This is a genomic window from Aquimarina sp., from assembly GCF_977115655.1.
Genome location: NZ_CDSBKO010000026.1, coordinates 1 through 57671, shown reverse-complemented (window position 1 = coordinate 57671; position 57671 = coordinate 1). Strand labels below are relative to the sequence as shown.

The window sequence follows — 57671 nt, the reverse complement described above, 5'->3', positions numbered from 1 at the left end:
ATTCTGCAATCTTGGCATCATATTTTGCAGAATTCTTATTTGTCTCTGCTAAAATTAAATTAATTTGTGCTTGCCTGAACTCTATAGATGTAATTTGACCAAGTTTAAAACGCTCTTGAGAGCGTTCAAAATTATTTTGACTGGTAATCACATTTTGCTGCTGAATTTTATAAATATTTAATCTATTTCTATAATTACCCAATGCATTGGCTATATCCCTTTCTATTTCTTTAGCAACTTGATTTTTCAGAATTTCCTGATTATCTAATGCTATTTTTGCATTTTTAACTCTGGTAATAGTAGTCCCTCCATCAAAAAGATTCCAAGTAAGGTTTATTCCTGCTGCCATAGTATATGTGTCAGAAACGTTGCCCGGAAAAAATGTAGAAGGTGGATTTCTATTTTCATTCCACCCATAAGATCCTGTTAAACCAACTGAAGGCAGATATCCTGATTTACTTACTTTAATATCGTAATCACTAATTCGCATAGTACTCTCGTTTTTCAAAAGTTTTACATTATTCTCGGTTGACTTTGCTACATACTCGTCTAACCGGATCTTCGGAATAAACTTAAGCATCGTATCTACTTCAAATTTTTTTTCTATATCCTCATTTAAAATCACATTCAAATCTCGTTTTGCATTCGCTAATTGTTGTCTGGTGTTCAATAAATTAATACTATCATTAGCTACATCAACCTGGGCATTTAATACATTTAGCTTTGTGTTTTGCCCATATTCAAACTGGAAATTGGATCTGGAAACCCGCTCTCTGGATATACGAAGGGTTTCTTTTAAAATTTCTAAATTTTCAGATAATTTGGCTACTTCATAATATACCGAAAATAATTGCAAAATTGTATTCTCTATAGTTTCTCTTGCTTGCAATTCAGTAAGATTATATTGCTCTTTGAGTCGTTTAAAATTATAAAAACGCCCTAATCCATCAAAAAGAGTGTAATTAAGATTTAACCCTGCATTAAAACGTTGTGTTTCTGCATCTTTGATCTCAATATCGTTTCGTGGTTGTCCTGTATTTGGGTCTATTGCTCCTTGAAATGAAGTATTGGTAGTGGCCGATTGGTAATTTGCGCCTGCATTGGCTGTTAAAGCAGGTAAATATCCCGAATTAAAAATTCCTTTATTATTTTTTGCAACTTCAATAGTGTTAGCGGCAATTAATATCCCGAAATTATTTTCTAGTGTAAGCCTTATTGCTTCTTGCTTTGTTAATTGTTGTGCAGATACAATAAACGAAATAAAAAACAATAAAAAACCTAATTTTAATGTAAAATTATACTTGTAAGTCTTAATGTTCTTCATCCTCTTCTTTTTGTTCTTTAATTGCACGTTCTACTTCTTCTTTTGTAATCTTATTTCCGGTAATTAGCCACTTAGCATGTACTTTTATAGTATTGCTAAACGACAAAAACAATGGTAACATTAATAATGTTAGTATTGTTGCAAAACCAATACCATAAGCAATCGAAATTGCCATAGGCTTTAAAAATTGTGCTTGCCTGCTTTTTTCTAACAACAAGGGTGCTAATCCAGCAATAGTGGTAAGTGAAGTAAGAAAAATAGCTCGGAAACGCGATCTTCCTGCCTCATAAATTGATTCATCAAAACTCAGCCCTTCTCTAAGATTACTGTTAAACTTTCCGATAAGCACCAACCCATCATTGACCATAATACCTATGAGAGCTATAATTCCCAACATAGATAATATATTGATCGGGAAATTATGCGCCCAATGCCCAAGAGCAACTGCCGGTATACTTAGTGGTATTAACAAAAGTAAAAGGAGTGGTTGACTATAACTTCTGAAAGTAAATGCAATTGTTATATATATTAATGCCAATACCGTAAGGCCTACAGGTCTCAGAGACCCCAAAAGTTTACCAGCTTCGCGATTTTGTCCTTCGTATGAAGGTGTTACTGTAGGGTATTTTGAAATAATCTCTGGCATAGTTACTATACGAATATTTTGTAATATATCTGTTGCACTGGTAGTTTCGGCATTTTTTAAATCTGCCGAAATCTGTATTTCACGGCGGCCATCTAAGTGATTAATTGCTACATCGCCACGCTCTATAGTGTAATTTGCTATTTCATTAAGTGGTATGCGTTGTCCTGCACTTGTGGTTATGCGCATATCGTCTAAATTAGAGATAGAAGAACGATTGTCTCTGTTATAGCGCACCCAAACTCTAATTTCGTCTTGTCCTCGTTGAAATCGTTGTGCCTGTACTCCAAAAAAACCTGCTCTTACCTGTGACATTATATCCCGTAAGTTTAACCCGAGTAAGTATGCATTTTCTTTTAATTCAATTCTGATTTCTTTAATTCCGGCTGGATCATTATCGGTTACATCTTTTAATAGTGCATTGTTAATCAAAGATTCTTTCAATTCGGCTTTTGCAGCCTTAAGTTCTTCAATATTATTTCCTAACAAAGAAACAGAAACTGGTCTTCCTCCAAAGTTCCCTCCACTACCATAAACCAAACTTTCCACTCCCGTAACTTTTCCCATTTTGTCACTAATAAGGTCTGTTACCAAAGAGGACGAGATTTCATCGGGACGTTCTTCTCCCGGCAACAAATTAATGATTACAGAAGCCGAGGCTGATCCTGGTCCTAAATTGGTAATTACATTTTCAAATAGCTTTTTACCTTTGTACAATGGGTCTTGTAAATATTGTTCTGTTAATTCATTATTTACCAGCCAGGCTTTTTCTTCTATTAAAGAAATAATACTATCTGTTACTTTTTCATTGGTTCCATTGGGCATGGAAAGCTCTATTGCTATTCTATCACTTGCTATTTGAGGAAAAAAAGAAGTTCGAACTATACCTCCCCCAATACTACCAATGGTTAAAATAAGGAATACTGCAAAAATTGAAAATGTAAACAACTTATTATGTAAAGCAAAGTGCAATGCAGGACTATACACTTTATCGCGCAACCAACTCATTATACCGTCTCCAAAAGTATTAATGTAGCGTAATTTTGCAAAAACCTTTCCTATACCGGTTTTTTGCTTATTTTCTTGCGGACGAAGGGCTTTGGAATGCGCCAAATGTGCCGGCAAAATAATCAGTGCTTCTACCAAAGAAACCGTTAAGGTAAGAATTACAATTACAGAAACTTCCCCAAAAAATTCTCCTATACGACCATCTAAAAATAAAAAGATTCCAAAAGCTAGTATTGTGGTAATGATAGCCGAAATAATAGGTGGGATCACTTCCATAGTCCCGTCTATTGCTGCCTGGACAGGAGATTTTCCTCGTTCTGAATGCTGATAGATATTTTCGGCAATTACTATACCATCATCTACCAAAATACCAATTACTATAATCATCCCAAAAAGAGAAAGAACATTAATTGTTACTCCAAAAGATCCTGCAAAAATAAACATTCCTAAAAATGCTACGGGTAGCCCAAATGCTACCCAAAATGCTAATCTGGTATTCAAAAATAAGGATAAAAAAACCAGAACCAACAACATCCCTATTATAGCATTTTCGGTAAGCAGCTCGGTACGCTGTACCAGTGTTATGGATCGGTCGCTAATAACATTTAACTGTACATTATTGTGTTTTTGGTTAAAATCCTTTATATACGTTTTTGTTTTTTCTGCAGAAGATATAAGGTCTTCTGTATTGGTGCTGGTTATTTCTATAGTAACTGCTAAGTCCCCATTAAAATAAGTTGCATTGGGTGTTTCAGAAAAACGATCCCGTATTGCTGCAATATCTTTTAAACGTATAATACGCCCTGTAGCATCTGCGCGCACAATAAGATTAGAGAGCTCTGTACCATAATAAGAACGATTATTGGCACGTATAAGATACTCTTCGGTATTGGTTTTAATAGTACCTCCTGTAGTTAAGATATTAGCGCGGCTTACTGCTTGTGCAACTTCATTAAAACTAAGGTCAAATGCCAGTAAACTATTTTCGTCTACTGCTATTTCTATTTCTTCAGCAGGAAAACCACTTATCGTTATTTGAGAAATCCCATCTATACCCCGCAGGTCATTTTCTACCTGTCTGGCTATTTGTTTGAGTGTTGCAAGTGGTATATCATTTCCACTTATTGCAAAATTGATAGTGGGTCTGATTGCCTCTTGCTTTGCTACTATTAAAGGCTCCATTCCTGTAGGAAAAGATGGTACCCGATCTACTGCATTTTTTATCTCGAGCAACATAAAATCGATGTTTTTCCCTTTTTCGATTTCTACATTTATAACACCACTATTTTCTCTTGAAGTAGAAGTAACACGATCTACCCCATCCAACCCTTTTAAGTTGTCTTCTATTTTAAGTACAATTCCTTCTTCTATCTCTTGTGGGGATGCCCCCGGATATGTTATATTTATATTGATGTTTTTAGAATCAATTAATGGAAAAAAAGAAGATTTCAAAGAAAAAACCCCTACTACACCAAATACAAGAACAGCTATTAATATCACATTTACAGCAACATGATATTTTATGAAAAAAGCAATAATTTTACGCATGACTATCGTTTTTTAGTCGCACTAGCAGATGATTCACCAGGAACATTATTATTACTATCTCTATTTTTTTCCTGAAATACCTTAATTAGCATCCCGGCGTATGCTCCGGGAACACTTTTGGATAAAACAATGGTTTTATCAGGGATTCCTTTTAACACGACCTTTTTATCTGAAAAATAAACAGGGGTTACATTTATCATATCTAAAATACTATCCCTCACGATAAATATTTTATCTCCTTCCTGAAGAAGCCCCCTGTCGATTTCTATTGCATTTTCTTCTTTCTTAGCATCCAGATTTGCTTCCAGATACATCCCTTCTTTTAAAGAGGCTTCTTTTACCTCTATAAACGCGGTTATGGTTTGTGTAGCCAAGTCTATACTACTGTTAATTCTGGCTACTGTACCTTTGTATGTTTTTACTTTATTAAGATCAGAAAGTTCAACAGATTCTCCCACCCGAAGTAAATCTCCGTATTCTTTACCAATCGAAACTTGCATTTCGTAAATATCTGTATCAATATATTCTCCCAGTTTTTGTCCTTGCCGTATTAGAGTTCCTTCTGTTACCAAGGCTTCTGTTAACACCCCTCTAAAAGGAGCAGAAATAGTATATTTTGCTAAACGCTGTTCCAGATTTTTTACATTATAATAGGTAGTGTATATATTTCTTCCGGCTATAAAATATTTTTCTTTTTCTGAAGTGGTTTCTGGTAGCTTTGGTGTTGTTTTATTTATATCAAAAGAATTAAGATATGCTTGCCATTTATCAAAAATATCCGGGTAATCCAGTCTTAAATCCGGCATTATAGATGTTACCAAATTATACAAGTTACTTTTTGCAGATTGCACACTTGCATAATACTCTGACGCATCGATTCGGATTAAAGTTTGTCCTTTTTGATATTTTTCTCCTGTTTTAAATAATTTGGATCCTTCTCTAAAAACGCCTTGAACTTCTGCATATAACTCTAGTCTTCTTTTTGCTTTTAGGTTACCATTGGCGGCAATTTGAATAGAAATTGTTTTGTTTTGTACTGTATCTACAAAAACCGTTTTTATTATTTTTTCAGGTTTTGGTCCGGATTTTTTTTTATTATCTATTATTTTTCTAGCTACAAATATGGATGCCAGAATTAAAAGTATTCCAAGAATTAATAGTACAGTTTTTCTCATAGTATGTTTTACTAACCATACTTAATGTAGGAAAGCTTACAAAACTATTAACCACATCTATGCGACACAGTTAAAAAACTCATAAAAAATACATAATGCAGATACCTATAAAATTTAAAATATAAATCCGAATGTTATTCTTTGGTTATTTCTTCCATTTTAAGTTTTATCTTTTTTAGTGTCATAATCAAAGTTTCAATTTCTTTTTCACTTAGATTTTCTTGCACTTTGGGGATGAGATCAAACATAATAGGTTCTACTTTTTCAATCACTTTTTTGCCGTGATCTGTAAGAAAAATACGATTTACTCTTTTGTCATTTTCATCTGTTTTGCGAACTACCAAATCTTTATTCTCCATTGTATTTACCAATCGGGTCATTGATGTTTTATCTCTGTGGGTAATAAATGCCAGATCATTTTGAGGTTGTCCATCATTTACTTTTAATCGTTTTAAAACGCTCCATTGTTCCTTGGATAAATCTAATCTATTTTCTCTAAATGCTTTTTGAACCAGAAATCCAAAGTCATAATGAATTTTACCTACCCATGATAGCACATGGGCGTTTAAATCTATAGTTTTTGTATCCTCCATAACTTTTACTTTTAATTTATCAGGGCAAAAATATTCATAAAAATCTAGTTGTATGTACAACTAATTACAAAAATACCACAAAAATAACATATAGTATTCTGGATAATATTAAACTAACAAAAGTTGTATGTGATATACTGAAAAAGACAATATTTCTTTTTCAAAAGATACAATCAACCTTGTTTTATAAAACCTTAATTATTTATCTATTGCATCCATTTCTTCCTGCAAAACCTCCCAATCTTTCATTAAAGATGCCAAAAGCTTCTTTTTTGCCTGATATTTATCAAAAAAATCGGGTTGTGTAATAGTTTGATCATAATTAATTGCTAATTCCACATCGATTTGTTTAATTTCTCTTTCGAGTTTATTGATTTGGGATTCTATATTACTTAATTTATTGTTAAGTGATTTCAGTTTTTTTTGATCCTGATAGGATTGTTTGGCTATTTCTTTTTTGGATACAGAAACAGATGCTGTTTGCTTATCTTTCTTTTCGATCTCTCTAAGGTCATTTACCCTTCTCTCTTCCAAATAGAAATTGATGTCTCCTAGGTATTCTTTGATTTTTTTATTCTTAAATTCATATACAGTATTGGTCAACCCTTGTAAGAAGTCCCTGTCGTGGGATACCAGGATCAGGGTACCTTCAAATTTTTGCAATGCTTCTTTTAGAACATTTTTTGATTTTATATCCAAATGGTTTGTTGGCTCATCCATCACTAAAACGTTAAATGGTTCTAAGAGCAGTTTGCACAATGCTAAACGGTTGCGTTCACCTCCGGACAACACTTTTACTTTTTTATCCACCTCGTCTCCTCTAAACAAAAAAGCACCTAGCATATCTCTAACTTTGCTTCGGTTTTTTTCGTTAGCTGCATTGACCATTGTTTCGTGAACGGTTATTTCACCATCTAAATATTCGGATTGATTTTGAGCAAAATATCCTATTTCTACATTATGTCCTAATTTTAGTTCTCCATCATACGATATTTCATCAACAATAATTTTTGCAAATGTTGTTTTCCCTTGTCCGTTTTGTCCAACAAAAGCTATTTTAGCTCCTCTTTCTACCAGCAATTCAATATCACTTAGTATCTGCTTTTCTCCATACGATTTTCCTATTCCATCTGCTTCGATAACTACCTTACCAGGTTGTTTACTAATAGGAAAACTTACATTCATTACCGCATTATCATCTTCATCTACTTCAATACGCTCTATCTTATCTAATTTTTTGATTAAAGATTGTGCCATAGAAGCCTTAGAGGCTTTTGCTCTAAATTTTTCTATTAACTTTTCAGTTTGTTCTATCTGTTTTGATTGATTTTTTTGTGTAGCTAGTTGTTGTTCTCGTATTTCTTCTCTAAGCACTAAATATTTAGAATAAGGCTTATTATAATCATAAATACGCCCTAAAGAAATCTCTATAGTTCTGTTCGTTACATTATCCAAAAACATTTTATCATGAGATACAATAACGACAACTCCTATATAGCTTTTTAAGAAATTTTCTAACCATATAATAGATTCGATATCCAGATGGTTTGTGGGTTCATCCAGAAGCAAAATATCATTGTTTTGCAACAAGAGCTTAGCTAATTCAATTCTCATTCGCCATCCTCCAGAAAAAGTATCTGTTAATTTTTCAAAGTCTTCCCGCATAAAACCGAGTCCTTGCAACACTCTTTCTGTCTCTCCCTGATAATTATATCCTCCCAATATTTCATAGTGGTGTGTAAGATCACTCAGGTCTGTAATAAGTTGATTATAATTTTCACTTTCGTAATCTGTACGTTCTGCTAGCAGGATATTAATTTTATCTATATCGCGTTCTGTTTTTTTAATTTCTATAAAAGCTTCGTACGCTTCTTCTAATACTGTACGTCCAAAAACAAAGTCGATATCTTGTTTTAGAAAACCAATCCTGACCTCTTTATCCATCGCTATTTGACCAGAGTCAGGTTCTTGTTCTTTAGATAAAATTTTAAGCATGGTAGATTTTCCTGCACCATTCTTACCAATCAATCCTACCCGATCTCCTGCACTTAATCTGAAACTTATTTCTTCAAAAAGGTACTCTCCTCCAAACGAAATTGATAAATTATGTATGTTTAACATCAGCTTTTGAATATTTTGTGCAAAGATGACTAATTTTGCGTTAGAATAAAAACACTTATGAATTTCTTAAAAGGAACTAAAATTTATAGTATGCTGACCGGGTGTTGCCCTGTTTGTCATGAAGAGAGTATGTATAAAGAATCTAACCCGTATAAATTAAGTAATACGTTAGAAATGCATGAACGTTGCAGCCATTGTGACACTAAATATAAAATAGAGCCGTCTTTTTTTTATGGTGCTATGTATGTTAGTTATCCTGTAGGAATTGCTTTTGCTGTAGCTGCTTTTGTGATTAGCCATTGGGGATTAAAATTAAATTTAGTTATTTCTTTTTTTGCAATAGCAGGAACACTAATCGTTTTTTTACCAGTAATTTTAAGGTTGTCCAGAAATATATGGATCAACTTTTTTATGCACTACAAAAAAAAAGAGCGTTTATCTTAAATCAATAATCTAAGAGTAAACATAACAAGATATGCTTCCTGAAAATATATTTTATTTTTGAGGCACTATCAGGTAATTAGCTTGTTAATAAAGGATTAAACCTTTTAATATCAATATCTTTATCCAATAAGATTCCATTTTCTATATGGTCATATAATTTTTTTGCAGCTGTAGGTCCTATTAATATCCCCCTGCTTCCTAAACCATTTAAGATATGAATGTTTTGATAATTGGCGTGGGTTCCTACCAATGGCTTACGGTCTCTAACAGTAGGTCTTATCCCTGCAACCTGATCTATAATGCTGTAAGGTACTGTTAAAAATCGATCTATTTTTTTTTGTAATTCTTGTTTGGCTTGTATAGTCGTTTCGGCAGTTTTATCTTCATTATTATAAGTTGCCCCTACCTTATAGGTGTCTTTTCCTAACGGAATAATAAAAACGGAACTTTTTACAGCTTCTTTTAATTGCAACGCTTCGGATTTAATAATAATATACTCCCCTTTATTACCATGCAACGGAAGGTTATTAAAAAATGGGTTTTTTTTCATTCCAAATCCCTCGGCAAATACAATATGTTTACAAATAATATCTTTATAATAAATTAACCCTTCTTTTACTTCTACTTTATCATACTCAAAAGACTCTTTTATAGCATTATTATTTTTATGAAGATATTCTAAATAAGAAAACAACATATTGCCTATATCAATTTTTCCGGTATTCTTTACCTTTCCATAATGGAACGGGGCATCTATAGCCGGATTATTACTTCGAACCAACTCTGATGATAAAAAATCTCTTAATCCGGGTTTATCACAGCTTTCAAACCAATTATTTTGTTCTTCTACACTGTTAAATCTGCGCAATACAGGAAGATCCTTTATCCATGTTTTATGAAGTTTTGTTTCTACATTTTTATAGAACAACAGAGCATTTTTAAGTTGTTCGGATGCTTCCCAGGCCAGAGTAAAACGTTTTAAAATTACCGGATTATAAATCCCCCCAGCTACACGTGATGATGTTTGAGAAGAGTCTTCATACACCATGAAAGACTTATTATTTTTTTCTAATTGTTCTACAAAAGACAATCCCGACAAACCAAATCCAACAACAATATAATCTACAATCATTTATTTTTTGAGTTTAATACTATTTTAACTTTGAAATAGCACTAATAAATTATTTTTTTTTATCTATTCTTCGTTAAAAAATATAACCGTAACTACAGCTATGCTTGATACCAGATCAAGTCTGGCACAAGCTTTTTGCCTTGAATACTTAAAAAATAAATTCAATTTCTATACGCACTATTTCAAAGTTAAAATGGTATAATTCCCTCATTGAGGACCTAATTCCCCGAGGGTATACCTCGTGAACTTGCGAGGTTATTGATTCAAAAACAATAAAACGCCTAACTATAGTTAGGCGTTTTACATAGTATTATTAAATGAACACAGAACTTTTAATAGCTCCACATATCCATTTCAAAGTTTCTAATACTTTCTTTAATTCTTTCGCTTTCCAGAAGTTGCATCAAGGCATTATCTATCACATAATCCTTAATCTCTCTATCTCCTTGGATGTTATCTTCTTTATAGATTACAGAATTAAATCTTCTTGCATTAAGAATGTGATCATAAGTAAAAGGCATAGAAGTATTTTTTCTATTAAATGCCATAGCGTTATGAAATACTTCTCTTGCATCAGGGTACCATATCCAAAATAAAGCAACCATATCTGGTTCATCATCATTGATAAAGTTAACATCGGGAGCAACAGGAGCCAATCCCAGTAATCTATATCTTAACTCTCCCTGGCGTTTATCAAAATACCAGTACCCTCTTATTTTGTACTCTGCAATATCTGCTGATGTAATATCCCTTCTATTAATGTATTGTGGATCTACTTGTTCACCTGCATTATACTGCTCGTATCCTAAATCTGTAGTGTCTATTTTGGACATTGTTGATTTAAGATCTTCAAAAGTACGGGTTTCGGTAAAGTATGAATCTGAATATATGTTTTTTATTTTACCATTTTTGATACTGGTAATTAACACATCATAAAGAGAACGACGGTTAGCCCCAATATTAAAAGTATCTATAGGATAGTACAAGGGAAAATTTATTCTCTCGTCCAGATCAATAGTTTCCCATGTGGACTTTGCCCACAATACATCACGTTTATCTACATAACCATACTCTAACGGGCGGTCATTATCATATAAGATCTGCTCTTGTGTTTTCTTACCAATCTCGCTAGGGCTACTAGCGTTCAAAACGTTAGCCTGCCCAAAAGAAATAGAAGAAACTAATACTCCAAAAACGGTTAATACAAAATTTCTCAAATTCATAACTCGTAAGTTTATTTTTTTAATTGGTTAACTCTACAATAACCGGAGATATTTTTTTCAATTTATATCCGGCATTGGTAGTTAACTGTGCTTTTATGTCAATAATTTGAATAGAAGAACCTCTTTTAGCTTTCTGCAATGCAGATTTGGCTTTAGAATCCAATCTACCTCCATTAACACTAACAGTTGGTTGCCCTTCTACTTTAAATTTGAATCCAGTTACTGTTAACTTGATATCAAAATCAAAATCGGGTAAGATAGCCCCTATAGAAGAAATTTCAACTGCATTTCTAGCCATTTTAATAGATCCATCTTCACCACGTATGGTTCCTACTGGTCTTGGGATATCTTTAATTCTAAATTTCTTGCTATCGCTTACTGAAGCTCCGTTTGGCAACTTACCACTAACCTGAATATTTACTTCTCTTGCTTGTACAGTAGTTACATCCATCACATATTTACCTGCACCGCCAAGTTTTTTTAATCCAGGAGCAGATGCATTAACTGTTGGTACACCAGGAATAGAGATTGTCATTGGGTTACTTACCCCACGATATACCACATTCATTTTATCTGCTGAGATAACTGCTGAATTTGGTTTAGGAATAACTGCATACGAACTTTTGATAGGAATAGTTACTATAGAGTCTCCTTCCTTAAATTGAAGCTCACCATCTATTTCTCTTTCTCCAACATTACCTGCTGGAAAATCCAACATAATCTGTCCATTATTAACTTCCGTTTGCTCTTTGCCGTTAACCATTACTTTGGTTGGCTTAAGAGTAGCATCAAAACGTCCAAGAACGATTCTTCCTTTAAAACTCTCTCCGCTAAAAAAAGCTGTTTTATCCGGAACTACTATCGCTTCATAGTTACTAAATGAAAGTTCAGAAGCTTGTTGACCTGCTAATAAGGCAGAAAGCACTTTGCTTTCGGTTGTCTTAACATCTGCTTGCATCTGTGTTAGTTTGGTTAATGAAGCAACTAATGGGAAACCTTCAAAATTATATTTTAGCCAGTTTTTAGTAACTCCATCACCATCTTTAACATCGTCAGTTTTAAAAGTTTTTTCTACATCGTCAGCTACTGCTGGCTCTACTTCTTTAACAGATCGTATTGCTGAAGAAACACCATCTCTATATTTGGATACATTATCCAAAAACTCTTGTGCGGATGCAGTAATAACTCCACCTTCAAAAAATTTGGTATCTAGCTCATCTCCTTTATCCATCGCTTCATAATCAGTTGGGTTGTCTCTTCCTTCTAATAATTCGGCTTTAATTTTATCCAAATAAGTGTTAAATTCATTTGATAAAGCACTAATTTGATCTGCTTTCTCTTTTAACGGAGCGTATTTTTCTGGTTGTTCTGAAACTTTTTCAGCTAATCCTGCCATAAATGCACTATTACGTTGCGTAGACAGTGTATTTGATTCGGTTAGTTTTTCATTCATCAAACCGAAAGCTGATAATACTTCTTTTGACATGTTTAGTGCCATCATTGCAATGAAAACCAGATACATTAGGTTAATCATCTTCTGCCTTGGGGATAGTTTTCCTCCTGCCATTCTTTTTAGATTTTTGGTAGTTATTTTAAAATAATTAATTAATAAAAATGTTAACTTCTGCTCATTGCAGTTAACATACCACCATATACTCCATTAAGAGAAGAAAGGTTACTAGCAAGGTTTTCCATTTGATGTTTAAGCTTAGTTGCATTGTCTGCTATTGCCTGATTAGCTTCAGCCTGGCGTGCAGAAGACTCTAACTGTACTTTATACAAGCTATTTAAAGATTCCATTTGAGCAGCTGCTCTTGTAATTTCTTCACTATATTTTTGTTGCCCCTGAATAGAATCTATTGTTGGAGCAATACCTTTTGCAGCACCTTCAAAATTACGAATACTCTCACCAAGGCTGTTCATAAGATTAGAATCTAATCTAGCTTCTTTTAACATCTCGTCTAATTTTTTAGACAACAAACCTTCTGGAGTTGCTTCTTTTTCTTTTTTGTCTTTTTTATTTCCTCCTGCCAGTTCAGGATACACAAGAGACCAATCTAATTCGTTATCTACTGGTTCAAATGCAGAAACTGTAAATACCAATGCTTCTGTAATAAGACCAACAATAAGCATTTCATTACCTAATGGCCAGTGCATAATTTTAAAAAGTGCACCTAATATTACAACGGCTGCTCCCAGACCGTATACCATATTCATTAATTTCTTGCTTGCTTTTGAATTTGCCATAATAAATTTTGTTTTGTTTTTTAAATCAATAGTTTTAAAAAAAGGTTAGTAATTAAGTTTGATAGAAAATTTTGGGACTTATTTTTGATTCTGAGTATTAGCTTCTCCAGTCACGTCAGTACCCATATAGTCCTGAACGGTTCTAAATCCGATATAACTCCTCGCAGAATCAGCGTATTCATAATCTCTTGTGCTTACTTGTAGGAAATAAGCAACATCTTTCCAGGATCCACCACGTACGACTTTACGTTTATTTTCGTCATCATTGACATTTGGGTTCATTGATGAAACATATTCGTATGCTGCCGGATCATAGGACGACTGTACCCACTCAGAAACATTACCTGCCATGTTATATAGGTTATAATCATTTGGGTCAAACGTTTTGGCTTCTACAGTATATAAAAAGTTATCTGCTGCATAGTTTCCTCTAAGGGGTTTAAAGTTTGCTAAAAAACAGCCTCTATCATTTAATGCGTATGGACCACCCCATGGATACGTTGCTGATTCGAGGCCACCTCTGGCAGCGTATTCCCATTCTGCTTCTGTAGGCAGTCTGAAATAATTTACAAATTCTTTACCTTTTCTTTTTTGATAGGTGTTTTTTTCTATGGTTCTCCAACGACAAAAGGCTTTGGCTTGCTCCCAAGAAACCCCTACCACTGGATAATCATCGTAAGCACTATGCCAAAAATAGTCATTATGCATAGGCTCATTGTATGAGTAATTAAAATCCTTAATCCATACAGTTGTATCGGGATACACTTCAATTACTTCTTCTTTTACGAAATCTTTTCTTCCTCCTTTTTTTGCTCTAGCTGCTGCCTGAATATCCATCCATGTAAATCTAAATTGAAATTTACTTACATCCAGAGTTCTTCTTCCGTTATAGGATTCTTCTAATGGTATATACATAGTATCCATAACTTCTGCATAAAACTCATCCGGATAGTCTTCAACATTCCATTCGATATCTATATCTTTATTGAGTCTTCTACCTTCATAGCCAGTCTCTCCTGTGCCACTGTAGTTATCGTACATGTATTTTTCATAGACAGACATATTCTCGGTATCTGCATCTAAGAATGCATATTCTCCGATACCATCATCACCCGGGGTTTTACCCAGATCATCTGCCATTATTGCTAATCTCATTCTAACTACAGAATCACGAACCCAACTTACAAATTGTCGATACTCACTGTTTGTGATTTCAGTTTCGTCCATATAAAATGATCGAACAGTAACCATTCTTGTGGGAGCGTTTGCGATAGCTGCTTTGTCATCATCCGATTTACCCATAATGAACGATCCTCCGGGGATGAGAACCATACCATACGGTTTTTCGGGGTGCCATTTTTTTCCTTGTGCTCCAACCAGTTCTCCTCGGTTTCCTCCGCCACAACTGTAGAGCATTGCTAAAATAGCAAATAGTGATACAAATTTCTTCATAACGTGTTTTAGGTTAAGATCTTCTAGATTTAAGGACGTAAACCTATTTATTTATTTCCAGAAAAACAATTTTTTTCCAAAAAAAACCTTAAATCAGCCTAATAAAAATGTTAAACTTCGTTTTTTCGTTTTGCCTTATACCATCTTTCAGGTATTTCTTGATTACAAGCACGCTCATAATCGTTGTATGTGCATGGTAATAACGTATGTCTTTGCAATTTATTATTCCCAGATGAAATAAATGGTATTTCTATCCACCATCTTCCGGTCATTGCACTTTTGTAAAAAGATAATATTTCGTTTTCGACAGGAACATTATAGTGTAATGTGCTTTTTAATTCTCTTATATTAAGCTCATTAGACCTGTAGTTAACTCCTTCTATAAAGTACCATATAATTTGTGCTATTAATAATGTTGTTGTTGTTTCATTTTTAAAATTCTTAAATTCATAAATACCAAAACTTTTAACTTTATCGCTAATACCTGCATATCTGGAAATAGCGCATATTTCCCGACCGTCAAAACCATTAGGAGAAGAAACAAGCCCACTCAGACTTAAAGAATTTATAGCCCCTAAATCCAGAGATACAAGATCTGCATCCCTCATAATAGGTTCGGCTATAGTTATATCTGCTATAACCTCTCCCAAGCGATATGCATCAAAATATAGTTTTTCTATTAGATCAATTTCTTCTTGTGCATTAAAATATGTTTGATATCCTATATTACTATAGTTAAACAAATTATACGGTTGCTCAACTATAATTTTACTTACATAAGATATGTTTGTTATGGATTGAGAAGAGTTACCTAAATCAAATTTACTATCTATATTCACTAAATTGACCATGCGCTCCAAAACATCAAAAGATCTATATTGGGCATATACTAAATCCTGGCTACCTCCCAAAATAACAGGAATAATATCTTTTTTTAATAAACCAGACAGCACTTCGCGCACCAAATAATAGGTATCGCTAACTTCGTTTCCCGGTACAACATCTCCCAGATCTACTATATTTGTACTCCAATTACCCGGATAAAGTTCATATAGTGATTTGCGAATGTTATCAAAGTTTAATTCTTCTCCAGAAAAATTAACTTCATTTCTGTTTTCACGAATACCCAGAATAGCAATATTTGTTTTCTCTAAATCCGGAAATCCATCTTCTGTTGTATGGATTCTAATTTGTTTTCCCAATGTGTGCTCAGAAAGTGTTTCAGTATGAGCTACAACTAAATTACTAACGGGCACAAGAAATTCAAAAGACATATTTTATTTCTTTTTAGCAGTCTTCGCTATAGTTTTCTTTTTTGGTGCAGGTTTTTTCTTTGGTGCATTTTTTTCTATAAGGTCTTTTACATTATCCAAAGTCAATTTTGCTGCATCCACAGTCTTTGGTAATTCAATTTTAACTTTACCTTTTATAATATTACTACGCCCCCATCTTGCTTTCTCTACCCGAATCCCTTCGTCTTTCCAATTATGAATAACTTTATCTATATCCTTTTGTTTCTTTTCTTCGATAAGATGAATTATATCTTGATCAGAAAGATTATCAAAATCATATTTTTTATTCACATTAATGAATATTCCATTCCATTTAATAAAAGGTCCAAATCTCCCTGTCCCTTTTTGAACCGGAAGGTTTTCATACATATACACAGGGGCATCTGCTTTTTCTTTAGCATCTATCAACTCGATAGCCCTGTCTAAATTAGTGCTCAGAGGGTCTTCTCCTTTTTCTAAGGAGACAAACTTCTCTCCAAAACGCACATAAGGTCCAAATCTACCATTGTTTACCACTATAGTTTCTCCTTTATAAACTCCCAACTCTTTTGGCAGTTGAAAAAGATCCATTGCTTCTTCAAAAGTAATCCCACTTAATGTTTGACCCGGGGGCAAACTTGCGAACTTTGGTTTATCTTCATCCTCAACACTACCTATTTGAACCATGGGTCCAAATTTGCCTAATCGCACACTAACTACTTTACCTGTAGACGGGTCTTCGCCCAATACCCTTTCTCCTACTTCTCTTTCTGCATTTTGAGAAACATCTTCTACTCTTGGGTGAAATTCTTGATAAAACGCTCTCATTACATGAGTCCAATCCTCTTGTCCTTCGGCTATTTCGTCAAAATCCTGCTCTACTTTTGCTGTAAAATTATAATCCAGAATCGCAGCAAAATGGTTTACCAGAAAATCATTTACTACCATTCCCACATCTGTTGGGATCAATTTCCCCTTGTCACTACCTACTTTTTCAGATAGTTTTTTTTCTTTAACAGCCCCCCCAGAAAGGATCATCTGCGTGTATTTTCGCTCTTCTCCTTCTTTAGAGCCTTTTTCTACATAGTTTCTGTTTTGAATTGTGGAAATTGTAGGGGCATACGTTGATGGTCTTCCTATTCCTAATTCTTCTAATTTTTTAACCAACGCAGCTTCTGTATATCTACTAGGTGGTCTAGTAAATCTTTCTGTAGCAGAAATATAGCTGTTAAACAAGTTTTCCTGAACTTTCATTGCAGGAAGAATCCCTTCCTGTTCTTCATCTTCTTCGTCATTCCCTTCCAGATATACTTTCAAAAACCCTTCAAACTTTATTACTTCTCCATTGGCTGTAAATTGCTCTTTATGTGTATTGGCTTCTATTTTTACATTGGTTCTTTCTAATCTGGCATCACTCATTTGCGAAGCAATAGCTCGTTTCCAAATTAATTCATACAATCGTTGCTGATCGTGATCTACATCTACACTATGCATAGAAAAGTCTGTTGGTCGTATAGCTTCGTGAGCTTCCTGAGCTCCTTTGGTTTTACCTTTGTATTGCCTTGGCTCGCTATACTCTTGCCCATACGCAGAGTCTATTTCTGCTTTTGCGCCATTTTGAGCCTCTACAGATAGATTTACACTATCTGTTCTCATATATGTAATCAACCCTGCTTCGTATAACCGTTGTGCCATGGTCATTGTTTTACTAACAGAAAAATATAATTTTCTTGAAGCTTCTTGTTGCAGAGTAGAGGTTGTAAATGGTGGTGCTGGTGATTTTTTTGCTGGTTTTGTAGATAAATCTGCTACTTTAAAAGACGCTCCGAGGTTTTTCTGTAAAAATACCTGGGCTTCTTCTTTTGTGTTAAAATTCTTTGGCAGTTTAGCTTTAAAAAATTTACCTTCTTCATTAGAAAACTCTGCATCAATTCGATACGAAGCCTCTGCGCTAAAATCCAATATCTCCCGTTCTCTTTCTACTATTAATCGCACAGATACTGATTGCACTCTACCGGCAGACAATCCTCCTTTGACTTTTCGCCATAAAACCGGCGATAGCTCATACCCTACCAAACGATCCAAAACCCTTCTGGCTTGCTGCGCATTTACCAGATTATAATCTATACTGCGAGGATTTTCTATAGCTTTTAGGATTGCGTTTTTTGTAATTTCATGAAACACAATGCGTTTCGTTTTATTTTTATCCAATTTTAAGGTTTCTGCAAGATGCCATGCAATTGCCTCTCCTTCTCGATCCTCATCACTTGCCAACCAAACCATATCTGCCTTCTCAGAAAGATCTTTTAGTTTTTTAACAACATCTCTTTTATCTTTAGAAACAATATATTTAGGTTCAAAATTACCTTCAACATCTACTCCCAACTCTTTGGAAGGCAAATCAGCAATATGTCCAAAACTGGATGCTACTGTATATTCTTTTCCCAGGAATTTTTCTATAGTTTTTGCCTTAGCAGGCGACTCCACAATCACTAAATTCTTAGCCATAATCCTTTAATTTCTGACGACAAAAGTATATGAATTTTTTGATATCAAGATTCTTTATCAAAAAATTAGTTAAAAAAAAACCTGTCGATCAGCAGGATTTTTACTTTTTATTTTATTAATAATGTATTTTCATTTTCAAATCCTTCTTCTTCAAAACCTAATGAGTTCTTATACACAAAATATACTGGCAGCAATGTAAAAGAGGAGGTAAAAAACACTCCAATAAAACACATAATAAAACCCGTCATCATCGCTAATATAGAGGAAACCCAGACTAAACCAAAAACGAGCAGCCATTTTTTATTTCCTAATTTAAAACTTGCTTTTATTAAATCTGAAACATTCATTTCTGGATTAAAAGCAAACAAAACCCCTAACAATTGTAATGGCACAATTACATAAAAAACAGGAAAATAACATAGCCCTATAGCTAATAGTACTATTCCAAAAGTTGCTATAGAAAGAAGGAGCACTTTTTTTAAGTATTTCCCTTTGAGAAAAACAAAATACGAGGATGTCTCTGGAAGACCCAGATCTACCTGTCTGCATACCACATAAAAATGTGCTGTAATCCCAAATTGCACTGCTGACATCAGAATAGACACCCCAAAAACCAATAGTATAAACAAAATTAAAAGACCTATAGATAATCCTTCGCCCAGATATTCATTCAAATAACCATCCTCATATCCTGAAGATACTGCTGTTAAAGTAATAACAGGTATATACATTATAAAAATCAACGGAATCATAACTAAAAAAGAAATAAGCAGGTGCAAAAATCCCTGAAGCCATACTTTTTTAAAAAGTTCGATACTTTTGCTAAAAATATCTCCAAAATCTAAAGGTTTACAATTCCCTATCTTCGCAAAGAGTTTATCTGATGTCATATATCTTAGTATCTATATTTTTATTTAATTGGAAAAGAGATCAAATATAGATTTTTTGCAAAAATAAACCTCTGCCACTTTGTCATAAATCGTATTAAAAAGTATCTTTGCACATTATTTGACACCGATTGATAAGGAATTATTTTTTTATGGAGAAGATTATTGACGAAGATAAGCAAGGGCAACCCTTGGTTTTGGATCAAAACAAAAACAACCAACGTAAACTTTTTATTGAAAGTTATGGTTGTCAAATGAATTTTAGTGACAGTGAAATTGTTGCCTCAATTTTGGCTAAAGAAGGGTTTAATACCACCCAACATCTGGAAGATGCCGATTTGGTATTGGTAAACACTTGTTCTATTCGCGAAAAAGCAGAACAAACAGTTCGAAAACGATTAGAAAAATATAATGCTGTAAAAAAGATTAACCCAGGAATGAAGGTTGGGGTTCTGGGCTGTATGGCAGAAAGATTAAAAAGTAAATTTTTGGAAGAAGAAAAAATCGTAGATCTTGTTGTTGGTCCCGATGCTTATAAAGATTTACCAAATTTAATTGAAGAAGTAGATGCCGGGCGCAATGCTGTAAATGTAGTTCTTTCTAAAGAAGAAACTTATGGTGATATCTCCCCTATACGTCTGCAAAGCAATGGGGTGTCTGCTTTTGTATCTATAACCAGAGGATGCGATAACATGTGTACATTTTGTGTGGTTCCTTTTACCAGAGGAAGAGAGCGAAGCAGGGACCCGCAAAGCATCCTTGAAGAAATTGATGATTTGGTCAATCAAAACTTTAAAGAAATCACTTTACTGGGGCAAAATGTGGATAGCTATTTATGGTATGGTGGTGGTCTGAAAAAAGATTTTGAAAAAGCCAGCGATTTTCAAAAAGCTACAGCTATAAATTTTGCAAAACTTTTGGATATGACCGCAAAAAAACATCCTAAGTTACGCATCCGTTTTTCTACATCTAATCCACAAGATATGACTTTGGACGTTATAGAGGTTATGGCTAAACATAAAAACATCTGCAAACACATACACCTCCCTATTCAAAGTGGAAGTGACCGCATTTTAAAAGAAATGAATCGCTTACACACCAGACAGGAATATATCGAACTAGTAAACAACATAAAAAAAATAATTCCCGACTGCGCTATAACTCAGGATATGATTATTGGCTTTCCTACAGAAACCGAAGAGGATCATAAGGACACATTGTCCTTGTTGGAACATATAAAATACGAACATGGTTATATGTATGCTTATTCGGAAAGACCGGGGACACTTGCTGAACGCAAACTAGAAGACGATGTACCAGAGGAAACCAAAAAAAGAAGGCTTGACGAAGTCATACAACTACAGCGTAGCCATAGTGCATACAGGCACCAAAGCTATACAGGACAAACGTTTGAAGTACTAATCGAAAAAGAGTCTAAAAAATCAGACCAACACTGGAGTGGCAGGACCACAAAAAATATTGTAGCAATATTTCCGAAAGAAAATTATAAAATAGGAGATTTTGTAATGGTTCGTATAGATCAATGCACTAGCGCTACTTTACTTGGGAAGGCTATTGGGTATTCTGACAATAATTAGTCAAACATAAAGATTTAAAAATAAAAAAAACTAATACTAGTTTATTATAACATGGAATCAGTTCAAGCTACAAAACAAAGATTCGGAATCATAGGCAATGATCCTAAACTAAATCGTGCAGTAGAAAAGGCCATTCAGGTGGCACCTACTGATATTTCTGTTTTAGTTACTGGAGAAAGTGGTGTAGGTAAAGAAAGTATTCCTAAAATAATACACTCTTTATCGCATCGTAAACATGGTAAGTATATTGCTGTAAACTGTGGGGCTATCCCCGAAGGAACAATAGACAGTGAACTTTTTGGTCACGAAAAAGGAGCATTTACAGGGGCTACACAAACCAGAAGTGGTTATTTTGAAGTTGCCGACAAAGGAACTATATTTTTGGATGAGGTAGGAGAGCTCCCTCTTACTACCCAAGTTCGTCTTTTAAGGGTTTTAGAAAATGGAGAGTTCATAAAAGTAGGGTCTTCAAAAGTACAAAAAACAGATGTTCGAATTGTTGCTGCAACCAATGTAAATATGTTTGAAGCAATCAAAAAAGAAAAATTCAGAGAAGATCTGTATTATCGTCTTAGCACCGTAGAAATTCTTTTGCCACCTCTTAGAAATCGTAAAGAAGATATTCATTTGCTGTTCAGAAAGTTTGCTTCTGATTTTGCAACCAAATACAAAATGCCAACCATACGATTAAGTGATGAAGCAGTTATACTCTTGGAAAAATATCATTGGAGCGGTAATATCAGGCAATTACGCAACATTGCTGAGCAAATTTCAGTCCTTGAACAAAATAGAATCATAACAGCAGCTTCTCTTCATGGGTATCTGCCAAATATGGGCAATAATTTACCCGCAGTAATTTCTTCGGATAAAAAAGAAAGTAATTTTAGTAATGAAAGAGAAATTTTATACAAAGTGTTATTTGATATGAAAAGTGATCTTAATGATCTAAAAAAGCTTACTATGGAGTTGATGCAAAATGGAAACAACCAACAAGTACAAAAAGATAACGAAGGGTTAATTCAAAAAATTTACCAAGAAAAAGAAGAATTGCATTTTGAAAAACCGGTAAGAAAACCTACCTCTGAGGTGTTTGAAATCCAACCGCAAACCACTATACAAAGAGCTGAAGACGATAAATATCACTTTGCTGAAGAAATCGAGGAAGAAGAAACACTATCCCTTCATGACAAGGAACTAGAGTTAATCAAAAAATCTTTGGAACGTCACAGAGGTAAACGAAAAGCTGCTGCAGAAGAATTGGGAATCAGTGAGCGCACCTTGTACAGAAAAATAAAACAATATGACCTTTAATTATGACCTTTAATAAGGTTTTCAGGGTGTTATTTTACCCAAAAACCATTGGGCACTTTTTAAAAAAAACAGCTAATAACAAAGAAATTATAAAATACAAATGACCAAACTAAAATGTATTATTGTATTGATTTTAAGCATTCCTTTGCTTCAAGGATGTGGTGCATACTCTTTTAGCGGAATATCTATTTCGCCAGAAACAAAAACATTTCAGGTAAACTTTTTTCAAAACCAATCTCCAAGAATTTTTCCCGGAGCAGATCAAACTTTTACAAACCAATTACAGGATCTTATCTTAAACCAAACTAACCTTAGCCTAACAAATTCTGGAGGAGATATTGTTTATGAAGGAGAAATTGTACAGGATTATGTATCCCCCAATACTGCTACATCAGACAATACAGCAGCCCAAAACCGTTTGACCATCGCAGTAAACATGAGGTTTTATGACGCAAAAGATTCTAAACAAGATATGGAACAACGTTTTTCATTTTTCTTTGACTACCCGGCTTCTTCATCAGAAAATACGATAAGAGATGAGGCTATGCAGGTGATTTTTGAAAGAATTACACAAGACATATTTAATGCTACTTTGGCAAAGTGGTAAATTATTTTGACTGTTTTAGTTTAAATTCTTATAGCAAAAATATATAATTACAAATACTTGAATACCAAAGAGCTTACATACATATTACAGAACCCCGAACAATTAGATAAAGAAAAAGGACATGCTCTGGAAAAAATCATCAGAACATTTCCTTATTTTCAATCTGCAAGATCTTTATTTCTAAAATTCTTAAAATCTCAAGAAAGTTTCAGATACAATCAAGAATTAAAAATTACTGCGGCATATACCACTGACCGAAGTGTGTTATTTGACTTTATTACCTCGGATCTTTTTAAAGAAAACACACAAAATCAAAGTGCAAAAAAGAAACCTAGTTTTGAAATAGAAGTTATTGATCCTCAAGAAATAAAAGCATCACCCAGAATGACCATGGATGAAGCTATACGAATGAAAATAAAAGAAGCTGAGGATGTTCTTGACCCCGCACTATTTTTTGCACGAAAAGAAAATGAAATTTCCATAGATCCTGAAAAAGAACCCGGAATTTTAAAAACAGAAAGCAATTTTGAAGCTATTGAAGAGCAATCCCAAACTCCTGAAGATATACTACAGATAGACAAGCCTCTGGATTTTAATAAAAAAGAAACACACTCTTTTGCAGAATGGCTAAAACTTACCTCTTTAGATCCTATAAAAAGAGAACCTGATCAAAAAACAACGTCATCTGATTCTAAAAATGAAAAAAATACGTCTCAAAAATTTTTAGAACAAAAAGATAAATTTGATTTAATTGATGAGTTTATCGCAAGTAATCCTAAAATAAAACCTGTTGCCAAAAATGCCCCTACCCGCGATCTGACAAAAGAAAACATGGTGCCAACAGACGAATTAATGACAGAAACTCTGGCTCGGGTTTATCTAACTCAAAAAAATTATAAAAAGGCAATTCAAGCATACAATATATTAATTTTGAAAAATCCCGAAAAAAGTGGTTTCTTTGCAGACCAAATTCGAGCAATAAAAAAAATACAAGAAAATAAATAATAATATAACCAATGACAACTTTCTCAATTTTCCTGATACTTATCGTTATTGTATCTTTCTTACTGGTAGTAGTAATTATGGTACAAAATCCTAAGGGAGGTGGATTATCCTCTTCTTTTGGCGGCGGTGGGACACAACAATTAGGTGGTGTTAAAAAAACTACCGATTTTTTAGACAAAAGCACATGGACTCTAGCTACCCTGTTATTAGTTTTGATTCTATTATCGAATGTTGATTTAATGGGAGGAAATTCTATTCCAGAATCAAAAGTAAATACTGAAGATATTCAGGTAGAAGCTCCTGTAACTCCTCCTGCGACAAAAGAAGATGACAAAGAATAACTTCTTATAAAAAATTAAAATAATTCAAATGCCGACTTGTCATAAAGCCGGCATTTTTTATTTCAATTTGTCAGTATCCATTTACTGGCATAATTTCTGAAATAATATGCTTTGAAGATTTCATTTTAATTTTATAATAAAAACTAATCATAATGGGAGTAAACATTAAACCTCTTTCAGATCGTGTAGTCGTAGAGCCATTACCGGCAGAGACACAAACAGCATCAGGATTGTTCATTCCTGATTCAGCTCAGGAAAAACAGCAAAAAGGCAAAGTAGCTGCTGTAGGTAGCGGCAAAAAAGATCATGACATGACTGTTAAAGTTGGAGACACTGTACTTTATGGTAAATATGCCGGTACGGAGTTAAAATTAGATGGGAAAGATTATCTAATCATGCGTGAGGATGATATCCTAGCTATCGTATAAGGAAACCTATCAATTAAAAATCAAAAAAACAAATCTAGTATTATATTACCCTACAAACTCCAATAAATATTTTTGGAATCTGAGGTAATAAAATTAGAGATTTAATTTTTAAAAAAATTAAAAACAAATCAATTATGGCAAAAGACATAAAATTTGACATAGAGGCAAGAGATGGTATCAAACGCGGTGTTGATGCATTAGCTAACGCAGTAAAAGTAACTTTAGGGCCCAAAGGTCGTAACGTAATTATTAGTAAATCTTTTGGTGCTCCTACTGTGACCAAAGACGGGGTTTCTGTAGCTAAAGAAATAGAGCTAGAAGATCCTTTAGAAAATATGGGGGCTCAAATGGTAAAAGAAGTAGCCTCTAAAACCAATGATTTGGCTGGTGATGGTACTACCACAGCAACTGTATTGGCACAAGCGATAGTAAAAGAAGGACTTAAAAATGTAGCTGCAGGAGCTAATCCTATGGATCTGAAACGTGGTATCGATAAGGCTGTTGAAGCCATTACTGCAGATCTTGAAAAACAAGCTCAAGAGGTAGGAGACTCTTCTGATAAAATCAAACAAGTTGCTGCTATTTCTGCCAATAATGATGAAACTATTGGAGATCTTATTGCTCAGGCTTTCGGAAAAGTTGGTAAAGAAGGGGTTATCACAGTAGAGGAAGCTAAAGGTACAGATACTACTGTAGATATTGTAGAAGGGATGCAATTTGACAGAGGATATCTTTCTCCGTATTTTGTGACCAATAGTGAAAAAATGACAGCAGATCTTGAAAATCCATATATCTTATTATATGATAAAAAGATTTCTGCTATGAAAGATTTACTTCCTGTTTTAGAGCCTGTTGCCCAAACCGGAAAACCTCTTTTAATCATTGCTGAGGATGTAGATGGTGAAGCATTAGCTACATTGGTAGTAAACAAACTACGTGGTGCATTAAAAATTGCAGCTGTAAAAGCTCCTGGTTTTGGAGACCGACGTAAAGCTATGCTAGAAGATATAGCTATCTTAACAGGTGGTACTGTAATCTCTGAAGAACGTGGTTTTACCTTAGAAAATGCGACTATAGAACATTTGGGTACTGCAGAAAAAGTAGCAATTGACAAAGATAATACTACCGTAGTAAATGGTGCTGGTGGAGAAGATTTAATCAAAAATAGAGTAAATCAAATTAAAGCTCAGATTGAAACTACTACTTCTGATTATGATAAAGAAAAACTACAGGAGCGTTTAGCTAAACTAGCTGGTGGGGTTGCTGTATTATATGTAGGTGCTGCTTCTGAAGTAGAAATGAAAGAGAAAAAGGATCGTGTAGATGATGCACTTCATGCAACTCGTGCTGCTGTTGAAGAAGGTATTGTTGCTGGTGGTGGTGTAGCTCTGGTTAGAGCTAAATCTGTATTAGACAATGTAAAAACCGAAAACGCAGATGAGGCTACAGGGGTACAAATCGTTAATCGTGCAATCGAATCCCCTCTTAGAACTATTGTTGAAAATGCAGGAGGAGAAGGATCTGTAGTAATTGCTAAAGTATTAGAAGGAAAAGACAACTTTGGTTATGATGCAAAATCTGAAACTTATGTAGACATGCTTAAAGCAGGTATCATCGATCCTAAAAAAGTAACTCGTATTGCTTTAGAAAATGCTGCTTCTGTAGCAGGAATGATCCTTACTACCGAGTGCGCTTTAATAGACATAAAAGAAGAATCTGCCGGAGGTGGAATGCCACCAATGGGCGGAGGTATGCCAGGAATGATGTAGCCGCCTAGCGACAGTGAAATTATTTAGCAAGTTTATGAATATAAATTTGTTAAAAATCTAAAACCATCTCGAATCATCGAGATGGTTTTTTTAAATTACACACTTCCTTACTTAGTGCCCTTAATTTAAAAAAATGTTACCTACCTTATTCTTTCAATAAATGTAGTAACATTATCTCTACGAAAAGAAACATTATTATTGTCTCCATTTGTATTTGTTGTATCTGCATACGTTTTTATAATCTTGACCATTACAAAAATATTTGCATCTGCAGCATTAAGTATTTTGGTATTAGTTGTATCCCTTAAAAAAAATTCAGTAGTAATTTTTGTTTCTACCCCAAAAAGATTTTCAATTTTCATAAAACTAAACACTTGTCCCGATGGAAACAATTGTGTTTCTATAAATGTAGATTCGTCAATTATACCGTTAATAGTTAAATCTTCATAAGCAATTATTAAAACAGAATCTACAGGATTCTCCCCGGTAGCAGCAGTAGTAAAAACACCATTATTGATTTTCATTCTATATTCATACCGTACAGATGTTGGGTTTTGTGTTCCTGTTGTTGCATTAAAAAAAGTACTATACTTTCCTGCTACAGTTAATCTATTTGCTCCAGCATTATTAAACGCACCAATTATCCCGTTTCCACCATCATACGATATTTCTTGTGTTATTAAAGCTGACAAATTTAATTGCGGATTAATATTGTAGCTGTACACTTTAATATTTACAAAATTTTGTAAAGCTAGCTTTTCTACTTCATTATTTGAATTAATCATCAATACATGATCATTAAAACTTCCATTAGTAAGACCTGTTAACTTTATTTTTACGAAGGTTACTAGTTTTGAAACCAGATCCCCTATTATCGTATTCCCAATATTTAATACATTATTTATACCATGACCCCCAATATTTATATTAGCTCCTATAACAATATTGTTGCTTCCACTTCCATCACCAGAAACTGTATTTCCTCCTACATAAACATTATTATCTCCAAGAACCCTATTTGTAGCTGCTTTAGAGCCAATTATAACATTATTATTTGAGTTATTATTTCCATTTGTTCCTAATCCTGAGAATGCAGCCTGACCTACAATGACATTATCATTACCTACACCATCCAGTATAGTTTCTTTGCCCACTACAACATTTCTAGCCCCTCTGGTTTCTCCTGTTGAATCCGGGACTTCTTTAGTTCCTAACAAAACATTAGAATTATCAGATTGTGCATCACTCAAATCATCTATTTGCAAAGTAGCTGATGATAGAATTTCTACATTGCCATTTTGATCCGGAGTATTTCCATTAACAGATGTTACAAAATTGCCTGAAACATCTTTAACACTTTCTCTTGTCACAGAAAAAAAATAGCTTTTAAAATTAAATAGAGAAAGATTAGTCGTGATTTTATAAAAAATTATAGAGCCTTGTTCAAAAGTTGGGTTTTCATTTTTGTCACAGTAAAAGCTTCCTCTTGAATTCTGAAACTCATCATTATTCATAATCTGACCAAAAATTCCTTTAGGATCTAGTCTAGAATTTCTTTTACTCCTATCTATTCCAAAAAAATACTCTCCTTTTGTATTTTTTGAAACCAAATAAGCATTAGGGTTAAAATAAAGATTAGCTCCAGAAAAATCATCTTTTAATTGATCGGTATATATAAATGTGCTATATGTTACAAATTGGCGAATTGCATTTGTTTTTCCTTCCAGATTATAGTAACTGCTCTGAAGTTTTAAAAACTTTTCAGAACTATCTTCGTAAATAGGAAGGATATCATTTTGCTCTATTTGTCTTCCTCCTATACCAATAATACCTTTTCCTCCTTTAATCAAAAATCGTCTTTTTGCCATAATTAACTTTCTAGAAATTCTTTATAATCGTATTCAAAAACTACTATTTCGTCTTCTGCAATAATGATAGGAGGGTCCATACTATTTATCCTTTGCACCAAATCAAAAGGAGCTTCATCTCCTTGTACAAAACCACTTATTTCTCCCAGATTCACAACTCTTATTTTATTATCCTGTACCGTATTATTTACTGGTTTTTCAATCTTTATGGATGTACCATCAGATAAGGTAATTATTTGATTTCCTTTATCATCTTTTTCTACATTGGTGATAAAAACCCCTTCATCCAGATGTACTAAACTATCAATAAGATCTGAAAATTGGGATTCTGTAGGCTTATCTCCTGTCTCGAAATAAGATTTTAATATGGGTTTTGATTTTTTCATCTGTTTTTAGATTAAAAAATTTTTATTACATGTGTATGACTATTCTTTTATAAAGAAAACTTCATTTGCTACTTACTGTTCTTTTGGATCTTCATTTTTTACTGTTATTTTTACTGTATCTGTTGCTTCTGCACCCAGATCATTAGTAACTGATAATGTAAACTCATAAACTCCTTTTTTTAAACCTGTAACTGTTGTAGATAAGTTATTGGGATTTGCTATTTGTGCTGATCCTCCTTTTGTTTTGGTCCACTGTACAGATTGTATATTTTCATTCTCTGGTTCTATAGTACCATTAAGGTTACTCTCATTATTAGGTAATGTGATTGTACGGGTTCTACCTGCATTTACTTTTAATATAGATTCTTTTTTTGTCTCAGAATCCTCTTTATGTACAGATTTATATTCTTTTTTAAGAGTATTAAACTGCTTCCTTAATTCTGTCACATCTTCATCTAACTCTTCTGCTAGTTTGATATCAATCAGTAAAGATTTCAGCCTTTTTTTTATAGAATCTTTTATTGGGATTTTCTGGGTTTCAATAAAAAAATTATTTGACACCTCTTGTATTTTCTCTCTATCATTTTCTTTTATAAATTTTTCGTCTAAACCAAGTAATAAATCCGGATTCTCTACATTCGCTTTTACCATCTTGGTTCCTTCGGGCAAAAGCGTATTATCAATTTCATCGCTATGATACCCAATAACAATTCCATTTTCTATTTGAAAATATGATTCTATTTTCTCCATATTGCTAAATAATTTATCCAAGAGTCACCTCCGTTTTCTGAATTCTGCGCTATTACTACAATTCTATCACTCCTACGGGTATACCTACAGTATAACAAATCATTTCCATCAACATCCCCACTATACTGAATCCACATAATACTAGGTATAAATGCCATAAGATTGCTCATTCTATACCCAAAAGGAGGAAATATATGAGCATAATTTCTATTAAAGTCATTAAAGCCTTGTTGACTTCTACTTGTTGTTCTTACACTACCATAAGTATATCGTAAATTAGAAGATATGTACCCTCTTAAAGTACCTGGGGTTACAATTCTTGTTCTATCAAAAGTAGTATTCACTTCATTTTGTGTCGCAATCTCTGCCTTACCCTTTACGCTCTCTGTAGCATCAGGTGTAATAACACTTTCTCCTATAACCCCCTTACTCACATTTCCATTTCTATCTATAAAAAGAGGGACATTTTCTCTATTTTGAATCTGTTGAACACTTGGGAAATTTAGATTCCCAAAAATTGTGGTTTTATCCCAGTCGTTTGAATAGTTTAGGTTTAAAGTATCCCCGCCATCTACCAGAGCTCTTCCTATAGGTCTATCTGGGTATATTTGTCCTCTACGTCCTGAATAACCTAAATTAAAATCTGCCGACCTTACTATAGCACTAAACGATTCATTAGTATCCAATTTACTAATCTGGTTGGAACCTAAATCCAAATCTCCTGTCATCGGTTTAGAGCCATCTCTTGGCAAATAGTTTTCTTTGACGGTATTAATTTCTGATGAATTATTAGAAATACCTGCTGTCAATTCTAAAATAGAATCAAGAGGTATAAAATCTGATACCAAAAACTCCCCACCTGTTGTAACAAGTTCTCCTATGAGCTCTTCATATACTTTTTTGGGTTGTCCATCTGCGTATTCTAAATCCCCATCATCTCCAGCTCTAAGATCTCTAATTCGTATTCTGGAACCACCACCATTATGCTTTAACCGCAATAATTGTGGTTTAGAAATTTGCATTTCTGATCCATCTAAAGGATTGATAACCGTGATATCAAAAGGAGCTATTATCCATCCATCGTCTGTATCATTAGTAGCCGTTTTGATTAAGTATTTTCCTGTAGGACTTACTCCCCATAAAGCAAAAAGAGCCTCTAACATATCTACAGAGTATGCTTTCTGAATTTGTATTAGTGTTTCTTGCTCCAGAGGAAAACCTCCTTTATATCCAAATAAAACTCTTTTCATCTGTTTATTTTATTATTTTTTTAATTGTCAGATGGAATTCGCCAATAATCATTTCGGTAGGTACAACCTAGTTATTATGGCTCATTTCATGTGTTCATTTTATTATATACCATACGACCCACATATATAAGTAGTCAGGTTAAATTATTTAATAGCTTTATCATTTATATCCATCTCTACTAGAGTGGTTTTTGTATGCTCAACAATTTTCGTCCTTGTTTTTCTTTTCGTTGTTTTTGCAAAGGTGCTGGATTTGCAAAATCATATTTTCTGGTTTCATAACTTTTTGCTGCTAGCTTATAATACTTTACCACTTTATGGAATTTTGGTGTCTGTATTTTTACAGCATCAGGATGATCGCTGTAAGGATGTTTGCCTGCAGCTACTAACATATTGCTTAGTTCTTCTATTTGCTCTAGTTGTTCTTGTTCTGTGATGTTACCATTTTCAAATTCATTTCTAATACAGGATAGCACACTATCGTATTTTTCTTTAGGCAATAATAAATCACTTGGTATATTAATCCTGAAATTAAAATACTGAGTGCTTTGGAAATCCAAATCCCCAGATAAGTATAAAAAATAATTAAAATCTTTATCTACTTCTCCGCTATTTGTATATACATCGATTGCTTCTTGTTTTTCTATTACAATTTCCTGGTGCGTATATAAATACTGGACTTCAGGTCGATGCGCATCTTCTATAAAAATTAGCCCTTGATCTGCTTTATTTTGTGTATATCTATTAGGTCTGTATTTTCTACCTGGGTTGAATAGTTCATTTAACACTTTCTCCAAATATACTACCTGCCCATTGTGTTGCATTTTATATAACGTATCGTCGTACAAATTTTTAAGAGGAGTTAACAATACATTTAACCAAACTACCTGTTTTGACTTTCTAAGTATAGGAGGTAATATCATTAACAGCATCCTAGACCAATCGACTTGTGTATATTTTCTTAACATTTTATTTTCTTAAATATCAAAACTAGCATCGGTTTGAAGGTTATATGGCTTATATTGTATCCTTATAAAACTTGTATCTATATCAAAATACCCAGACGATGGAACAAAAAAGGGATATTCTTTTTTGTTATCTTTATCATCCAGTATTACTATTCTATCTTTACTATTTATAGTGGTATTTTCGCCATCTAACATATCTTGTTGTTTGTAATTAACAATTACTTTTCTTAAAATAGGTAAGTTTACTCCTTCTGCTTTTTGAATATGATCTATCAAGAAAGTGGGAACAAAAGATCCGTTAAACTCTAAAGTTGTTATGTACTCTTTTATAGCAGTCTCCACAGGTGTGTCTGATAAATTTCTAATTAGTTTTCCTGTATTTTCCCCTTCTGTATATAGTACTAACGGGTCTACATACACATCTACATCGATAAGTACAGCGTCTCCTATAGTAGATAGTACTTTTATCTGTGTTCCTGCATCTTTGATTTCATTCATATATGCTCTAAAAGCTTTGCGTTCTGCTTTTAAAAGAGGTACTATTTTATCTCCATCTTGTTTCGCTACTTTCATAAAAATGATACCTACCTGATTATAATAAAATTCACTTATTAGATCAGATAGGGTTTCGGGATCTGTTTCTTCTCCGCTTTCCAAGTCTTCATACAAACGCTCAGATACTGCACAATGCTTAATAATTTTTTTACTTTCTGCATCACTAATATTGCCTAAATCGAATTGAAAATACCCATCTTTCCATACCAGATCTGCTCCATGTACATAGTTTAGAGCTTGCTCTCTATACCAACTAAGAGTGTGTGGTCTGGATAACAATGCATTTTTGTCTACTATTTTTTCATGTATCCATACAGCGGTAGAAACAATATAGATCCATAAACGCCAAATACTGGTTTTAGAGCTACTGTTCAATTCTGCTAACTCTGTATATTTTTCTTTTTCTACAAAGATTTCCTGTTGTATTTCTGCAATCGTGCGCGCCATCTTTATGAGTTATTTATAATCGCTATTTATCTTTGAGGCTTAGGATACAATATTTGTTCTAAGCAAGTTTTTGGTTCAGCTTCTGGGTCTTTGTATACAATAAAATCGTATTCAATTTCCATACAGCCTATCCCTTCACAATTTCTTTTATCTTTAAACAGGTCAATTTCCTTGTCGGTTACTCCTGTAGCAGGTTTTATATTTCTGGATACATAAAACTCTACAATATCTTTTTTTACAGGAGGGCTTTTTACTACGACATCTTCGTATACAGATAATTCCTGATGTCCTGTATGGATCTGATTGTCATCCATAAGTTGAAACAATCCTTCTATACTACCATACTCTTGTAAGGATATATCCAAGATATTTTGATTTTCTTGTGGTTTAATAGCTCCCATCGATATGAATATTTTCTAAATTGTTTACATCTAAATCCTTTACCTGAAAATTATCATACTCTAATTGGTTATTGATTTCATTTTCTAATCTTAATCTGGATATTATCTCTGGGCTTTTTAGGTAATCTGTTATCCCTACTCCAAGAATTGGGTATTCTTTAAAACTTCCTTTATGGGATAACAACAGAAGTTCTATATTTTGCTGATCGGTATCTCCTATTGCAAAATCACCGTTTTTGATACTCAAATCCATGTTTTTATCTAATTTAAAATCTTCCATAAGATTAACTTATTATGGTGGAATTGGATACAACAGGAGCCCCATTATTTCCTGTACCAGTGGATGTTACTTTCATATTTGTTTTTATATGATTTACTACCGCTGTTGCTATTGCTGATGCCATCGTATCTATATAGTTGTTAATTGTATTTTGTGCATCTGTATTGTTATCAGGAGGATTTCCTCCTATATTCACATTGTTTTTTAAGGCAACTTTAATATCATTTGCTAAAGAATTTGCTTTTAAAGGCATACTTATTCTAGTATTTGATTAATCTTATTATTTATCGCAACGAGTGCTCCTACATCAGGGCTTACTCCTTGAGCTACTACTATTTTTGATATTTCTGTTATCAAATCATTTAGTTGATTTTTTAAATTGTTCTCACCAACCTTTAACACAAACTTATCTCCCATCTCAAAATTCAATCCTTTACCTTCGTGTTTAAATACGATCGATTCTTTTTGTAGTACTGCTTGGTACCCTGCTCCTTCATCAAAATCAATTTTAACTGTATCTGATGAATAGTTCACACTTGAAACACCTTTATAGATTGGCGGTGTATTGGTAGCCGTATTACCTACAGATTCTAACCTTTTAAATGATAATTTCGCAGCATTTCCATCCGATTGCATTTGAAAATAAGTATCATCGTCATTCTTTATACGTAAAAATATTTTATCTATTTCAGAATATTGAGAAATGAAGGCTCTGGTTTCTGTAGTTTCAATAATTGATATCAATACCCAGCTCCCTTCTTTGGGTATACAAATTAACCCTTGCTCTTTATCTTGTATAGAAGCTTTAAGTCTTACATTATTAATCTTGGCTCCATCTGCTCTAATTACATCTACGGTATACGCTTCTTCAGCCTCGTGTAAAGAGCTGTCTCCTTCTATATTAACCCGAATTACTTTTGCTGCACAAGTCTGTATTTTATGACCTTCATTCGCTATTTTTTTTATGACTTGTGAAATTTCCATATTCGATTACTCTGCTTTCTGTTTTGAAACTTGTCTTCCTAAACTAATGGTTTGGCGATATCCCCCCAGCCCATAACTACGTTGCACTTCTTCTACCTGAAAGACTCCATTTTTTTCGATATCTTCAGAATTTTCCAAAAAAACCCGGTCTGTTGGCCTCATAAAAGGTTCTCCAAAAGTCACAAAAGTTCCTGTAAGTCCGGTTTGTTTTAAACCTGCTAATCGCAAACTGGCAAAAGAACTTAAAGCTGCTTCTGCCTCTTGAACCTCCTTTTTATATGCAATTTCATCTTCTACTGGTAAAGATTTACTATCCTCATGTAGTATATATTTTTTTACTAACTCCCCATCTGGATCTCCTACTTCAACATAAATAGGGGTATTAGAATTTATAAAGTATTTTTCGGCACGTACCCTTATTTTATGAACACTTTCTTCTTTTACTTTTAAATTATCTTGTATGATGTTGTAATGAAACCTGAACCTTCCTTCTCCTAAAAAAGAATCGCTTTTAAAAAAGTTAATCACATCCCGTACTCCCAATACAGAAAGTGCTTTTTTTAAAAGTGTTTTTGGTAATGGTATTTTTTGTGTCTGAATCTTATATTTATCCATAACTTTTTCTATATCCTCTGCTTCGTATACTAATGGATTGTTGGTTATATGCAATACACTAGTATCTTCTTCTAACTTAAAGTAGGAGTGGATATCATACTCTTCTTTGAGCATATTTAAAAACTGAACAATGTTATGGTTTCGATTAATGATCAGGGTATCTATTTTTTCTTCTAAAATCTCTACTGCAAAAGGTACATCTAGTTCTTGTAGTCGATTTCTAACAAATTCTATTGCATTCTCTACACGTTCAGACGGGTTATTGGAAATAGGGTTTTTAGGGTCTTCTTCTACATCTGCGGTTGCATCTGCTACTATTTTATGTTTTTTTAAGAAATACATAAAATCCTCGCACTCGATACAAACCGGCGCATCTCCTTTTACGGCCTTAATATATCCTCTAAAAGCTGGTTTATAATTACCATCATACCCAAGAAAAATTTCTATATAATGATCTTGTTTAAAAAACTCGTAAATGCTACGCTGCTTTAAATCTATTGGCAATCTGCGGGAAATCTCTATTCCTAATGCATTATTTAACGGGTTAATTACTAACGTTTTGGGCATTTTAACTACCGCAGTATCTGTAAAATGTTTATGAGAAGAGGTAATCACAACATCTTTTACATGCGAAAACTGAAAAACGTCTCCTACAGGCTTTAATGCCGTATCGGTTTCATAAATTTTGATCTTACAGTTAAGATTAAACATTATCTCTTATAATTAATTCTATAGGCTCATCTGATGTTGCCTGTAAAGAAAATTTTTGAATATTTTTTACTCCATCTATAGATGGGATACTATAGTTATCGATCACAATCTCATATACTCCCAAGCGATTAAGTATAGCATGGGTAATCCTTAGGGAATATGGGGCGTTCAAAAATTGTTTGAGTAAGAACAATTTTCCTTTTGGGTAGTCTTTTGTAAACTCATCATTAGCGATAAGACCATTGATTGATATGCTAAAATCTCCATTAGAGATATGTTCTTTTACGGTGTGATCCCTGCCTTCGATCGCAGTTTTTACTATATTTTTAGATCTGCTTGCAGAAATATTCACGGCATCTATACGCAAAAAAGGAAGAACCAGGTTTTTCTTGATTACAGGTTCAAAAATCAAGGGAGCAAATACCGGAAGGTTAAATTCTCCTCCTTTTTTATCTATAATAAAATCTTTAAATTCTGTAATCCCAAGATCTGCTACTTCCTGAATAGCATAATCTACCAATCCTTCATATTGATCCAGTGCCTTGGTAAGATTAATGTTAAAACCCATTTTTTATACTTTTTTTCAAATTACACTGTACTGTTGGCAAATGTTCTTACCAAAATAGTAGCAAGCGTTACTTCGAGTTGTTTGTTTTTATGTTCTTGTAGCCACAAGGCTTCTGATACCAGTTTATAAAACTCATCTATTGGCAGATCGTATGGATCTATATGAAAATAGTGCCGTACCAAAGCAGCAGACTTTTTAATTTCATCTTTACCTGTTTGACTACTAATAGTATGTGTTTTATCGATTGTTGATTGTCGTATTAGAGATTTTCCTGCCGACAACACAAACTCATCTTCATACTCCTTTTGTTCTAATACACATTGATAAAAAAGATATTCTAACGCCTCATATACATTACCTTCTTCTTTCATTACCGTATAGCGATCCATTATAGATAATGTTGGCTTTTTAAAATAGGCGATTTCCTCATCAGATTGTACTTTGATGACATCTTTATATTGTTGTTTCCAATGCTTTATTTGTGATGCTACCTCATCCATACATTTACATTTATAAAGAGATATCTTTTCTTGCTTTATCTAATTCTTCCCGAACAGATCCTTGCTGTGCTCTTCCAGATTCACTATTAACAATTATATTCCCTATGGTTATTGTAGGTACAGTATGATTTTTATTAGTCAAAACACTACCTATACCTGTGGTATCGGGTATTGGCGGGTTTTCATTAAGTCCCTGACTTTGTTCTGAGTTTGTAGCTCTTAAATTCATACTCCTGTTTTGATTTGTTCCTATCTACTATGTATAAAAATAGAAAACTTGATACAGGAATATTTGACCTATACAAAGGCTTTTCTGTGTTTGCAGTAAGTTTTTTGTAAATAAAAAAAACTCAGAGTATTACTAATGCTTTTTTATTGCATTGAAAACCTGAATTTTTGTATAAATTTTTGGATTAAAGTCTTTTTAGGCGTTCGAGCGGGCTATACGCTATATCTTTTTATTTGTAATCGACTGTACTCTATACAAAATATGCTACCAGTAACAAATAAAAAGGATGTCGCTTCTATCCCTAACGCAAATACTAGATAGGATTACTAACAGAATTATAAAATACACAGTGGATAGAAACAAAACAACAATACATTGGATCCCAGCCTACGCTCCATGTCATTAAGCAAAAAATTTAAACTATTGATTTAAAACATGTTAATTATAGATTCCGGCCTACGCCGGAATGACAAAATATCCAAAATACAATACTTTCTGCTTGTCATTTCAGCACTTTGACTTAGCTCAGTACAAACTAAAGGCTACAATCCATAGTAGAAGTAAAGAAGTATTTTGCTTTTACAGATGTTTAATCCTTAAAATGATACAGCTTAACTTAATGACATTGATCCTACGTTGAAACAAAAGAAGAAACTATTACTATCCTCTACGGCAACCCGGGATAATTGGCTACAGGCTGAATTTTGATATCCGGAAAACTTTCTGTAAAATATACTTTTAGATCTTCGCCAAATTCTACGATTTGCCACTCTCCACATTGATCTGCAAAATTTTCTACAAACTGTACTTTTAAATCCGGAAAACTATTAACGATCTGTACTTTTATATCGGCATCATATATATCTTCTACCAAACGTATCTTGCCATATAATTTTTTATTATTAAAATAACAGGAATCGAGTTTTTGTAAATCAGCGTTTTTTTTGGAGGTTCTATATTGTGTATCAAAATCCTTATAAGATGTAAAAGAAAATGATAGTATATATATAAGAATGATTGTTAGCGTTTTCATCTTGGTTATTTTTAAAAGATAGTATCAATAATCTTGCCTGAAATTGGTTACACTCCTCTATTATTGTTTAAAGAAAATTTCTCTACTGCTAAAATCCAGAATTATCTGTCAATAAGGCGAGGCCGCAAACTGAATTTTCATACCTCCGCCTTTATAAAATCCCGATCCGCTAAATTCTACTTTAGCTATAGCACTTGCTACATTAGGATCTACCCCTAAACTTTTCGCTATTTTTTCATAATCTACGGTTTTTGTCTTTATACCTTCTTTTTTTCTTCCCATAACCTCAACACCATCATCCAACACATCCCCCTCCTGATACGCCAACACCATACGAGAATGAAACTCTTTGGTAAAGTAACTGCCCAATGTATCGGATTCTGCTCCTACATACAAGTATGTATGCGCTTTATGATCCTTTGCCCAGTCTTTTTGTAATTCGAAAGCTATAATGATCATCGGGATCATAACCCATAATCCATATTCTCTACCTTAATACCATCAACAGGTATTTCAATTATTTTTTCTGTTTTACGATCTGCCCGCCAAGCTTTATATATTTTTGTTAAAAACTCTGCATTTTCATCATATTGAGCTATAGCTATTATTTCTTGATCATTTTTTCCATCCTTATAACCAAAACCAGAATATAGTATTTTATCATTATCTTTTAGAATCGTATAGTACTCTTTTTTTGTAAGATCTAAAACATCTAAAATTTTATATACAACATCTGATTCAGAAACAAAAGCTTCGTTAAAAATTACAAAACTTGTTATCCCTTCTTTAATATGAACTATTTTAATAGAATATTCTTTACCTCTAAAAGTACTACCTACCCCATGTCCTCCTGGGCTATAATAATCTTTAAATTCAGATATTTCATATATATTACTATATGTTTTACCTATTAATTTACCCTTTAAGTCTTTTGAATTGATTTGCTTTGATACAACAGTATCTTTAACAGTATTATTTACTTCAATAGTATCATTACTTCTCGATATATGAATTGTTTGCTTCTTTTCAGTTTTACAGCCAACTATTACAAAGTGTAATATAATATAATACGCTATAGTCTTCATAATGTTTAAATCTAATTACCATTTACTGCTTGGTGTTATACCATCTTGCTTTTTACTAGTTTCTTTTCCTGATATATCAAGCTTAATATGTTTCTTTAATAATTCATAAGGAGATATTCGTTTTTCGCTCATATCTTTTACGCCAAAATGCAAATGATTTTTGGCTTTTCCTTGATAAGAGTTTCCCGTAGAACCTGTATAACCGATAATTTGACCTTTTTTAACCATCATTTTGTCCTCTATCATAATTGCGATATCAATATCTATCGTATTGTTATCTATTTGTATTTTTGTCCCGCTATATTGCATTTTATACTTTTCTTTCATTATGGGGTCAATAAGCTCTTCAGTTAACTCGGTATACTTTAGCCAACCATCGTTAAGTACATTTTTACTGCCATAATTATTATAGAACCTAAACCTCTCTTTTTCAATTTGCATAAGATGCAAATATTGAAAATGATATTTTTCCCCCTTATACTCACCAGTTATTTGGGTCATAAAACCTCCTTTAGAACTTAACATTTCATGATGGGTTATCTCTCCATCAACACATGCATAGACTGGAGTTCCGACAGGAGCATAAATATCAATACCCCCATGTCCCCCTGTTGCTCTTTGCGGTTTACCATATTTTATAACTTCATCAATAAAATTATGTTTTGCATTTTTATTAATATTCATAGAAGCATAGGGATTCCACCCTGAAATATTTGAATCTTTATTAATTCTAGAGGATTTATTATACCATCCCCTAACTTGTGGGTTAATAACTGGATCATGAAAATCACTATGATCAGGGTTATATTTATTTTTCATTTTAACTCCCACAACCTCAATAGCATCATCCAACACATCCCCCTCCTGATACGCCAACACCATACGAGAATGAAACTCTTTGGTAAAGTAACTGCCAAAAGTATCGGATTCTGCTCCTACATACAAGTATGTATGCGTTTTATGATCCTTTGCCCAGTCTTTTTGCAATTCGAATTCGACAATTGCTTTTCCATGGGAGTTAATAATCACTTTATTTTTAGTACGTATAGAACTTTTATTATACGAATGATCATCTCTATTTTTTGCTTTATATAATTCTAGCTCTAATGCCATACCCACCATATTAGTAGCCTCGACTACTATTTTAATTTTTGTACCATAAGGTACTGCATGTTGGATTGGAGATAGCAATTGATTACCATACATAAAATAGGCTTCTTTGATTGCTGCTTTTTTGGTTAATTCTAAACTAGAAGAACATACATTTTCCTGATCTTTAAGTACGTAGTCACTACCCTTAATTTTATAAGTTAATGGTGTTGTAGATTTTGATTTGGTAAGCAAATCCATTTTTCATACAAAAATCAAAACATTACTGCTATGGTTCATCTTATATTTTTTTATAACAAATGCTAATTCAGGAGACTTTTCGAAGCCCTTAGTTGCAAACTTTATAGAGCTTGGGTCAATGCGAATAGTCGTGTATAGCGGTTAGATACCATTTATCATTCTTGACGACTTTGTATACTTCAAACATATGAATTCCATTATCAATCCCTAATCTATAGTAAATTATTGAATCAGTTTCAACTTCAAGTTTAACTTTATAAGCGTTACTTTCTTTATTATATGCTAAATCATCTTCTGTATAATCAAAAAAATCAAAATCCTCTTTAGTATGTTTAGACACCTTAAGATTCTCTTCGTCAGGGTAAGAAAAAAACAATAAAACATCATTAGTTCTTTCTTTCTGAAAAACGCTGTCTCTGCGATATCTTTCAAAAAAAACATCAAAATCCTCAATAAGATTTTTTTCTTTTTCTATTATATGGTTCTTATTCAAAATATTACTGTTATCTTTTTTATCTGTATTTTTAATTTCAGAATTACAAGAAAACAGAATTAAAGAAATAAGAATTAAATTACTTATATAAGTATTGAATTTTGTGTAGATTTTTACAACCCAAAATCTACTATTAACATTATTATTAATCATAATGATCTTCTTTTGTAATTAAGTGTTTAAATAAAGATGGATTACCAATCCAATCTTGAGGATCAACGAGATCAACATCTGATCCTCTACCCTTATATTTACCACCATTTAGTGGATCAATAACCTTATCTATCTTACCATTCTTTGCAGTTCTTATCTCGTAGTGTAAATGAGCACTCATTTTATGATGAATTTCTTTTCCATTATATGAAGCTCCTAATTCACCTATTTTTTGACCCTTTAATATTTTTTGCCCATTTTCAATAACTATTTTACTTAGATGTAAATAGCGTGTCACAAACATTTTATCAGAAGATGTTATATGAATATGTCTCCCAGCAGTAGTCGAAGGATTATCTTGTAAAAAACTAATAAAGCCATCATGAGTAGCATAAACAGGTGCGCCGATATCTGTATTACCACCTCCTGAAAAATTAATGTCTAATCCTTGATGATTTCTACTTGCTGTCTTTACTCTTTTAACGTGTCTTTTTTCTACACCACTATCAATTTTCCTAGTCCAATTCTTGAATTTTTCCTCAACTGGCCATGAACCAATATTCTTTAAAGATTTATCCTTTGTTATTATTTCTACACCATCATCCAACACATCCCCCTCCTGATACGCCAACACCATACGAGAATGAAACTCTTTGGTAAAGTAACTGCCAAAAGTATCGGATTCTGCTCCTACATACAAGTATGTATGCGTTTTATGATCCTTTGCCCAGTCTTTTTGCAATTCGAATTCGACAATTGCTTTTCCATGGGAGTTAATAATCACTTTATTTTTAGTACGTATAGAACTTTTATTATACGAATGATCATCTCTATTTTTTGCTTTATATAATTCTAGCTCTAATGCCATACCCACCATATTAGTAGCCTCGACTACTATTTTAATTTTTGTACCATAAGGTACTGCATGTTGGATTGGAGATAGCAATTGATTACCATACATAAAATAGGCTTCTTTGATTGCTGCTTTTTTGGTTAATTCTAAACTAGAAGAACATACATTTTCCTGATCTTTAAGTACGTAGTCACTACCCTTAATTTTATAAGTTAATGGTGTTGTAGATTTTGATTTGTTTAGTACGTCGTTTATGGAGATACATAACATAAAGGTACCATCATCCTGAGTTACTGCAGCTTTTTTAAGTGTATATATTACCTTATTTTCTTGATATACTTCTACATCTATAGATCGTTTACTAAAATCGGTAATCTTTCCACAAATATGGCTAGTTTCTCCTCGTAATCCCGAAAGTACTTTTGGTTCTTTATTCTCATCACACCAATAGGTGTCTCTAACTTTTGGATGTACAATAGCAACTTCTGTAGAAGCATATTTTTTACCAAAAACAGGGTCATCAACACAAGCGATAACCTTATACACCCCTTCATCGATTCCTTTGGTTTGGGAAACTTTAAAAGTAGTACCTACATAGATTTCCCCTATTCGTTTTTCTCCTTTTTTTACCCACCAACGTATCTTATCTTCTTTAATCGTTTTGCCTTTAAGTTTATAGGCAACAGGAATAAAGCTTAAAGAATTTGCTTCCTTATAAAGGATCGTTGTTTTATTGTTTTTTTCTTTGATCGCTGTAATATAATTTCCACCTAGGATAAAAATATGACTAATCGTCTTATTATTTGTGCTTGCTTCGATTTTATAACACCCTGGCTTTTCGAATTTTGTAGTATAGGTTGTTCCTGACCTATTTCCTATATTATCCAATTCTATAAACTCATTATTTCCTGCTGCTTTGGTTGGTTTATAGAAATGTTTCCAAGTAATATCTATTGCAGAAGTTTGTTCTGACATAATATCGGCAATAGCTGTAAATGTATACTCTTTATTAGCATCGTGCTCCAGATGTGCTTTATCCTTAATCCCTTCTACTTGTATTTTTTCTAACTCAGGCTCTTTGATATGAACCGCTATGTAACTCTTTTTACCTTCTTTTGCTTTTTTGTATTGCGTGGTTAGGTTTTTATATTCTGCAGTATGACCATAAGCTTCGATAACAAACTCACCATATTCTGCAAAAACAAATACAAACTCCTGCCCAATATCTACATGAGTACTTAATAAGGTACCATCTTTTTTATAAATTTTCCAATTTGTATTTGGGCTTGCACTATCGGCTGTGAATTTAATTGAGGTATCTTTTAACTGTTTTATCCCCTTTTTATCTTTTGTTACTAAAGAAACTGATTTCCCTTTTTTATCTCTAAGGGTTCCTAAAGCGGCATATATCTGTGCAGTTCCTAATTTTGGGTATACATTTCTATATGCTTTATATACTTTATCTGAGGTTACTGTTTTTAAGGTATCTGACAATGAATCAAACTCGGGCATTACCAAATCCATAAACATAAATAGTTCTTGATGTTGGTTTAGAATATCTGCCAAAGTAATATCTGTATTCTTTAATTTATAAAGGATATACTCCCAATAGCTTTTTTTTGTAGGCTCTAATTTTTCGTTTTCAATATACTTTTCTTCGATCTCCTGGATCATGCGATCACGAAGTATCTTCTCGGTAAGTACTTTGGTTGGTTTTTTATTCGCTATAACTTCCTGATATATTTCTTTGAGCTCGGCATGCTCTGGCAACTTGATCAACGCTTCGAGATCTGCTCCTTTTTCTATTTGATCGATAATATCTTCCCAATAGGGCACTCTGTCTGGAGTATAATCTCCAGAGGTTTTAGCAAGGTATTTTTTCCTAATTTGCGCTACAAGCACTTCTTTTTTATGGTTTGTTGTTGCGGCACTTTTAATATTGGATGTTGTATTTATAGTAGCATCTAAAATCGTATCGGCAGATATTGTTTCTCTTGTTTCTGATACATTAGCATTTGTAGATGCCTTAGACCTTGAAATCCCTCCTGAAAAAGAACTCGAACTCGCTGTTCTTCCTAATCTTGCTACAGAAGAACTGGCACCAAAAGAAACAGGTAATCCACTATTAGCAAATACCGGTGGAGATATAACAGGTTGTTGGGTTACTTGTAAAGTAGATACTGTATTTAATTTATCCCTTTGTTTATTAAGCACTTCTAACATTGCTTGTTGCAAACGTTGTACTATATACTCGGGAGTCTCATCCGCAGCTAATTGTTTGATATTAATATCAAAAGTACCTATGTCTATATGTTTATCGGGTTTGATCACTTTTCTTTTTTAACCTTTTGCTACTATATCATACTTCCTAGTATTGTTCTATGATTTCCTTAATTCTTCTGCAAAGTCAGAAAACGGAGCTGTTTTACTGTATTTCCTACTACTGCCTGCCAATTTTATACGGTACTAGTTACAAACTAGCACAAGCGACCACTCTAGGGGAAGCTGGGAATCTATTAAACATTACTTTTTAGCATTTTTCTAACTCTTTTTAGAATATTTTTAATTCTCTCAAAATCTACATCCTCACCAATTTTCTCTTTTATAAAACTTGAAAAATCATTGAGACTCATCTCTTTTATTCTTTCTTCTGCTTTTGACATAAAATTCAACGCCCATTCTTCTTTCTTTTCATTATCAAGAATTTCTTCATCAAAAAAGTATTTATATATATCTATTTTGGTATTAACATCCCATTCCTCAATCAATTCATCCATTCATATTTCTCTGTTTGGCATTTCGTTGAGTAATCGTATTAAAAATAACTGAACCCAAGTAATCATTTCGGGGTTTTCTTCGAAGGATTGCTCTTTATACTCTACAATAACATATCCCATAATCATTATTTATAATTTACTAGTTTACTAAAATTATGATTCTCTTTTATATAATCCATTATTTCATTGTAAAAAGGAGGTGTTTCTCCATCTTTTTGAATAAAATTAGCCGATAAAAATCTGTTCTATTTTTGTTTTATCAAAGTCTATCTTACTTATTTCTTTTTCTATATAATCAATTCTTTTTAGAATTTTTTGTTCGTATTCATTATTAGGTACTTTATTTATAAGATGTTTTTTTATCTCTGAAAATTCAATAAGCAATTCTTCTAATTCACCATATTCAATCTCAATACCATATTGAAACTCAGGTATTAAAGATAAATTTAATTTACTTGATAATTCTAACCAATAGTTTTCATAAAACGACTTAGTTGAAAACAAAACCTCTATTGTACTTTTCTCTTTCTGCTTAATTAAAATTGAGTATGACATATTATTATTTTAGTTTCCAAATTTTACATCAAATTCCCAATTAGGAAATTCAACTCTTAGTTTGTTTAATTGAGTTTTTACTGCCTGTTCCAATGCTTCATTCCCGCTTTCTTCTATCTTGAAAATTAATTTTTTGAAATTTTTAATCTCGTCTAACGAAGGAGCGGAATTACCTTTTGTAGCTCTTGTTCTTGAAGCTTCTTTTAAATTTTTAATTCTTACAACAGTTTTTTCATACAATTGTTTTTCTGCCCATTTTATTGGTGTTGTATAAGGCTTACCTGTTCTAGGGTTAATTGTATTCAATCCTTTAGCCGACTTATCTTCAACAAATGTTTTTAAATCAATATCTATTGCATCGAACTCCCCAATTGGATTTCCTGTACTATCAACAATCTCAACTTCATTGTGTTTTTTAACTTTATTAGTTTTTCCATCTCCACTTGTAAAATGCTTATCTACCCATTTCTCATCACTGGCGACCATGCCAATACTATAGATATTATCCCGTATGTGTTTGGTTGGCCATTTTACGTTTTCTAGATCAGGATACAATTTTTTCGGATAGCAAAGTAATTCGATCAAATTACATCTGCTCCATCAGGATGTGGATATCCTTTAAACCAAACTGTTCTATCTTCCTCCCATTTATGTTGAAACATTTGAATCATAAAATCAATAACAATAATAAAGCTATTAACCTGTAAAGGAATAGGCCAATCGTTTACAAAATCTTTATGAATTTTCCTTTCTTCTGTTTTTGCTAATTCTTCAAGACCTATTTCTTTGCCTTTAGACAACAACATTTTCTTGGTTTCTTCTAAAATCGAAATCACAACTCCCTCCCTTTCCTTTTTAAAATCAAGATATTCTTTAAATAAAAACCCTTGATTTCCAGAATTATACCCATGTGTAATTACTAAAAAATCATCATAAACTTCCAAATACCATTCTGGTCTATCTTCTAAACCCTTTTTTTCGAATACCAAACAAACATAATAGCTAAGAACTTCTAGAAAGCGCTCTTCTAACCAAAACCCTTTATCTTCTTCATAATCTATATATATATCTCTAAACATTTTTTTTAATTAATAATTTTAAACTTCTCATCATTCACAAATTTACTATATTTAAAATCTGGATTATAAATATAATCCATCAACTGCTTCCTAAAACTCTTATCAATATCGTCAAGATACTTAAGATCTAATATATAGACATCCAGAGGTGGTATTTTCTCCATTTTTTTAAAATGTTTTTCAACATTACCTTTAAATTTATTGAAGTTTTTAATTGGATTTCGTTTCCAAGCTGGAATCGCTTTAGGTTCTAACCCAGCTAAATCAATACTTTTATCTTTAAACTTACCAGTTAACCCAATTATATCTCCGGCTTCTCCTAATTTTGATGGGCGTGTTTTTATTCCAAATTTTTTCTCAACTTCTAGAAAAGCTTTTATTTCATGGGGTCTATATTTTTTAGTCCCCTTGATATCTTGTCCATAATCCTTCCACTCTTTCATTTCTTCTCTTCTCTCACCATCCCCACTCGTAAAATGCTTATCTACCCATTTCTCATCACTGGCGACCATGCCAATACTATAGATATTATCCTGTATGTGTTTGGTTGGCCATTTTACGTTCCCTAATTTAGGGTATATTTTTTCAGAGGTATTAAGTGTTGACAACAATTCTTGTATTGTACTCCCATTAGCATCCAGAATCTCGGCAGTTGCTCTTGCTTGATTTAATAATAACTGCCTATAAATATTTTTCTCATCTTTATCATCATAATCTCCTTTACCAAATTTGTTTTTATACTTTGTTGGAATCTTATTTTTTAAATCATCCAACAGTTTTTTATTCATCTTGTTTAACGGTCCTAAAATATCATCTCCTGCTTTGGCCACTTTTTTGGCTACACTAGCAAATTTACCTAATTTTCCTGCCCATTTTGCTGCATTGACTGCGCCACCAGTAAATATTGCCAATACTACCTCTAGTATTACTGCTCCTATAATTTTACCGATCACTCTTCCTTTTTCAAAAGCAGATAAATTCCCAAAATTTTTGATTTGGGTAATTAGTCCTCCTGTAATGGCATCTCCCATTTCTTTGATTTGCTCCCATGATAAATTCATCATCATGGCATACATTTTTTCCAGGTCTTTAATAAAAGTGCCGGATAGTAGTTTTTTAACCACATCTATAATCGAGGTTACCAAATCTACCAGACCCACCAGAGCATCCCAAATACCCATCACAAAGCCCTCGACAATCCCAACAATAACCCCTGCTATACCAGCAGCTACATCTACTACAATTTCTCCTACGTTAATCATCTCATTGATTAGGTCGGGACGTTTGGATAGTTTACCTATGGTATCCAGATAATCTATATATGCTTCGGTAGGTATTCGTAATACCGTATGTAAAGGGATCTGCACACTGGTATACATATCTCTGGCTTTTTTAAACCAAGGGTCGTGAGCGTCTACAACACCACTCTGTATTTTTTCTAAAACCCCTTTTTCTTCTTGCTTAAAATATAACCCATGTTGATGACCACTTGTCTGATTTAAAAATATCAAAGCTTCTGCAATCGTTCTTTTATCTTTTCCTCTTTTAAAATTATAGTTCGAATAATACTGATTGATAATACTTTCTACTCCTTCCCCTTGTTTAGCCACATAGTAGTACGCTTTGGTAAAATTGTCCAAAATCGCATTTTTGGCAAGAATCAGGATATGATGTCGTTGGATATGTCCTTGTTTACTATCGCTTGTTTTTACAAGTGCCCAACCTTCTGCATGTTGGGATGGACCTATATACAGGATTTCTTCTCCTGGTTTGTATATTTTTGTAGAAATATTAGCAGTTCCTATGCTTCTACCTTCTCTGGCTGCAATAACCCCTGGATCATTAGGGTGTGCTGTTTTATGTAAACGTATTCCTTCTGGTGCAATAATAAAGGCTCTTACATTGCTTATTGCCTTTGCTGTTACCGTTACTTCATCAAGTTGTAGTGCCCACTCCCCATTATAGTATATATATTTTTGCCCATTGATCTCTCTGGTTTCAAACTCCTTGGGATATAAGGGATCCATAACATACTCCAGTTTTCTTTTGAAGTCTTCTATCGCTTCTTCAAGAGTATTTCCGTTAGCCTGGAGCTTGTTAATATATATGGACATAGGTTTACAATACTTCTATTTTTACTGGTTTGGGTTGGATAAAATCAGAAAATGAAGTGGTAATATTTAAGCGCAGATCGTCTTCTTCTTCGATGGCTGGATCACCACCCAGATAACAATTCTTAAATAATACTTCTAATGCTTTAAACTCATCCATTTTTGAGGCTTGTAATACTGCAGATCGAATGGCAATGGTTGGTTTTTTAAAATATGCAAACAACACGGTACCATCATCATCTTCTATAGAAAGCTTTACTACTCTTTTATGTTTATGTTTCCAGTGTTTTAATTGTGTTTCGGTAATATTACCATCTAGTAAAGTTACTTTTGATGCTGTTTCTGTATTTTCCATATAAATTATAATAGTGCCTGATTAAAAAATAACAAACCAAATTATCTACCTTATTTAGCTAGCCTTTTTTATTGTTCGTCTGATTTTGTAAATAAAATCTTTGAAGAATCAATAACCTCGGAGTAAACTCACGAGGTATGCTTCCGAAAATATATTTTGTTTTCGAGGCAAACCTCAGAGAATTAACCTCCACAATGTGGATTAAAATATTAAGAACACTTCTACATATTTGGCATGATAACAAATACTGAGTTTTATATTTTATAAAAAGACATTAATAATTTGGGTTGTATAACAAAACTGTCATCCTAGCAGAATCGAAAATATAAGCAAAGTGAGTATTCTTTTATTTTCGATTCTACAGCTAATGACAGCAAAAAACACGTTTTTTTAACTAGTTTTTATTAATTCCACTCGATATGTGAGACAATAAGATCTAAAGACACTTCTATTTTGGTATCTCCCTGACTCATGTTTCTATTGTTGGATTTAAATTCACAATTGCGAATCACATGGGTAATGACTTGATTGCTATCATCTAAAAAACTCACTTTTACATCAAAAGGAGGGGCATCCTGCAATCGTCTTCCTCTTGGGAGTGCTCCTTGTATAGCTTCTACTTCATAATTATAAAGGGTCATAGATGCATTTGCTTCATATTTACCTCTACCTCTGTGTACTGGCATATTGCCTGCTCCATAATGATTTTCCTTTGCTTCGGAGTCGTCATAATTAATAGAGGTGATCCCCGTAATTATTCTGTCTAAAAGATTTACTTCTATGGATGACCAACTGTGACGTTGGCCATTTATTAATGGTAACTGTGACATGTTCTGCTTTTTTTATTTTATTATGCTTTTAAACCAAAAGGATTTTTAAATCCTAAGTTCACTTCTATTCTACGTGCTGTACCCATTGGTACTATCGCTATTTTTACTTGCAAAATAGAATCTGCCAGTATATTTTGATTGGGATTTACATACACATCTATTTCAGAAACTTCTTCATTGCTAATCATTCTTTCTAACGCTGCCCGACACAAAGTTTCATATCCTTTTACGGTAGAAGGTGGTAGTGTACCTGTATCTGGATCTACCAGTACTGGTGCATTTACTTTTGGCAGTAATGCTGTTCTTGCTATTCGAGCGGCTTTATGTATAGTTCTATTTGCTTCTATAAAAGTAAAATCTGATGTAGACTCGGTACAGGTATGGCTATCGTTAAAATAAATTCCTGCTATTCCTGTGTGTTTACGTACAAATATATACTTATTAGCGTCTATTGTTTTTTGAGTTCCTTCTGTTTTAAGCTCTGTACCTCCAACAAATCCAATAGATCTAAACCCTTCACCTGTAAGGTTGAATTTTTCTATCCAAGCTATATTTTCTGATACTTTTGCTTTGGATACTGCTCCTAATAAAACTCCTACAGCAGCTGTTTTGGAGTAGGATACCGTATCTGCTTCTACAGTAGCTATTACAATAGACGGATCTGTACTGTTAGTTACTTTACCATCTGCATCTACGCTATCTCCTTCTTTTAACTCATACAATTCTGCTGTTGTAGTGTCAAAATACCTAATCTGGCCAGCCTTCTCTTTATCCATTGCTACCATAACAGATACATTTTGCGCATTAGATTCTTTTAGATCATAAGGGGCATTATCTGATGCATCAAATCCTTTTCCTTCTAAAATAATCTCTACAGGTCTGTGATTTTCAAATGCACTTTCTGTTATTGTTTTTGCTTTTTCTATTGCAGATTTTGTAGTTGCAAACGCTCCTGTACTAAAAACAATACCTAATTGTCTGATTTCTCCATCAGCTTTTAGCAACATCTCTTCTGCTTTTTCAACCAGTTTTGGATAGGTGCTTTCTGATGCTTTCATAATGAATAAATCTCCAGATGGATTCATTCTAAAAAATTGAGATATTTGATAATATGCAGAAACCCCTGCTCTATCGTAAGACGAGGTAATGCCTAAACCTATAGCATCTTCTAAAGATGCTAAACGATACAATTGACCATCACTCAAAAGAGTTTCACTGGTATTATTACCATCTTTATCTTTTACCATAGTATCAGGACCATCAAATAAGAGTCCCGAGATCATATCCTGATCCGGAGTTCGACGCCCCAAGCCTCCGGATAATTTGTTTATGACTACATCATTAAATAAAACACCCATTATTTATTAGTTTATAAAGTTTATATTTTAACACTTAAAAAAAATATTTCTTAAATGTAAAATCACTTCTGTAAAAAAACTAAAAACGAGACTTGATAAAACAGTAGTTTCAGTAGTTTATGCTACATCACAAAAAATAGGATCTTGATTAATAATATTATAAATGGTTCTTTCTGATAAAAATAATTGATCTGAAAGCTCTGCCACAATAAGTTTCATTTGTTTATGTTGGTTGTCTGCCACATAATTTTGAACATATTTTCTTCTTTTTTCTAATAACTCATAACTTCTTTTCATCTTAAGAATATATTTTAAGTTTAGGTTTTAATTTTTTATTAATTATGATAATCTTCTAGAGCCTATTTTTTAGTTAAGCTGGTTAAAATCTGTTCTTCTACATTTTTAAACACCAATAGTTTTTTCCCATTTTGCTCTACCAAATAATAATCATCCAAATCAAATCCTATTCTTTTAAGATCTATACGTAATTGTTCTTCATTGTTTGTTATATCTTGCTCAACAAAGAAATTATTAGAAATCATTGTGTATCTCTTCTTATATTCTTTTTCTATTAAAGTTGTTTTATAATTTATTTCCCATATATAAAAATTATTCTTATTCCAATAATCCTCTTCTACAATAGATTGCCCTTCTCTAATTTTAAATGCAGAATTAGTAATTAGTTTAACATCTGTAATTCCTGCCAATACATCTCCATTATTTTGAAGAATCTCCCTTTTTGTGGGATGTAAAAGAATTGCTTCGTCTACTTTTCTAGCTAATTCAAAGCTTTTTATATAATCGTCATTAAGTAATGATTCTAACACAATAAAAACACTAAAGTTAACATCTGCTTTATATTCTTTTTCTGAAGAAGTATTCCAAAAAACATCATTATATCTAAACATGATCAATGGAAATTTTATACTATTTCCTTCTTTAAAAACATTGTCATTAAACAATCTAACCGTGTTATTTATCAAAGGATCATCTTTAATAATACTTTCAATTTTTTCTTTAATTTGCGTGTAATACTGTTGTAAAACCATAGAATAGGTTATTTAAATTGGTTAAAATAATAAACATATAAATACTGTCTCTTCAGCAATTCAATACTAAAAAGAAAAGTCAGTTCGATTTTTTAATCTAATTTTAACAGGGTAGGAAATGTAATCTTGTTAAAGATCCAACATATTACATAAAAATCCAAACATTTTACATATTCTTAATATATTAGTATGCATTTCTGTTACTCATACCTTTTTAACTTTGAAATAGCACTAATAGATTATTTCTTTTTCATGTATTCTTTGTCAAAAAAAATAATTGTAACTACTACCAAATCAAGTCTGGCACAAGCTTTTTGCCTTGATAAATTCAATTTCTATACGCACGATTTCAAAGTTAATTATCAAACACTCGTATATGAGCAATAATTCATTTGCAAAAAAACAAGCGTAAGTAGTAGTACAATAGATAGTATTACTATTGGCAGATTACAGCCCAAAGGGACGAGAAAAAAACAAAACCCGGGTACGATTTATTACAAAAAATCATTTTGATCTGCTATATAAATCCTAATTTTTTATTTGGTCTAAGCCAACAAATGATCTTTAGAAAAGAGACTAAAAATATAGAAATAAACGAGTTAAACAAGGAATTAAAAAAAATGAAAAATAGAATAAAACAATTAGGGCGACAATTAAAATATACCTAAATAAACCCAATGCTATATATTCAGTTTTGATGCTCTATGACCTAACATAATTCATTAAGAATACCTCTTCATGATATCTTCTACCAGCGCTGCCGTTTTCTTATACTTATCTTTAGCCAATAATCTCTTTGGAGGTGCCATTCTCACTTCACAATCCATAAGAGAACAAGACTCGCAGGTAACTCCTACTTTTTCTTTTAAGATTTTTGGATCATTTGCAAAATGTATCTTTTTTTCCAGAGCAGGAGAGTTTAAAAACCCGATCCCAATACTGCGATAATAATTTTTTTTAAAAGGATCTTTTGTTGCCGATGTAAATACCAAATACTGTTGATTTGTATCTGTATAATCAGAAATCTGAATATTAAAAGCATAATCCAAATCCTTATTAGCAACATGTTGTAAAATTTTTATAGCCATCCATCGCCGGCAATAATGCTCATTAACCTCATTGGCATGAGGTTGCTGTTGGTGGGTAATATGCAATTCTTTAACCAAATTAAATTTTTCTGCACCTAATTTATGTGTAAACCGAAGGAAGAAAACATTCTGCATTCCAAAATCTTTAGGCAATATATTAGTTAATCGTTGGTAAAAAGACTCTGGCGAGGCATTATATAATTTCATTATTTTATGAAAAGTATCCTTAGAAAACTGTTTCATAGAAAACAATTCTTTGAGATTTTCTTTTAAATGCATTCTAGGAATAATTAATGCTCCTGCAAAATAAGAAGCATAAAAATTATGTAGTACTTCTTCAAAATTATCATACTTTATCCAAGAAAAGGTATAAGGTCTTTCGATTATTTCTAAGTATTGATATCCCAATTCTTTAGCATAAATAAAGGTTTTTTGTGCCTCATCTACCCTGTCAGAAAGCAAAAGTGTCTTAGTCGAAGGTACAAATACAGATCTTAAATTATCCAGTTCTTCTTGTTTTGGAATCCCAGAAATAGTAATCGTATACCCATATTCTTCTTTTAGAATTTCTTCTAACTCAACAGAAGTAACCTTACCTGTTAAATCGAGTGAATATGTATTAGCACATCGCAAAGCTTTATCTTCTAAATCTTTAAAAAAATTATTATGAGCCTCTTGATACGATCGTAAAGAAGCTAAATAAAAACCTTCACGACTCATGTTATAATGCTGAGCAATTTCTATAATAGTACTTATAAATGCATTCACCTTAGACGGTGCATTTGCAATAATATCTATCAAATCACTTTGCTGTATACCAAATAATTCCAGAGGTATTTCATCCAATATTCCTGATTGTAAAATCTCGCCTATCGGAGTCAGGTTTTTATCCAGTTTTAAAGAAACTAAGTGATCATAAGGCACTTCTAAAGCTTCTGCCAGCTTGATGATCTTATCTGTCTTAGGATATTTTTTTCCTTTTTCTATCTCATTTAAGTACGATTTTGAAAGTCCGCACAATTTAGATAACCCAAAAAGCGACAAATCCTTTTCGGTTCGTATCTGTTTGATTTTTAATCCAAAAATCAATCTAATATATTCTTCTGCTATTGCCATAAATCCAAAAGTAACACTTTTTGCGTAATTGTCTAAAAAATAAAAAAACAACATTTAGCGAACGTTCGCTTGTTTTATAAAAAACTTTTTTTTAATATTGTTCACTCAAACGATATTAGTTATGGAAGCCCATAATGAGTATTTAAGAAAAAGTCATTATTGACAGGCACATCATATCATTAGATTGACCCGTCATTTAAAATTTTAAAGCAGATGGAAATTCAAACAAACCTTAGTCAGAAAATTAGCTTTTCAAAAGAAATTAAAAACTATCATCCGGAAATTTTGACGGATGATGCCCTGATTTTCTTAAACGCTTTGCAAGATCGTTTTAACAAAAGGCGACTAACTCTTTTAAAAAACCGAGAAAACCAACAACAGCTGTTTGACATGGGAGTACGTCCTTCTTTTCCAGAAAACACCAAAGAGATTCGTAATAGTGAGTGGGCTGCCTCATCTATTCCTTCAGATTTACAAGATCGCAGAGTCGAAATTACTGGTCCGGTAGAAAGAAAAATGATTATTAATGCTTTAAATTCTGGAGCTAAAACTTTTATGGCTGACTTTGAAGATAGTAATGCCCCCCTTTGGGAAAACTGCCTGCAAGGTCAAAAAAACCTAAAGGATGCGGTTAATAAAACTATTTCGTTCTACAATCCTAAAAGAGACAAAACCTATCACCTAAATGAAAAAACAGCCACATTAATTGTACGTCCCAGAGGATTACATCTTAATGAAAAGCATCTTTTAATAAAAAATGAAGAAATAAGCGCCTCTCTTTTTGATTTTGCACTGTATCTTTTTCATAATAATAAACAACTCAAAGAAAATGGTTCTGGCCCTTATTATTATATACCAAAACTAGAACATTATACAGAGGCTATATGGTGGAATGATCTAATTGATTTTTCTGAAGAGTATTTAGGAATAGAGCATGGTACAGTAAAAGTTACCGTTCTTGTAGAAACCATTACCGCAAGCTTTCAGCTAGACGAAATAATATATGCTTTAAAAGATCACATCGTAGGATTAAACTGCGGAAGATGGGATTACATTTTTAGTTACATCAAAAAACTAAAAAACCACAAAGGGTTCATAGTCCCTGATCGAAGTCAAGTTACTATGAGTAGCCCTTTTATGAATGCATACAGCACTTTAGTCATACAAAGATGTCATAAAAGAAATATCCTTGCTATTGGAGGTATGGCTGCCCAAATCCCTATTAAAAATGATGAAACCAAAAATGCTACAGCATTTGCAAAGGTTAAAATTGATAAAGAAAGAGAGGTTAAAAATGGACACGACGGTACTTGGGTAGCACATCCTGACTTGGTAAAATTAGCAATGGAGGTCTTTGACAAATATATGCCAACTACTAATCAGATTGATGTAAAACGAAACGATATAAAAATTACAGAAGCAGATCTTTTAGCTGTCCCCAAAGGTACTATTACCGAAAAGGGAATTCGACAAAACATTAACGTGGGTATTCACTATATCGCAGCATGGTTGGGCGGTAATGGCGCAGTAGCATTGTATCACCTAATGGAAGATGCTGCAACTGCAGAAATTAGCAGAACTCAAATATGGCATTGGTTAAAAAACGAAATTGTATTAGAGGACGGAAGAGTTTTTGACAATTATTTATTTGAAACCATTTTTGAAGAAGAACTACAGGTAATTAAAAAACAAACAGGAGATTCTTTATTTACAACCAAAAATTATCAAAATGCAGTTGATATTTTTTACAAACTAGTTACCAATACAGAATTTGAAGAATTTCTTACCAACAGAGCATATATGTATATCTAAAAAAATATAAATCAAATTAAGAAAAACAGTAAATCCATAAGCCATGAGTACAGAACAAAGAATAGAGGAGTTAATTATTGATTGGACTACAAATCCAAGATGGAAGAATATTGAACGCCCTTATACTGCCCAAGAAGTAGTAAAACTACAAGGATCGTATAAAATTGAGCATAGCATTGCCAAATTAGGGTCAGAAAAACTATGGATGAAGTTAAAAACTCAAGATTTTGTAGCAGGACTAGGAGCCTTAACCGGAAACCAAGCCGTACAAGAAGTTGAAGCCGGACTAGAAGCTATTTATCTAAGTGGATGGCAAGTTGCTGCCGATGCAAATCTTGCAGGGCAAATGTATCCGGACCAATCTTTATATCCAGTAAACAGTGTTCCCCAAGTAGTAAAAAGAATAAATAATGCTTTGTTACGTGCAGATCAAATACAGATAGTAAACGGAGAAAAAAACACAAAAGATTATCTTGTACCAATTGTAGCAGATGCTGAAGCTGGCTTTGGTGGAAACCTAAATGCTTTTGAACTAATGAAATCCATGATTGAATCTGGTGCAAGTGGTGTTCATTTTGAAGACCAATTGAGTTCTGCCAAAAAATGCGGGCATTTGGGAGGAAAAGTATTAGTGCCAACACAAGAAGCTATCAACAAATTAGTTGCTGCACGTCTTGCTGCAGATGTTATGGGTGTACCTGCTGTTATTATAGCCCGTACCGATGCAGATGCTGCTAACTTATTAACAAGTGATATCGATGAGCGGGATAGAAAATTTGTAACAGGAGAACGTAGCGATGAAGGCTTCTATTATGTTAAAAATGGAATCGAGCAAGGTATTGATCGTGGATTATCTTATGCACCTTACGCAGATCTCATCTGGATGGAAACCAGTACTCCTGATTTAGAGCAAGCCCGTAAATTTGCTGAGGCTATACATGCTAAATACCCAGATCAAATGCTGGCATATAACTGCTCTCCTTCTTTTAACTGGGCTGCAAAACTTACCGTTAAAGAAATGGAAACATTTAGAGAAGAACTAGCAACGATGGGATACAAGTTCCAATTTATAACATTAGCAGGGTTTCATGCATTAAACACTAGTATGTTTGAATTATCAAAAGCATATAAAGAACGAGGAATGGCTGGATATTCTGAACTGCAAGAAAGAGAATTTACTTTACAAAAAGATGGTTTCAAAGCTGTAAAACATCAAGGATTTGTTGGTACCACATATTTTGATGCTGTACAAAACACAGTAACCGCAGGAAAATCTTCTACTGTAGCAATGCAAGGAAGTACTGAAGTGGAACAATTCTAGTAGACACAAGTGTAATTTTTTTCCGATTTTTACAATTGTTCTCTAAAACGGCGACACTGTTTCATTAAGTGTGTAACTTAAAATATCGAGGGTTTGACTTTTTTAA

54 protein-coding genes (1 of these 54 running past the window's edge) are annotated in these 57671 nt (G+C 33.0%); 10 read left to right on the top strand and 44 right to left on the bottom strand.

What is annotated here, in order from left to right:
• From ACZIYX_RS12505 to ACZIYX_RS12485, 5 genes are all read right to left on the bottom strand, one after another.
• A protein-coding gene (locus ACZIYX_RS12505; protein ID WP_462682584.1) for a TolC family protein crosses the window boundary here: on the bottom strand, positions 1–1324 show its 5' portion. 47 nt of this gene lie to the left of the window's left edge; the window shows 1324 of its 1371 coding nt (coding positions 1–1324); its start codon is at positions 1322–1324; its stop codon lies beyond the left edge, outside the window.
• Positions 1311–4523: an efflux RND transporter permease subunit gene (locus tag ACZIYX_RS12500; protein ID WP_462682583.1), complete on the bottom strand. Its 3213-nt coding sequence runs from the start codon at positions 4521–4523 to the stop codon at positions 1311–1313. Before ACZIYX_RS12500 ends, ACZIYX_RS12505 begins: the two co-directional genes overlap by 14 nt.
• 2 nt (positions 4524–4525) lie before the next feature.
• Positions 4526–5698 carry an efflux RND transporter periplasmic adaptor subunit gene (locus ACZIYX_RS12495; RefSeq protein WP_462682582.1) on the bottom strand — a complete coding sequence of 391 codons (1173 nt, stop codon included), beginning with the start codon at positions 5696–5698 and terminating at the stop codon, positions 4526–4528.
• Positions 5699–5832: 134 nt separating this feature from the next.
• A complete protein-coding gene (locus ACZIYX_RS12490; protein WP_462682581.1) occupies positions 5833–6291 on the bottom strand; it encodes a MarR family winged helix-turn-helix transcriptional regulator in 459 nt (152 codons plus the stop codon).
• 198 nt (positions 6292–6489) lie between these two features.
• On the bottom strand, positions 6490–8412 hold the full coding sequence (locus ACZIYX_RS12485) for an ABC-F family ATP-binding cassette domain-containing protein (RefSeq protein WP_462682580.1): 1923 nt from the start codon (positions 8410–8412) through the stop codon (positions 6490–6492).
• Positions 8413–8469: 57 nt separating this feature from the next.
• On the opposite strand from ACZIYX_RS12485, the gene ACZIYX_RS12480 reads away from it, so the two are divergent.
• The gene (locus ACZIYX_RS12480; RefSeq protein WP_462682579.1) at positions 8470–8856 is read left to right on the top strand and encodes a DUF983 domain-containing protein; all 387 of its coding nucleotides are present in this window, start codon (positions 8470–8472) and stop codon (positions 8854–8856) included.
• A 76-nt stretch (positions 8857–8932) separates the two neighbouring features.
• Here the strand turns inward: ACZIYX_RS12480 and ACZIYX_RS12475 are convergent, their stop codons facing one another.
• From ACZIYX_RS12475 to ACZIYX_RS12440, 8 genes are all read right to left on the bottom strand, one after another.
• Positions 8933–9988: an NAD(P)/FAD-dependent oxidoreductase gene (locus ACZIYX_RS12475; protein WP_462682578.1), complete on the bottom strand. Its 1056-nt coding sequence runs from the start codon at positions 9986–9988 to the stop codon at positions 8933–8935.
• 332 nt (positions 9989–10320) lie between these two features.
• Positions 10321–11211: a type IX secretion system ring subunit PorN/GldN gene (porN, locus tag ACZIYX_RS12470; RefSeq protein ID WP_462682577.1), complete on the bottom strand. Its 891-nt coding sequence runs from the start codon at positions 11209–11211 to the stop codon at positions 10321–10323.
• 19 nt (positions 11212–11230) lie between these two features.
• The gene (porM, locus tag ACZIYX_RS12465) at positions 11231–12778 is read right to left on the bottom strand and encodes a type IX secretion system motor protein PorM/GldM (RefSeq protein ID WP_462682576.1); all 1548 of its coding nucleotides are present in this window, start codon (positions 12776–12778) and stop codon (positions 11231–11233) included.
• Between the two features lie 50 nt (positions 12779–12828).
• Complete coding sequence (gene porL, locus ACZIYX_RS12460) at positions 12829–13458, bottom strand: type IX secretion system motor protein PorL/GldL (RefSeq protein ID WP_462682575.1); 630 nt, start codon at positions 13456–13458, stop codon at positions 12829–12831.
• A gap of 78 nt (positions 13459–13536) precedes the next feature.
• On the bottom strand, positions 13537–14910 hold the full coding sequence (gene porK, locus ACZIYX_RS12455; protein WP_462682574.1) for a T9SS ring complex lipoprotein PorK/GldK: 1374 nt from the start codon (positions 14908–14910) through the stop codon (positions 13537–13539).
• A 110-nt stretch (positions 14911–15020) separates the two neighbouring features.
• A complete protein-coding gene (locus tag ACZIYX_RS12450; protein ID WP_462682573.1) occupies positions 15021–16184 on the bottom strand; it encodes a formimidoylglutamase in 1164 nt (387 codons plus the stop codon).
• Positions 16185–16187: 3 nt separating this feature from the next.
• Positions 16188–18689 carry a type I DNA topoisomerase gene (topA, locus tag ACZIYX_RS12445; RefSeq protein WP_462682572.1) on the bottom strand — a complete coding sequence of 834 codons (2502 nt, stop codon included), beginning with the start codon at positions 18687–18689 and terminating at the stop codon, positions 16188–16190.
• A gap of 107 nt (positions 18690–18796) precedes the next feature.
• Entirely contained in the window at positions 18797–19579 is a 783-nt protein-coding gene (locus ACZIYX_RS12440; protein WP_462682571.1) for a hypothetical protein, read from the bottom strand.
• A 149-nt stretch (positions 19580–19728) separates the two neighbouring features.
• On the opposite strand from ACZIYX_RS12440, the gene miaB reads away from it, so the two are divergent.
• The 7 genes from miaB to groL all read left to right on the top strand — a co-directional run bounded on the left by miaB (position 19729) and on the right by groL (position 26635).
• Positions 19729–21174: a tRNA (N6-isopentenyl adenosine(37)-C2)-methylthiotransferase MiaB gene (gene miaB, locus ACZIYX_RS12435; protein WP_462682570.1), complete on the top strand. Its 1446-nt coding sequence runs from the start codon at positions 19729–19731 to the stop codon at positions 21172–21174.
• A 51-nt stretch (positions 21175–21225) separates the two neighbouring features.
• On the top strand, positions 21226–22485 hold the full coding sequence (locus tag ACZIYX_RS12430) for a sigma-54 interaction domain-containing protein (RefSeq protein ID WP_462682569.1): 1260 nt from the start codon (positions 21226–21228) through the stop codon (positions 22483–22485).
• A 100-nt stretch (positions 22486–22585) separates the two neighbouring features.
• The gene (locus ACZIYX_RS12425) at positions 22586–23092 is read left to right on the top strand and encodes an LptE family protein (protein ID WP_462682568.1); all 507 of its coding nucleotides are present in this window, start codon (positions 22586–22588) and stop codon (positions 23090–23092) included.
• A gap of 57 nt (positions 23093–23149) precedes the next feature.
• The gene (locus tag ACZIYX_RS12420) at positions 23150–24097 is read left to right on the top strand and encodes a hypothetical protein (protein ID WP_462682567.1); all 948 of its coding nucleotides are present in this window, start codon (positions 23150–23152) and stop codon (positions 24095–24097) included.
• 11 nt (positions 24098–24108) lie between these two features.
• Positions 24109–24438 carry a preprotein translocase subunit SecG gene (secG, locus tag ACZIYX_RS12415; RefSeq protein ID WP_462682566.1) on the top strand — a complete coding sequence of 110 codons (330 nt, stop codon included), beginning with the start codon at positions 24109–24111 and terminating at the stop codon, positions 24436–24438.
• 152 nt (positions 24439–24590) lie between these two features.
• Positions 24591–24866: a co-chaperone GroES gene (locus ACZIYX_RS12410; RefSeq protein WP_034246939.1), complete on the top strand. Its 276-nt coding sequence runs from the start codon at positions 24591–24593 to the stop codon at positions 24864–24866.
• Between the two features lie 134 nt (positions 24867–25000).
• Entirely contained in the window at positions 25001–26635 is a 1635-nt protein-coding gene (gene groL / locus ACZIYX_RS12405; RefSeq protein WP_462682565.1) for a chaperonin GroEL, read from the top strand.
• A gap of 140 nt (positions 26636–26775) precedes the next feature.
• On the opposite strand, the gene ACZIYX_RS12400 is transcribed toward groL, so the two are convergent.
• The 31 genes from ACZIYX_RS12400 to ACZIYX_RS12250 all read right to left on the bottom strand — a co-directional run bounded on the left by ACZIYX_RS12400 (position 26776) and on the right by ACZIYX_RS12250 (position 54426).
• Positions 26776–28503 (bottom strand): hypothetical protein, encoded by a 1728-nt coding sequence (locus ACZIYX_RS12400; RefSeq protein ID WP_462682564.1) that lies wholly within the window; start codon positions 28501–28503, stop codon positions 26776–26778.
• A gap of 2 nt (positions 28504–28505) precedes the next feature.
• The gene (locus ACZIYX_RS12395; protein WP_462682563.1) at positions 28506–28889 is read right to left on the bottom strand and encodes a hypothetical protein; all 384 of its coding nucleotides are present in this window, start codon (positions 28887–28889) and stop codon (positions 28506–28508) included.
• Positions 28890–28961: 72 nt separating this feature from the next.
• Positions 28962–29639 carry a PKD domain-containing protein gene (locus ACZIYX_RS12390; protein ID WP_462682562.1) on the bottom strand — a complete coding sequence of 226 codons (678 nt, stop codon included), beginning with the start codon at positions 29637–29639 and terminating at the stop codon, positions 28962–28964.
• On the bottom strand, positions 29627–30889 hold the full coding sequence (locus ACZIYX_RS12385) for a hypothetical protein (protein WP_462682561.1): 1263 nt from the start codon (positions 30887–30889) through the stop codon (positions 29627–29629). Before ACZIYX_RS12385 ends, ACZIYX_RS12390 begins: the two co-directional genes overlap by 13 nt.
• A gap of 179 nt (positions 30890–31068) precedes the next feature.
• Positions 31069–31857, bottom strand: coding sequence for a hypothetical protein (locus tag ACZIYX_RS12380; protein WP_462682560.1), 789 nt, complete (start codon positions 31855–31857; stop codon positions 31069–31071).
• Between the two features lie 9 nt (positions 31858–31866).
• A complete protein-coding gene (locus ACZIYX_RS12375; RefSeq protein WP_462682559.1) occupies positions 31867–32859 on the bottom strand; it encodes a hypothetical protein in 993 nt (330 codons plus the stop codon).
• A gap of 26 nt (positions 32860–32885) precedes the next feature.
• Complete coding sequence (locus ACZIYX_RS12370; protein ID WP_462682558.1) at positions 32886–33260, bottom strand: hypothetical protein; 375 nt, start codon at positions 33258–33260, stop codon at positions 32886–32888.
• Entirely contained in the window at positions 33247–33540 is a 294-nt protein-coding gene (locus tag ACZIYX_RS12365; RefSeq protein WP_462682557.1) for a hypothetical protein, read from the bottom strand. The genes ACZIYX_RS12370 and ACZIYX_RS12365 overlap by 14 nt, the downstream gene beginning before the upstream one ends.
• Before the next feature lie 4 nt (positions 33541–33544).
• Positions 33545–33793: a hypothetical protein gene (locus ACZIYX_RS12360; protein ID WP_462682556.1), complete on the bottom strand. Its 249-nt coding sequence runs from the start codon at positions 33791–33793 to the stop codon at positions 33545–33547.
• 2 nt (positions 33794–33795) lie between these two features.
• The gene (locus tag ACZIYX_RS12355) at positions 33796–34524 is read right to left on the bottom strand and encodes a hypothetical protein (RefSeq protein WP_462682555.1); all 729 of its coding nucleotides are present in this window, start codon (positions 34522–34524) and stop codon (positions 33796–33798) included.
• Positions 34525–34530: 6 nt separating this feature from the next.
• Positions 34531–35850 (bottom strand): hypothetical protein, encoded by a 1320-nt coding sequence (locus ACZIYX_RS12350; RefSeq protein WP_462682554.1) that lies wholly within the window; start codon positions 35848–35850, stop codon positions 34531–34533.
• Positions 35843–36418 carry a DUF6046 domain-containing protein gene (locus ACZIYX_RS12345; protein ID WP_462682553.1) on the bottom strand — a complete coding sequence of 192 codons (576 nt, stop codon included), beginning with the start codon at positions 36416–36418 and terminating at the stop codon, positions 35843–35845. The genes ACZIYX_RS12350 and ACZIYX_RS12345 overlap by 8 nt, the downstream gene beginning before the upstream one ends.
• 20 nt (positions 36419–36438) lie before the next feature.
• Complete coding sequence (locus ACZIYX_RS12340) at positions 36439–36918, bottom strand: hypothetical protein (RefSeq protein ID WP_462682552.1); 480 nt, start codon at positions 36916–36918, stop codon at positions 36439–36441.
• A 10-nt stretch (positions 36919–36928) separates the two neighbouring features.
• Complete coding sequence (locus ACZIYX_RS12335; RefSeq protein WP_462682551.1) at positions 36929–37147, bottom strand: hypothetical protein; 219 nt, start codon at positions 37145–37147, stop codon at positions 36929–36931.
• A gap of 667 nt (positions 37148–37814) precedes the next feature.
• Entirely contained in the window at positions 37815–38180 is a 366-nt protein-coding gene (locus ACZIYX_RS12330; protein WP_462682550.1) for a hypothetical protein, read from the bottom strand.
• 108 nt (positions 38181–38288) lie between these two features.
• On the bottom strand, positions 38289–38648 hold the full coding sequence (locus tag ACZIYX_RS12325; RefSeq protein ID WP_462682549.1) for a hypothetical protein: 360 nt from the start codon (positions 38646–38648) through the stop codon (positions 38289–38291).
• The gene (locus ACZIYX_RS12320) at positions 38645–39265 is read right to left on the bottom strand and encodes a hypothetical protein (RefSeq protein ID WP_462682548.1); all 621 of its coding nucleotides are present in this window, start codon (positions 39263–39265) and stop codon (positions 38645–38647) included. Before ACZIYX_RS12320 ends, ACZIYX_RS12325 begins: the two co-directional genes overlap by 4 nt.
• A 15-nt stretch (positions 39266–39280) precedes the next feature.
• Complete coding sequence (locus ACZIYX_RS12315; protein WP_462682547.1) at positions 39281–40615, bottom strand: M23 family metallopeptidase; 1335 nt, start codon at positions 40613–40615, stop codon at positions 39281–39283.
• Between the two features lie 115 nt (positions 40616–40730).
• Positions 40731–41261 carry a DUF4348 domain-containing protein gene (locus ACZIYX_RS12310; RefSeq protein WP_462682546.1) on the bottom strand — a complete coding sequence of 177 codons (531 nt, stop codon included), beginning with the start codon at positions 41259–41261 and terminating at the stop codon, positions 40731–40733.
• Entirely contained in the window at positions 41254–44445 is a 3192-nt protein-coding gene (locus tag ACZIYX_RS12305) for a M23 family metallopeptidase (protein ID WP_462682545.1), read from the bottom strand. The genes ACZIYX_RS12310 and ACZIYX_RS12305 overlap by 8 nt, the downstream gene beginning before the upstream one ends.
• A gap of 185 nt (positions 44446–44630) precedes the next feature.
• Positions 44631–44891, bottom strand: coding sequence for a hypothetical protein (locus ACZIYX_RS12300; protein ID WP_462682544.1), 261 nt, complete (start codon positions 44889–44891; stop codon positions 44631–44633).
• A 225-nt stretch (positions 44892–45116) separates the two neighbouring features.
• Positions 45117–45446, bottom strand: coding sequence for a hypothetical protein (locus ACZIYX_RS12295; protein ID WP_462682543.1), 330 nt, complete (start codon positions 45444–45446; stop codon positions 45117–45119).
• 9 nt (positions 45447–45455) lie between these two features.
• A complete protein-coding gene (locus ACZIYX_RS12290; RefSeq protein ID WP_462682542.1) occupies positions 45456–46001 on the bottom strand; it encodes a hypothetical protein in 546 nt (181 codons plus the stop codon).
• Between the two features lie 26 nt (positions 46002–46027).
• Positions 46028–46525, bottom strand: coding sequence for a hypothetical protein (locus ACZIYX_RS12285; protein ID WP_462682541.1), 498 nt, complete (start codon positions 46523–46525; stop codon positions 46028–46030).
• A 5-nt stretch (positions 46526–46530) separates the two neighbouring features.
• Positions 46531–48639 carry a hypothetical protein gene (locus ACZIYX_RS12280; RefSeq protein WP_462682540.1) on the bottom strand — a complete coding sequence of 703 codons (2109 nt, stop codon included), beginning with the start codon at positions 48637–48639 and terminating at the stop codon, positions 46531–46533.
• A gap of 4 nt (positions 48640–48643) precedes the next feature.
• Positions 48644–48991, bottom strand: coding sequence for a hypothetical protein (locus tag ACZIYX_RS12275; protein WP_462682539.1), 348 nt, complete (start codon positions 48989–48991; stop codon positions 48644–48646).
• A 404-nt stretch (positions 48992–49395) separates the two neighbouring features.
• Positions 49396–49821, bottom strand: a complete 426-nt coding sequence (locus ACZIYX_RS12270) for a hypothetical protein (protein ID WP_462682538.1) — start codon at positions 49819–49821, stop codon at positions 49396–49398.
• Positions 49822–49841: 20 nt separating this feature from the next.
• The gene (locus ACZIYX_RS12265) at positions 49842–51179 is read right to left on the bottom strand and encodes a DUF2586 family protein (protein WP_462682537.1); all 1338 of its coding nucleotides are present in this window, start codon (positions 51177–51179) and stop codon (positions 49842–49844) included.
• A 117-nt stretch (positions 51180–51296) separates the two neighbouring features.
• A complete protein-coding gene (locus tag ACZIYX_RS12260; protein ID WP_462682536.1) occupies positions 51297–51476 on the bottom strand; it encodes a hypothetical protein in 180 nt (59 codons plus the stop codon).
• Positions 51477–51538: 62 nt separating this feature from the next.
• Entirely contained in the window at positions 51539–52228 is a 690-nt protein-coding gene (locus ACZIYX_RS12255; RefSeq protein ID WP_462682535.1) for a hypothetical protein, read from the bottom strand.
• Between the two features lie 722 nt (positions 52229–52950).
• Entirely contained in the window at positions 52951–54426 is a 1476-nt protein-coding gene (locus tag ACZIYX_RS12250) for a helix-turn-helix domain-containing protein (protein ID WP_462682593.1), read from the bottom strand.
• Positions 54427–54645: 219 nt separating this feature from the next.
• Between ACZIYX_RS12250 and aceB the strand changes: the two genes are divergently transcribed.
• Positions 54646–56244, top strand: coding sequence for a malate synthase A (gene aceB, locus ACZIYX_RS12245; RefSeq protein ID WP_462682534.1), 1599 nt, complete (start codon positions 54646–54648; stop codon positions 56242–56244).
• Positions 56245–56287: 43 nt separating this feature from the next.
• Positions 56288–57565: an isocitrate lyase gene (gene aceA, locus ACZIYX_RS12240; protein WP_462682533.1), complete on the top strand. Its 1278-nt coding sequence runs from the start codon at positions 56288–56290 to the stop codon at positions 57563–57565.
• Positions 57566–57671 lie beyond the last annotated feature (106 nt).

What these genes read in the sequence shown, in the direction of transcription:
- ACZIYX_RS12500 (WP_462682583.1), bottom strand. Translation starts at nt 4,523, where the DNA reads ATGCGTAAAATTATTGCTTTTTTCATAAAATATCATGTTGCTGTAAAT.
- ACZIYX_RS12495 (WP_462682582.1), bottom strand. Translation starts at nt 5,698, where the DNA reads ATGAGAAAAACTGTACTATTAATTCTTGGAATACTTTTAATTCTGGCA.
- ACZIYX_RS12490 (WP_462682581.1), bottom strand. Translation starts at nt 6,291, where the DNA reads ATGGAGGATACAAAAACTATAGATTTAAACGCCCATGTGCTATCATGG.
- ACZIYX_RS12485 (WP_462682580.1), bottom strand. Translation starts at nt 8,412, where the DNA reads ATGTTAAACATACATAATTTATCAATTTCGTTTGGAGGAGAGTACCTT.
- ACZIYX_RS12480 (WP_462682579.1), top strand. Translation starts at nt 8,470, where the DNA reads ATGAATTTCTTAAAAGGAACTAAAATTTATAGTATGCTGACCGGGTGT.
- ACZIYX_RS12475 (WP_462682578.1), bottom strand. Translation starts at nt 9,988, where the DNA reads ATGATTGTAGATTATATTGTTGTTGGATTTGGTTTGTCGGGATTGTCT.
- porN (WP_462682577.1), bottom strand. Translation starts at nt 11,211, where the DNA reads ATGAATTTGAGAAATTTTGTATTAACCGTTTTTGGAGTATTAGTTTCT.
- porM (WP_462682576.1), bottom strand. Translation starts at nt 12,778, where the DNA reads ATGGCAGGAGGAAAACTATCCCCAAGGCAGAAGATGATTAACCTAATG.
- porL (WP_462682575.1), bottom strand. Translation starts at nt 13,458, where the DNA reads ATGGCAAATTCAAAAGCAAGCAAGAAATTAATGAATATGGTATACGGT.
- porK (WP_462682574.1), bottom strand. Translation starts at nt 14,910, where the DNA reads ATGAAGAAATTTGTATCACTATTTGCTATTTTAGCAATGCTCTACAGT.
- ACZIYX_RS12450 (WP_462682573.1), bottom strand. Translation starts at nt 16,184, where the DNA reads ATGTCTTTTGAATTTCTTGTGCCCGTTAGTAATTTAGTTGTAGCTCAT.
- topA (WP_462682572.1), bottom strand. Translation starts at nt 18,689, where the DNA reads ATGGCTAAGAATTTAGTGATTGTGGAGTCGCCTGCTAAGGCAAAAACT.
- ACZIYX_RS12440 (WP_462682571.1), bottom strand. Translation starts at nt 19,579, where the DNA reads ATGACATCAGATAAACTCTTTGCGAAGATAGGGAATTGTAAACCTTTA.
- miaB (WP_462682570.1), top strand. Translation starts at nt 19,729, where the DNA reads ATGGAGAAGATTATTGACGAAGATAAGCAAGGGCAACCCTTGGTTTTG.
- ACZIYX_RS12430 (WP_462682569.1), top strand. Translation starts at nt 21,226, where the DNA reads ATGGAATCAGTTCAAGCTACAAAACAAAGATTCGGAATCATAGGCAAT.
- ACZIYX_RS12425 (WP_462682568.1), top strand. Translation starts at nt 22,586, where the DNA reads ATGACCAAACTAAAATGTATTATTGTATTGATTTTAAGCATTCCTTTG.
- secG (WP_462682566.1), top strand. Translation starts at nt 24,109, where the DNA reads ATGACAACTTTCTCAATTTTCCTGATACTTATCGTTATTGTATCTTTC.
- ACZIYX_RS12410 (WP_034246939.1), top strand. Translation starts at nt 24,591, where the DNA reads ATGGGAGTAAACATTAAACCTCTTTCAGATCGTGTAGTCGTAGAGCCA.
- groL (WP_462682565.1), top strand. Translation starts at nt 25,001, where the DNA reads ATGGCAAAAGACATAAAATTTGACATAGAGGCAAGAGATGGTATCAAA.
- ACZIYX_RS12400 (WP_462682564.1), bottom strand. Translation starts at nt 28,503, where the DNA reads ATGGCAAAAAGACGATTTTTGATTAAAGGAGGAAAAGGTATTATTGGT.
- ACZIYX_RS12395 (WP_462682563.1), bottom strand. Translation starts at nt 28,889, where the DNA reads ATGAAAAAATCAAAACCCATATTAAAATCTTATTTCGAGACAGGAGAT.
- ACZIYX_RS12390 (WP_462682562.1), bottom strand. Translation starts at nt 29,639, where the DNA reads ATGGAGAAAATAGAATCATATTTTCAAATAGAAAATGGAATTGTTATT.
- ACZIYX_RS12385 (WP_462682561.1), bottom strand. Translation starts at nt 30,889, where the DNA reads ATGAAAAGAGTTTTATTTGGATATAAAGGAGGTTTTCCTCTGGAGCAA.
- ACZIYX_RS12380 (WP_462682560.1), bottom strand. Translation starts at nt 31,857, where the DNA reads ATGTTAAGAAAATATACACAAGTCGATTGGTCTAGGATGCTGTTAATG.
- ACZIYX_RS12375 (WP_462682559.1), bottom strand. Translation starts at nt 32,859, where the DNA reads ATGGCGCGCACGATTGCAGAAATACAACAGGAAATCTTTGTAGAAAAA.
- ACZIYX_RS12370 (WP_462682558.1), bottom strand. Translation starts at nt 33,260, where the DNA reads ATGGGAGCTATTAAACCACAAGAAAATCAAAATATCTTGGATATATCC.
- ACZIYX_RS12365 (WP_462682557.1), bottom strand. Translation starts at nt 33,540, where the DNA reads ATGGAAGATTTTAAATTAGATAAAAACATGGATTTGAGTATCAAAAAC.
- ACZIYX_RS12360 (WP_462682556.1), bottom strand. Translation starts at nt 33,793, where the DNA reads ATGCCTTTAAAAGCAAATTCTTTAGCAAATGATATTAAAGTTGCCTTA.
- ACZIYX_RS12355 (WP_462682555.1), bottom strand. Translation starts at nt 34,524, where the DNA reads ATGGAAATTTCACAAGTCATAAAAAAAATAGCGAATGAAGGTCATAAA.
- ACZIYX_RS12350 (WP_462682554.1), bottom strand. Translation starts at nt 35,850, where the DNA reads ATGTTTAATCTTAACTGTAAGATCAAAATTTATGAAACCGATACGGCA.
- ACZIYX_RS12345 (WP_462682553.1), bottom strand. Translation starts at nt 36,418, where the DNA reads ATGGGTTTTAACATTAATCTTACCAAGGCACTGGATCAATATGAAGGA.
- ACZIYX_RS12340 (WP_462682552.1), bottom strand. Translation starts at nt 36,918, where the DNA reads ATGGATGAGGTAGCATCACAAATAAAGCATTGGAAACAACAATATAAA.
- ACZIYX_RS12335 (WP_462682551.1), bottom strand. Translation starts at nt 37,147, where the DNA reads ATGAATTTAAGAGCTACAAACTCAGAACAAAGTCAGGGACTTAATGAA.
- ACZIYX_RS12330 (WP_462682550.1), bottom strand. Translation starts at nt 38,180, where the DNA reads ATGAAAACGCTAACAATCATTCTTATATATATACTATCATTTTCTTTT.
- ACZIYX_RS12325 (WP_462682549.1), bottom strand. Translation starts at nt 38,648, where the DNA reads ATGATCCCGATGATCATTATAGCTTTCGAATTACAAAAAGACTGGGCA.
- ACZIYX_RS12320 (WP_462682548.1), bottom strand. Translation starts at nt 39,265, where the DNA reads ATGAAGACTATAGCGTATTATATTATATTACACTTTGTAATAGTTGGC.
- ACZIYX_RS12315 (WP_462682547.1), bottom strand. Translation starts at nt 40,615, where the DNA reads ATGGATTTGCTTACCAAATCAAAATCTACAACACCATTAACTTATAAA.
- ACZIYX_RS12310 (WP_462682546.1), bottom strand. Translation starts at nt 41,261, where the DNA reads ATGATTAATAATAATGTTAATAGTAGATTTTGGGTTGTAAAAATCTAC.
- ACZIYX_RS12300 (WP_462682544.1), bottom strand. Translation starts at nt 44,891, where the DNA reads ATGGATGAATTGATTGAGGAATGGGATGTTAATACCAAAATAGATATA.
- ACZIYX_RS12295 (WP_462682543.1), bottom strand. Translation starts at nt 45,446, where the DNA reads ATGTCATACTCAATTTTAATTAAGCAGAAAGAGAAAAGTACAATAGAG.
- ACZIYX_RS12285 (WP_462682541.1), bottom strand. Translation starts at nt 46,525, where the DNA reads ATGTTTAGAGATATATATATAGATTATGAAGAAGATAAAGGGTTTTGG.
- ACZIYX_RS12280 (WP_462682540.1), bottom strand. Translation starts at nt 48,639, where the DNA reads ATGTCCATATATATTAACAAGCTCCAGGCTAACGGAAATACTCTTGAA.
- ACZIYX_RS12275 (WP_462682539.1), bottom strand. Translation starts at nt 48,991, where the DNA reads ATGGAAAATACAGAAACAGCATCAAAAGTAACTTTACTAGATGGTAAT.
- ACZIYX_RS12270 (WP_462682538.1), bottom strand. Translation starts at nt 49,821, where the DNA reads ATGTCACAGTTACCATTAATAAATGGCCAACGTCACAGTTGGTCATCC.
- ACZIYX_RS12265 (WP_462682537.1), bottom strand. Translation starts at nt 51,179, where the DNA reads ATGGGTGTTTTATTTAATGATGTAGTCATAAACAAATTATCCGGAGGC.
- ACZIYX_RS12260 (WP_462682536.1), bottom strand. Translation starts at nt 51,476, where the DNA reads ATGAAAAGAAGTTATGAGTTATTAGAAAAAAGAAGAAAATATGTTCAA.
- ACZIYX_RS12255 (WP_462682535.1), bottom strand. Translation starts at nt 52,228, where the DNA reads ATGGTTTTACAACAGTATTACACGCAAATTAAAGAAAAAATTGAAAGT.
- aceB (WP_462682534.1), top strand. Translation starts at nt 54,646, where the DNA reads ATGGAAATTCAAACAAACCTTAGTCAGAAAATTAGCTTTTCAAAAGAA.
- aceA (WP_462682533.1), top strand. Translation starts at nt 56,288, where the DNA reads ATGAGTACAGAACAAAGAATAGAGGAGTTAATTATTGATTGGACTACA.